Annotated in this window: 31 protein-coding genes and 1 pseudogene; 24 read left to right on the plus strand and 8 right to left on the minus strand. The window is 43.5% G+C overall.

Going from position 1 to position 40,537, the window contains the following annotated elements:
- Window positions 1-108: 108 nt before the first annotated feature.
- The 5 genes from mnmE (at window position 109) to BJP37_RS08630 (ending at window position 7,209) form a co-directional block, all read left to right on the plus strand.
- Complete coding sequence (gene mnmE, locus BJP37_RS08610) at window positions 109-1,488, plus strand: tRNA uridine-5-carboxymethylaminomethyl(34) synthesis GTPase MnmE (RefSeq protein WP_075898018.1); 1,380 nt, start codon at window positions 109-111, stop codon at window positions 1,486-1,488.
- A gap of 955 nt (window positions 1,489-2,443) precedes the next feature.
- Window positions 2,444-3,190: a TauD/TfdA family dioxygenase gene (locus tag BJP37_RS08615; RefSeq protein ID WP_075898020.1), complete on the plus strand. Its 747-nt coding sequence runs from the start codon at window positions 2,444-2,446 to the stop codon at window positions 3,188-3,190.
- 352 nt (window positions 3,191-3,542) lie between these two features.
- A complete protein-coding gene (gene ectB, locus BJP37_RS08620; protein ID WP_075898022.1) occupies window positions 3,543-4,835 on the plus strand; it encodes a diaminobutyrate--2-oxoglutarate transaminase in 1,293 nt (430 codons plus the stop codon).
- Between the two features lie 6 nt (window positions 4,836-4,841).
- Window positions 4,842-5,765 (plus strand): glutamate cyclase domain-containing protein, encoded by a 924-nt coding sequence (locus BJP37_RS08625; RefSeq protein ID WP_075898024.1) that lies wholly within the window; start codon window positions 4,842-4,844, stop codon window positions 5,763-5,765.
- A gap of 301 nt (window positions 5,766-6,066) precedes the next feature.
- Window positions 6,067-7,209, plus strand: a complete 1,143-nt coding sequence (locus BJP37_RS08630; protein ID WP_075898026.1) for an IS4 family transposase — start codon at window positions 6,067-6,069, stop codon at window positions 7,207-7,209.
- A gap of 1 nt (window position 7,210) precedes the next feature.
- On the opposite strand, the pseudogene BJP37_RS42320 reads toward BJP37_RS08630, so the two are convergent.
- Window positions 7,211-8,326: pseudogene (locus BJP37_RS42320) on the minus strand (aspartate aminotransferase family protein).
- Window positions 8,327-8,642: 316 nt separating this feature from the next.
- Between BJP37_RS42320 and BJP37_RS08645 the strand changes: the two are divergent.
- From BJP37_RS08645 to BJP37_RS08660, 4 genes are all read left to right on the plus strand, one after another.
- Window positions 8,643-9,461: a class I SAM-dependent methyltransferase gene (locus BJP37_RS08645; protein ID WP_075898032.1), complete on the plus strand. Its 819-nt coding sequence runs from the start codon at window positions 8,643-8,645 to the stop codon at window positions 9,459-9,461.
- A 241-nt stretch (window positions 9,462-9,702) separates the two neighbouring features.
- Window positions 9,703-10,722, plus strand: coding sequence for an ABC transporter ATP-binding protein (locus BJP37_RS08650; protein ID WP_075898034.1), 1,020 nt, complete (start codon window positions 9,703-9,705; stop codon window positions 10,720-10,722).
- A gap of 78 nt (window positions 10,723-10,800) precedes the next feature.
- On the plus strand, window positions 10,801-11,691 hold the full coding sequence (locus BJP37_RS08655) for an ABC transporter permease (RefSeq protein WP_075898036.1): 891 nt from the start codon (window positions 10,801-10,803) through the stop codon (window positions 11,689-11,691).
- A 215-nt stretch (window positions 11,692-11,906) separates the two neighbouring features.
- The gene (locus BJP37_RS08660) at window positions 11,907-12,293 is read left to right on the plus strand and encodes a hypothetical protein (RefSeq protein WP_075898038.1); all 387 of its coding nucleotides are present in this window, start codon (window positions 11,907-11,909) and stop codon (window positions 12,291-12,293) included.
- 152 nt (window positions 12,294-12,445) lie between these two features.
- On the opposite strand, the gene BJP37_RS08665 is transcribed toward BJP37_RS08660, so the two are convergent.
- The 7 genes from BJP37_RS08665 to BJP37_RS08695 form a co-directional block, all read right to left on the minus strand.
- Window positions 12,446-12,802 (minus strand): late competence development ComFB family protein, encoded by a 357-nt coding sequence (locus BJP37_RS08665; protein ID WP_075898040.1) that lies wholly within the window; start codon window positions 12,800-12,802, stop codon window positions 12,446-12,448.
- A gap of 76 nt (window positions 12,803-12,878) precedes the next feature.
- Complete coding sequence (locus BJP37_RS08670) at window positions 12,879-13,259, minus strand: response regulator (RefSeq protein ID WP_075905905.1); 381 nt, start codon at window positions 13,257-13,259, stop codon at window positions 12,879-12,881.
- Window positions 13,260-13,290: 31 nt separating this feature from the next.
- Window positions 13,291-13,914: a hypothetical protein gene (locus tag BJP37_RS08675; RefSeq protein WP_214607749.1), complete on the minus strand. Its 624-nt coding sequence runs from the start codon at window positions 13,912-13,914 to the stop codon at window positions 13,291-13,293.
- Window positions 13,915-14,274: 360 nt separating this feature from the next.
- The gene (locus BJP37_RS08680) at window positions 14,275-14,655 is read right to left on the minus strand and encodes a response regulator (RefSeq protein WP_008179073.1); all 381 of its coding nucleotides are present in this window, start codon (window positions 14,653-14,655) and stop codon (window positions 14,275-14,277) included.
- Window positions 14,645-17,524 (minus strand): PAS domain S-box protein, encoded by a 2,880-nt coding sequence (locus BJP37_RS08685; RefSeq protein ID WP_075898042.1) that lies wholly within the window; start codon window positions 17,522-17,524, stop codon window positions 14,645-14,647. Before BJP37_RS08685 ends, BJP37_RS08680 begins: the two co-directional genes overlap by 11 nt.
- Window positions 17,525-17,627: 103 nt before the next feature.
- On the minus strand, window positions 17,628-19,610 hold the full coding sequence (locus BJP37_RS08690; protein ID WP_075898044.1) for a response regulator: 1,983 nt from the start codon (window positions 19,608-19,610) through the stop codon (window positions 17,628-17,630).
- A gap of 131 nt (window positions 19,611-19,741) precedes the next feature.
- On the minus strand, window positions 19,742-20,176 hold the full coding sequence (locus BJP37_RS08695; RefSeq protein WP_075898046.1) for a peroxiredoxin: 435 nt from the start codon (window positions 20,174-20,176) through the stop codon (window positions 19,742-19,744).
- A 623-nt stretch (window positions 20,177-20,799) separates the two neighbouring features.
- On the opposite strand from BJP37_RS08695, the gene BJP37_RS08700 reads away from it, so the two are divergent.
- From BJP37_RS08700 to BJP37_RS08770, 15 genes are all read left to right on the plus strand, one after another.
- Complete coding sequence (locus tag BJP37_RS08700) at window positions 20,800-21,672, plus strand: Pvc16 family protein (RefSeq protein WP_075898048.1); 873 nt, start codon at window positions 20,800-20,802, stop codon at window positions 21,670-21,672.
- Between the two features lie 28 nt (window positions 21,673-21,700).
- The gene (locus BJP37_RS08705; protein ID WP_075898050.1) at window positions 21,701-22,909 is read left to right on the plus strand and encodes a phage tail sheath family protein; all 1,209 of its coding nucleotides are present in this window, start codon (window positions 21,701-21,703) and stop codon (window positions 22,907-22,909) included.
- Window positions 22,910-23,108: 199 nt separating this feature from the next.
- Entirely contained in the window at window positions 23,109-23,534 is a 426-nt protein-coding gene (locus tag BJP37_RS08710; RefSeq protein ID WP_075898052.1) for a phage tail protein, read from the plus strand.
- 39 nt (window positions 23,535-23,573) lie between these two features.
- Window positions 23,574-23,939 carry a hypothetical protein gene (locus BJP37_RS08715; protein WP_070396564.1) on the plus strand — a complete coding sequence of 122 codons (366 nt, stop codon included), beginning with the start codon at window positions 23,574-23,576 and terminating at the stop codon, window positions 23,937-23,939.
- A gap of 8 nt (window positions 23,940-23,947) precedes the next feature.
- Window positions 23,948-24,124, plus strand: coding sequence for a DUF6760 family protein (locus BJP37_RS44230; protein ID WP_330359488.1), 177 nt, complete (start codon window positions 23,948-23,950; stop codon window positions 24,122-24,124).
- Between the two features lie 422 nt (window positions 24,125-24,546).
- Window positions 24,547-27,735: a hypothetical protein gene (locus BJP37_RS08725; RefSeq protein ID WP_143727530.1), complete on the plus strand. Its 3,189-nt coding sequence runs from the start codon at window positions 24,547-24,549 to the stop codon at window positions 27,733-27,735.
- Window positions 27,726-28,409: a CIS tube protein gene (locus BJP37_RS08730; RefSeq protein WP_075898058.1), complete on the plus strand. Its 684-nt coding sequence runs from the start codon at window positions 27,726-27,728 to the stop codon at window positions 28,407-28,409. Before BJP37_RS08725 ends, BJP37_RS08730 begins: the two co-directional genes overlap by 10 nt.
- 270 nt (window positions 28,410-28,679) lie before the next feature.
- Window positions 28,680-29,753, plus strand: a complete 1,074-nt coding sequence (locus tag BJP37_RS08735) for a phage late control D family protein (RefSeq protein WP_075898060.1) — start codon at window positions 28,680-28,682, stop codon at window positions 29,751-29,753.
- Window positions 29,750-30,397 carry a phage baseplate assembly protein V gene (locus tag BJP37_RS08740; protein ID WP_070391988.1) on the plus strand — a complete coding sequence of 216 codons (648 nt, stop codon included), beginning with the start codon at window positions 29,750-29,752 and terminating at the stop codon, window positions 30,395-30,397. The genes BJP37_RS08735 and BJP37_RS08740 overlap by 4 nt, the downstream gene beginning before the upstream one ends.
- A gap of 12 nt (window positions 30,398-30,409) precedes the next feature.
- Window positions 30,410-30,805 (plus strand): PAAR domain-containing protein, encoded by a 396-nt coding sequence (locus BJP37_RS08745; protein WP_075898062.1) that lies wholly within the window; start codon window positions 30,410-30,412, stop codon window positions 30,803-30,805.
- A gap of 142 nt (window positions 30,806-30,947) precedes the next feature.
- Window positions 30,948-31,340 (plus strand): GPW/gp25 family protein, encoded by a 393-nt coding sequence (locus tag BJP37_RS08750; protein ID WP_075905909.1) that lies wholly within the window; start codon window positions 30,948-30,950, stop codon window positions 31,338-31,340.
- Window positions 31,340-35,269: a putative baseplate assembly protein gene (locus tag BJP37_RS08755; RefSeq protein WP_075898064.1), complete on the plus strand. Its 3,930-nt coding sequence runs from the start codon at window positions 31,340-31,342 to the stop codon at window positions 35,267-35,269. The genes BJP37_RS08750 and BJP37_RS08755 overlap by 1 nt, the downstream gene beginning before the upstream one ends.
- A 12-nt stretch (window positions 35,270-35,281) precedes the next feature.
- On the plus strand, window positions 35,282-36,295 hold the full coding sequence (locus BJP37_RS08760) for a baseplate J/gp47 family protein (protein WP_075898066.1): 1,014 nt from the start codon (window positions 35,282-35,284) through the stop codon (window positions 36,293-36,295).
- A 6-nt stretch (window positions 36,296-36,301) separates the two neighbouring features.
- Window positions 36,302-37,096: a phage tail protein gene (locus BJP37_RS08765; RefSeq protein ID WP_075898068.1), complete on the plus strand. Its 795-nt coding sequence runs from the start codon at window positions 36,302-36,304 to the stop codon at window positions 37,094-37,096.
- Window positions 37,097-37,101: 5 nt separating this feature from the next.
- Complete coding sequence (locus BJP37_RS08770; protein ID WP_158069491.1) at window positions 37,102-40,389, plus strand: tail fiber domain-containing protein; 3,288 nt, start codon at window positions 37,102-37,104, stop codon at window positions 40,387-40,389.
- Window positions 40,390-40,537: the final 148 nt, after the last annotated feature.

Genomic DNA, 40,537 nt, shown 5'->3' on the forward strand with positions numbered 1-40,537 from the left:
TCCCGATTCCCGATTCCCGATTCCCGATTCCCGACTCCCGATTCCCGACTCCCGACTCCTCCACCACCAAAAGGGATATGATAATTAGTCAAGCGAATTTGATCTGAGATGTTCGAGAGTCAAACCATTGCTGCGATCGCAACAGCAGTTGTCCCCCAACAAGGGAGTATCGGTATAGTGCGACTGTCAGGAAGGGATGCGATCGCAATTGCCCGTACTTTATTCCAGGCACCGGGGCGTCAGGCTTGGGAGAGTCACCGGATTCTCTACGGCTATGTGCGCCATCCCAAAACCCAACAGCTAGTGGATGAGGCATTGCTGCTGATTATGCAAGCTCCCCGTTCCTACACTCGTGAAGATGTGGTAGAATTCCATTGCCACGGTGGGATCATGCCCGTCCAAAAAGTGTTGCAATTGTGCCTCGAACAAGGAGCGAGATTAGCACAGCCAGGAGAATTTACCCTACGGGCATTTTTGAATGGGCGCTTGGATTTGACTCAGGCAGAAAGTGTTGCGGACTTAGTGGGGTCTCGCTCCCCAGCAGCCGTTCAAGCCGCCCTAGCTGGGTTGCAGGGCAAGCTCGCCACACCCATTCGGGAAGCCAGAGCTACTTGCCTGGATATTTTGGCAGAAATTGAGGCTCGAATTGATTTTGAGGAGGATTTACCGCCCCTTGATCAAGGCGCAATTGTAGCTCAACTTAACAATATCTTAACAGAAGTATCCCAACTATTAGCCACAGCGGATCAGGGTGAGCTATTGCGCACCGGTTTAAAAGTGGTGATCCTTGGGCGACCCAATGTCGGAAAATCGAGTTTATTGAATGCCTGGAGTCGATGCGATCGCGCTATTGTCACTGACCTTCCTGGTACCACTCGGGATGTGGTGGAATCTCAGTTAGTGGTAGGGGGAATCCCGGTACAGGTACTCGATACAGCAGGAATTCGCGAAACCGCTGACCAAGTCGAGAAGATTGGAGTAGAGCGATCGCGTAGTGCAGCCATGGCGGCTGACTTAGTATTACTGGTGATTGAAGCAACCACTGGCTGGAGTGCAGGAGACCAGGAAATTTACCAACAGGTGCAAGAACGTCCGGTAATTCTAGTGATTAACAAAACTGACCTGGCCAGTGATAAGAGTGAATCTACCCTATGCTATCCTAATACTATAGAGCAGGTAGTTAAGACAGCCGCTGCCTACAATCAAGGGATTGATTCTCTGGAGAAGGCAATTCTTGACGCAGTAAATCGTGGCAACCTGCAAGCCGCTGATTTAGATTTAGCGATTAACCAACGACAAGCTGCTGCGTTGACGCGGGCGAAAATGTCTCTTGAGCAAGTGCAAGAAACTATTGCGAAAGAGTTACCCTTAGATTTTTGGACCATAGATTTGCGTGGAGCAATTCAAGCCTTGGGAGAAATTACAGGAGAGGAAGTAACCGAATCAGTGCTTGACCGCATTTTCAGCCGTTTCTGTATTGGGAAGTAATATTAAGTTAGGTTGAATACCCATAATTATAGGAAGTGTGGGGAGATGGGAACCCACCCCTAACCCCGACCAGGAGGGGAATATGGGGAGATGGGGGAGGTTTTTATTAAGGGTAATTATCCTGACATGATATAAGATCCGTTTGTTTGATTACTTATCTTATTTCTGGGCTAGGAAAGGATACAGGTGAATAATGGGTAATCAGCAAAAGGCAATTATCCATTATTCACTATTTTTTACCTCTTCCCTCTTACCAGCTCGGAAGCTCCCAGCTCGGAAGCTCCCTAAAAACCTCACCCAAATAAGAATTGCTCTACAACTTAGAGACTGTTTATAAAGTAAATCTTAAGAAATATCGAGTACTGAATATGCGTGGTTTAAGGCGGACAGCTCTCGCTACAGGTGAGCTTTTAAAGTACTCGCCGCCTATCTCACCCTACACAATAATTTAAGCTTTATTTAACTTTAACCAACTTTAACCTTTATTTAACAAAAAGTATCTTAGAGACTGAATTTACAAACTTTTGTTAAATGCTAAAAGCTTAACTGTGACTATAGCCCCCCTTAATAATCTGTTACACACTTAACTGGCTAGCTGGCGTAGATAGTAGATGGGGACAGGGTTTTAAGGTTTTTTTCTAATTTTAAAATAGGCAATTTAAGCGATGCAGCAAGGGAACAGGCGGTTTCCCTAATGAGCGACGGCATCAATAAAATGCACAGCAGCTTAAGAGGGAAACTTGGAACAGATGAAAGTCCCCCGTGACATAAATGGCAAAACCTCTGGTTGAGAAACACCCTTATATATCACGAATCCATTGTAATTACTTATTAAGTATTTTTTTGAAAATTTTATTATGTGTATTTTTTTAAAAAAATGTAAACAAGTAACCAGTATTGAATTTATTTCGCCTATAGTGAATTTTTTTCAGCCTTATAAAAAAAAGGAGTTTGGATGTTAACTTATCAGGCAAGTAACTTGCCCAAATTTGATAAATCAATTACTGATTATCAGAACTTTCTGGAGCAAAACCACTTTATTTATGTGGAAACTGAAGATCCCAATTTTGACTGGATCGAATTTTCAAAATTGGTCACAGGTGGTGAGTTAATCCTGCAATATGGGAAACCAATATTCTATGTCAGATATGAACCAGAATTGATCAAATTTTCCGATGCCAGAGGTGAAAGGCGTTTGCTTCCTCATACGGAAGCCAGCGATTATCAAACCCCACCGAACTATCTAGTGCTTTGGTGCAAAAAGCCTTCTGATTGTGGTGGTGGGATGACCACGTTGGCTTATGTGGAAGGATTCCTGAAGACTCTTACGGAAGAAGAAAAGAAAAAACTCATGGAGACTCGACACCATTTTGGTGCCACGAGGGGAGTCCACGCCAACCGCACCAAGGGAGCAATTCATCCGATCCTGTCATTTGAGGGTAAGAAGCCTGTTTTCCGCTTTTCTTGTAACTATATTAAATACGGTGACTACAGCCCCGATCCAGAAAACCTAAAGCCCTTTACTCCCGAGCCGTTTTTGGGAGAAATTGCCGACCGATTTCTAGCGTATTACGAGGAAAATCACATGGCTATTCGGATGAAGCAATACTCATTGTTGCTTTGGGACAACAAATGTATAGCACATGCAAGAACCACCTATAGCGATCCCACTCGAGAACTACAACGCATCTTCTTACGGTAACTGTCAACTTAAGAGTTAAGTGTTAGCTGACTCATGTAGCTGACTCATGTAGCTGGCTAATGACATCCTGGTGATTCCTACACGCTTGATTTGGTGAGTTGTTGAAAGGATAAATGGGTGAGGGGGTAAGTAGGAATCGCCACAAGTTAAAAGGTATAGCGCTACGGGCAAGGCCAGAGGAATCCCCCCTAACCCCCCTTAAGAAGGGGGGCGGGCAATAGGCAAAAGTTGACGTGCATTAGCTTTTCAGCTTTTATCAATGTCAAACACCTTAATGGGTAGTACTATAAGTAGCCAAACTTTCAGGTAGCTTGCGGAAAACATCACGTATAACACTAATGAGGATAATCTCATGAGAATCTTCAATCAATTGGAATCCAATGTGCGAAGCTACTGCCGTTTATTTCCCACGGTGTTTAAGAAAGCACAAGGAGCTGTTCTAGAAGATAAAGAAGGTATTAAGTACATTGACTTTCTCAGTGGAGTGGGTACGCTCAATTACGGACATAACAACCCACAACTAAAAGAACGACTGCTGGGTTATCTGGAGTCCGACGGTATTGTCCATAGTCTCGATTTAGCAACGGTAGCTAAAGAGGAGTTTCTCGAAGCTTTTGAAGCCATTATCCTCAAACCCAGGCAATTAAATTACAAAGTTCAGTTTCCTGGACCAACAGGAACCAATGCTGTGGAGGCAGCTCTAAAACTGACCCGCAACATAACGGGACGGGAAACGGTCATTGCCTTTTCCAATGGCTACCATGGGGTAACCCTAGGTTCCTTAGCAACAACTGCCAACATTTCCCAGCGAGACGCTGCAGGAATCACCACCGCAGGGGTAACTTTTATACCCTATGATGGGTACTTGGGTTCGGATATTGATACTACAGAGTACCTAGACAAAGTCCTTTCCGACAGAGGTAGTGGAGTAGCGCTTCCAGCAGCAGTGATTGTAGAAACAATTCAGGGAGCAGGTGGGGTCAATGTGGCCAGCTTTGAGTGGTTGCGATCGCTTGAAACAGTCTGTCGTAAACATGATGTGCTTTTAGTTGTAGACGACATCCAAGTGGGATGCGGACGGACTGGTTCCTTTTTCAGCTTTGAAGAAGTAGGTATTTCCCCTGACATTGTTACTATCTCTAAATCCTTGAGTGGTTTCGGTCTTCCTTTCTCATTGGTGCTGATCAAACCAGAATTAGACCAGTGGAAACCAGGTCAACATAGCGGCACCTTCAGAGGACCTAACCTAGCCTTTGTTACCGCCAAAGCAGCTTTGGAAATTTATTGGCAAGACGACAGTTTATCAGCCTCCGTTAGACAAAAAGGAAGCATAATGCAGCTCCGATTGGAGCAGATCGCAAAAAATAACTTGGAGGCTGGTTTTTCCGTTAGAGGCAGGGGCATGATTCAGGGCTTAGACTGCAAAGATGGCAACCTAGCTAATAAAATCATCCGGACAGCCTTTGCTAATGGGCTAATCATGGAAACAGCTGGCGCACAGGGGCAGGTGATTCGATGTCTCCCACCTTTAACAATTTCCGAAGAAGTATTAGAGAAAGGGCTAGACCTGCTCGAAAATAGCGTCAACGAAGTCATCCAGGAGACAGTTTCTAAAAAGTTAGTTGATTTAGGAGCATCTGTTTAATTACTTATGACTGCTGCATTTGGAAATTCTCCAGAAGTCTTAACCAGGATAGAAAAAATTGAAAACATCTGTGGAAGGGACATAGGTAATGGTATAGAGCCCCTTGTGGAGGCTGCCAAGGGGGGGCTGCTTGGTGCAGCTCGCTCCATCGCGGAACATCCATCCCCCCATGTGGCTATTATGACAGGTTTTTTTGTTCCCCATGGCACTCCTCCAGCGGCAGAAACTGATGGCCCCATCGGTTGCGCTCACCTAGCAGCGGGATTACTTAGAGTTGGAATCCCTGTCCGTCTGGTTACCGATCCTTTATGCCTTAATGCTGTCAAGGTTGCTGCTCGGGCAGCAGGAATACCTGCTCAAGTTCCTTTTGATGTCGTTCCTGTCGATGCAGCCACTGCAGAAGATCCCTCCGTTTCTTCTATTGTGAATTCATGGCAAAGTGCTGAACCACCAGTTTCCCATGTTATCTCCATTGAAAGAGCAGGCCCGAGTTACGATGGTACTGTCCGAAATATGATCGGGAATGATATCACTGCTCATACCGCTCCTTTGCATCTCCTATTTACCCTCAGTGACATAATTTCAATTGGAATTGGTGATGCTGGCAATGAACTAGGTATGGGAACACTTCCTAAAGAACTCATTGCCAAAAGCATTAGCACAGGAGAACAAATTGCCTGCAATATTCCTTGTAATCATCTCATCGTTTGCGGTGTATCAAATTGGGCAGCAATGGGGTTACTCACTGCTGTTGCTTTACTCCGACCTGACTTGAAATCTAAGTTAACTGAGGGATTAACCTTAGAGACCGATAAACATATTTTGACCACAGTGGTCAAAGAAGGACCAGCGGTAGATGGAGATACAGCAGTCCAGGAGCTTGCAGTTGATACTTTACCCTGGGAATATCATAGCAAAGTGTTGGCATAAATTTTAGAAGTCGCCGGTTTGACAAACTCAGTTTGAGAGCGCAGCATTGATACTTTTATCCAAAATATCTAGCCCTTGGGTCAAAGTGTCGGGATCAATCGTTAATGTAGACTGAAGATTAATCACTTCTTTGTTCACTCCCATGGGTTCAAAGATTAAACCCCGCTTGAAAGCTTCATTACTAACTTTTTTAGCTGGGGGGGCGACGAAACAGGCTGAAATGCTTGCTATGTAAAGTTAGTAGCATTTTGTGGTAAAAAAAGGTAGGTCTCTAATTTGCAACAAGACCTACTTATTAACAATGTTACCAGCATTCTACCAAAACCACCTAAAAAGTCAACTTAGTCTAACTGAATATATTTTTTTAAAAATTCTGATCAATCTCTTACAGTCAATTAAAAAAGTTAACTTAGAAAAATTAGCCAATACTCTCCCTTTACCAATTAAATTTGAAAGTAGAAGAAAAAGACTACAAAGATTTTTATCCTTACCAAACCTAACAATTGAAAAAATTTGGTTTCCAATATTTGAAGAATTATTGAAAACATACTTTACTTCAGAAACCCTAATTTATCTAGCAATTGATAGAACAAATTGGGGTCGCATTAATTTATTCATGGTTAGCCTTATTTGGGATAAAAGAGCGTTTCCAATATATTTTACTTTGTTGCCCAAGTTAGGGAGTAGTAATTTAACAGAACAACAAAGTATTTTATCAAAGATTGTCCCGATTATTAAAAACTATAAAGTGTGTGTATTAGGAGATAGAGAATTTTGCTCTGTTAAACTAGCTAAGTATCTTCAGAGCTTGGGTGTATACTTTTGTTTACGTTTAAAAAAGAATGAGTTTGTTGAATATAAAAAAGATAATTGGGTGGCACTCAATGATTTAGGTTTAATACCTGGAGTGTCTTTATTTATACAAGGAGTAAAAGTGACTAAGACTCGGGGATTTACAAGTTTTAATGTAGCTTGTAAGTGGCAACGTAAACTCAAAGGTATAGCTCCTAAGGAAGGATGGTTTATTCTGACAAACTTTGATAGCTTAGAGCTGGCAATTTCAGCTTACAAAAAAAGATTTAATATAGAGGAAATGTTTAGAGACTTCAAGACTGGTGGTTATCATTTAGAGAATACTAAAGTTGAAGGTGAACGGTTTATTTCTTTAGTTTTATTGATAGCTATAGCTTACACTTCTGCAACTATTAAAGGTCAGCATATTAAACGTCAAGGAATACAAACCTATGTGGCTCGTGTCAAAGAACCTGATAGAATAGAGCGCAGAAATAGCAGTTTTTACGTTGGTTTATATGGTCAAACCTGGGTTAATTTCAAAGATATTTGTATAGAATTAGTAACCGAATTAATGAGACTAAATCCTAATAAACGAAAGTATTATCAACGAGGTCTAAGGGCTATATCGCTTATAGAGTCTGGGTTTTAGCTTATTTCGTCGCCCCCCCAGCTTTTTTAGCCAGCCCCTTTTGTTCACAGGCGATTCCTTGAATCAAACCAAGTCCTCGATGTTCGCCGCCGACTTCTGGATAACGAGCGATCATGTCTTTGAGTCGCTTCTTCATTACCTCACCTTTGTCCGCGATTTCCTTTTCAAAAGCATCCGTATCCCAGTACTCGTCGAGAGCAGCTGTGGCAGTCACAAAGCCTAGATTGTTCCCTCGGAAAGTACCACTGTGTTCCCCTGGTTTCCAACAGTCTAAATCAGGTCGAATCAGCACTACAGCCATCGGGTTTCCATAGGCGCTTAAAGATTTAGCCAGACAAACTAAATCAGGTTTTAACCCTGCCCGCTCAAAGCTAAAGAAAGGACCAGTTCGACCACATCCCACTTTAATATCATCAACAATTAGCAAAATTTATCGCTCTTGAGTGATCTGGGCAAGGCGTTGAAGCCAAGGAACACTAGCAACATTAATCCCGCCTTCAGATTGAACGGTTTCTAGGATAACTGCTGCGGGTTTTTCCTGATTTAGGCTCAGGTCATCAACCAGTTTTTCTAAGTAATCAAGACTGTCGTCTTTGGTGCCATTTTTATCCTCGAACGGAACCGTTAAGACATGACCGAGGGGAATGCCCGCAGCCTTTTGATAGGTAGGATTAGGTGTAACAGCTAGGGCACCTAAAGTATGACCGTGGTAGCCTTTGGTAAAACAGATCACTGTTTTTCGACCAGTCACTTTACGGGCTAGCTTCAAAGCAGCCTCCGCAGAATTGGTTCCCGTAGGACCGGTAAACATAACTTTATAGTTTAGTCCTCGCGGTATTAAGATTACTTCCTCGAAACGTTCTAGAAACTGCTGCTTAGCAGAGGTGAACATATCGAGGCTGTGGGTGATAGCATCTGACTCAATGTATTCCAGGAGACGCTTTTTGAGCTTGGGATTATTATGTCCGTAGTTGAGGGCACCAGCACCTGCCAAGAAATCTATATAAGTACGCCCACTCTCATCTATCAAGGTATCTCCCACTGCCTTGGTAAAGACTGTTGGAAACAATCGACAGTAGCTTCGGACTTCTGACTCAAGCTTGGTAAAAATGTTCATATGCTAAACCTGCCTATTGTTAGGATTTTCAAGTAGGTGAGACAATTCTGTGTGGTGTACAAAACGCGAAGCGATTCCATTTGCTTAACTTTACTTTAGGAACACCGTAACCTAGAAAAATATATACTATTTAGGGTGACTATAGCAATAGTAAAGTTATTAATAAAAATTTTTATTTTTATTAATAACTTGCTTAAGCCAGAACTGGTATATCCTGATTAAAGAGCAAGTTTAACAATTCAAATAGGATAGCTATAGTCTAAATTTTGATCAGTCTCATAAACCAACAACAGCCTGGAATTAACTGGAATTAACTATGCAAAAAATTCAATTTACTGAAGCTCAGACCGAGGCATTGTTTGATGATCGCGAACGAGACAAACGTTTTCGCAGTTTCTGGGATCCAGAAGGCAGTCTTCACTGGGGTTACTTCGAAAACTTAGCCGAGGCTCGGCCTGAGGACTTTGTGCCAGCCTGCAAGCGCTGGGATGAATATATGCTGGAACAGAGCGGTATTACTGCCGACTCCCGGGTACTAGAAGTTGCTTGTGGAAATGGCAACGCTGCCGTTTGGCTGGCTCAGCAAACGGGATGTGAGGTAGTAGGAATCGATATCAGTAGCAGTTATATCGAGAATGCTCGAGCTAAGGCTAGTAATTTCCCCTCTTTGCGGGTGAGCTTCCAAAAGGAATCAGCCACTAACCTACCTTTCCCAGATGGCTCCTTTACCCATGCCTGGAGTCAAGGCGCTCTTTACCACATCCACGAGCTTGATAAAGCTCTGGCGGAGGTTCACCGTGTCCTAGGGGTAGGAGGCATCTTCCTGTTTGATGACTTGGTAACACCAATTGAGGAAGTTAGTGAGGCAGCCCGCAAGTACGTTTACAACCGACTGCTGTTTGAGCCGACATTTAGCCCCGAAGTCTATGCAGAAAAACTCACTCAGATCGGATTTAACGTTTTGCAGATAAAGGACTTGAGCCAACACCTGAAAAAGAGTTACGAATTGGTGTCCGAGCTGGCTCGGGAGGGCTATCCAGATTTGAGCGCTGCCTTTAAGAAAACCCAGGAGGCAATTGCCGCTAGTGAGTTAGGCTGGTGCTTTTGCCTCTGTGAAAAGGTTAGTGATGACTAATCCGTGACAACTTAAGACAGCTACGCCATAGCTTGAGTGTAGATTAATAAGTGTAGCTTGAGTGTATGGGATTGACCTTGGCCTAAAGGCCAAACGCGATCGCTCCAGGGGCTGGGCTATATATCCCATCACTGCTCAGCAGTTTTGCCTAAAAACACCATATCTTACCCCTAACCAGGCCAAGGGGCTACAATAAAAATTGTTGAGATTTGTGTATCCCTGACCGGCATAGGGAAAGTTTATGGCTGCCGCTGTATTAATCCAGAACCTCCAAAAACGCTATGGAGATGTCCACGCCGTCAAAGACATCTCCTTACAAGTCGAACCGGGTCAAATTTTTGGCTTACTCGGTCCTAATGGTGCCGGTAAAACCACCACCATTCGTTGCCTATGCACGCTCACGGCACCGGACGCTGGAAAAATTGAGGTATCTGGCATTTCAGTACTACACAATCCTAGGGCAGCACGCCGCCGCCTAGGCTATGTAGCCCAAGAAGTTGCCCTAGATAAGGTACTCACTGGTAAAGAACTACTCCAATTGCAAGCTGACCTCTATCACCTCCCCAAAGCAGTTGCCAAAGAACGCATCAATAAACTCCTTGACATTTTGCAGCTCAAGGAGTACGCCAATAAAAAAACTGGCGTTTACTCCGGTGGTCTGCGTCGGAGGCTGGACTTAGCCGCTGGCTTACTCCACCAACCCGATGTTTTAGTACTAGACGAACCCACCGTAGGTCTTGACATTGAGAGCAGATTCGTGGTATGGGAACTGTTGCAAAAGTTGCGAGACTCAGGAACCACATTACTAATCACCAGCCACTACCTCGAAGAAATAGATGCATTAGCTGACCAAGTGGCAATTATTGACAAAGGGTTGATCATAGCTGAGGGGACACCATCTCAGTTAAAGGATAGTGTTGGAGGCGATCGCATTACCCTGCGCATCCGGGAATTCTCCCCCATTGAAGAAGCCAAGCAAGCCAAACATATGCTTCAGTCCCTGCCTTTTGTGAAAGAGGTCATTATTAACAGCAATCAGGGCAATTCCCTTAACCTTGTGGTTAAACCCCAAAGCGATGCCTTAATGATCATTCAGCAAGCGTTAAAAGACCTTAGTTTACCGACCTTTGGGATTGCTCAGTCGCGACCTAGCCTAGATGATGTCTACCTAGCTGCCACAGGTAAAACCCTGATGGATGCTGAACTGGCTCAGGCTGGGAAACGGGATCTCAAGGCAGAGCGGAAACAAAATATGGCCTAAAGCAGAGATAGGAAAGAGGTTAGTGGACAGTAAATACAGATTGCTCCAACTATTTTAGAATCTATGGCACGAATGAATATGAGTAAAACCCTTACCCCTCCTAAATCTGACCTTAACTGGCAACCAGACCTTACTGCACCAATCCCAGTCAATGATACTCCTGGTGTAAGTGAATTTATCCAAGAAACCCTTGCCCTAACCAAACGCCTGTTTATTCAGCTGCAACGGCGACCTTCTACCTTAATGGCTGGTATTATCCAGCCGCTAATGTGGCTAATCCTATTTGGGGCATTATTCCAAAACGCTCCTCAAGGGATTTTTGGTGAGAGTTTGAGCTATGGCAAATTCCTCGGTGCAGGTGTGATTGTGTTTACCGCCTTTGCCGGAGCACTCAACGCTGGCTTACCTGTCATGTTTGACCGGGAATTTGGTTTCCTCAACCGTTTACTAGTAGCTCCGTTAGTCTCTCGCTTCTCTATTGTTGCAGCCTCAGCCATATATATAATCGCTCTGAGTTTGTTGCAAACTGTGGCAATTGTCACCGCCAGTGCCTTTTTAGGAGCCGGTTTACCGAACCTAGCCGGTCTGGCGATGATTGGCTTGATAGTATTCTTGCTGGTAGTGGGAGTCACAGCCCTCAGTCTAGGACTAGCATTTGCTCTACCCGGTCACATTGAACTAATTGCAGTAATTTTTGTTACCAACTTACCCCTACTGTTTGCTAGCACAGCCCTTGCTCCTCTCTCATTCATGCCAAAATGGTTACAGGTAGTAGCCAGTCTTAACCCCCTCAGCTATGCCATTGAACCAATTCGCTATCTCTATCTTCACAAGGACTGGTCTGTTGGTAGCCTTGTGATGCAGGCTCCTTGGGCATCTATTACCTTTGGCCAATCCCTTTTGGTATTGCTTGGTTTTAGCACAGTCGTATTACTGGCAATTTCTCCACTACTGAGCCGCCGCTTGTAATTATTCTTCCTAGGGCTAAAGCCTTAGGATCCCGTGAAATAATTAATATTAACTCATTGCTTTTTCTGGATGGTTGACTATTGACAGAGTCGCGTCAACCGTCCAAAATGAATTTGTAACAATTGTGCAGGTTAATGTGCAAGTTAACTCAGGTTAACTATATATAACTCTATAGCAGAATACCAGCGAGATTTATCCATTGAAGGGGGATTCCTATGACGATCAGCAACCAATCTGTTTTTACTGTAGCTGTATTGAGTGTAGCCCTTGGCATTACTACAGCGTTACTGCACGGGTCCGCTACTGCCCAAAGTATAGGTACTATTCGAGCGGATGAAAATTTTAATAATCCTAACGAGCAAGACACGTTTGGGGGGTTTGGAGACACTGGTTTCAACGCTTTTGATTTAATCCATAATGCCCAATTGGGTACAGTTGATATCGATCAGTTCAATGAGGGACAGTCTCAGAGACTAGATGATGCTGCTTCTGAGTTTAGGCGTTTACAGTTGGAACGGTTGCGCAATCCCCAACTAGCATATCCAGAAAACCAATATCCAGAAAACCAGCCTACTACATCTGGAGTTAGCGAAAGTTACTGATAATCTTAGACATTTTGCATCAGGTTTGGATCACGATTGATATCAAGTTCAGTTAATCATTTGATTTACAGGTCATACCATAGATGTTATAGCAGTTCTCAATACCCAATTGAGAACTGCTATTTTATGATATAAACTGTCGGATATCAAGCTCAGAAATTAGAGGAGATAGACCTTGAGGTAAACGTTTGGGGCATCGGGTAATTATCCCAGCTGTAGTTTCCCATTAGATGAAATAAATTATAGATTCCTGTGTGAATCCAGTTTTCTAAATACAGCTTCTGCTCTGAGGATAACTGGTGTAATTCTTGGCTTTTTGATGATGCTTCACTATTGTCTATAACTTCGTAATGATTCGGAATTCGGCTAAGGACATAAGCAATTAAATCCTCGCGTATCTTAGACTGGGAAAACAGGTCTTGATAGGGAAACTCCGGATACGTTGCTAAGACGTTTTCAATTTCTTGAATCACTATCGATGTAGTTACGTGAACAAGGGTTTTACCCATCGTTTACACTCCTTTTGCCAAACGGTTATTGTCCACCGGTTTATTAATCAATATATAGCGTATTTTAAGCCCTGTTTTAAGTCAATGGAAGTATTCTTAACTGCTGATTAATTGCTGCTAATATTTCCTGACTCTCTACAGGTTTGGTTAGATAATCATTGGCTCCCAGTTCCTTAGCTCGAGCATAGCCATCCTCCTTGGAATCACTGGTTAGAAATATAAACGGTGTTTTCGCTGTATTTAACCTATCTCGTAATATCTGTAGAAGCTCATACCCATCAAGGGATGGTATATTAGTTTCAGAAATAATTAAATCAGGTCGGATAACTTTAGCTAAATTTAACCCGAGCCAACCATCTTCTGCAGTAAGGACATTAAAGCCTTCTAATTCCAGTAAATCTGAAAAATTTGAGCGCAACAGTTTATCATTTTCAATTAATAAAATTGTTTTGTTCATCGCTCCAGCCTCTATAAATTCATGATCAAGATTAATCCCCAACTTGCAGAATCTGTTCTAGCAAGAGGCGATCGCTAGTTGAGCTACCGAAGCATAACTTATCTTTTGCCAGAGTACTGAGATATAACTGACCATTTGGTTCAACGCTAAAATCTTGACCCAACACTAACCCTTGCTCCTGAAGCTTCTTGATTGCGACAGTCATCGCTACTGCCACTAAGTCAAGTTCGGGCATCAAATAATCGGGATGACGCAATAGCCACTGACAAGCATCAAGGTTAATCTCTGGTAGTCGATAAACCGCTGCCAGTAAGACTTGCTCAATATAAGTGGGACTGGGTAAAACAGTCAGAAAGTCTTTAAGAGATTTGATAAATGTTGAGTCTTGACTCTGAAATACATCCACAGCTAATCCGATGTATGACTCATAGTCCTGGGCTTGGCTGGTACCCATATCTCGTTCCTTGGTCAAGGGCAAACTCTTGATACCCAGGACAACTGGTGTGAAGGTTTGTCTCCTCTGGTGCTCTGGGTGGTGAGGATAAGCTAAATCGATCCTAGGACTGATCGTGGGACTCAGGGATAATTGCTCCAAAGGAGTGGCGTTGGAACAATTACTGGAACTGCTACCTTTGTTTGAAAAAATCATACCCATACCCCGAAGTTCAACCCAAGATCTATTTACCTTACCTAAAAATAGAAATTAGGGCGCAAATGTGAAGAGATTGTGATTAGACTTCGCGGCAGTTGTCAGGGAATAGGGAATAGGGAATAGGGAATAGGTGTCAAAATTGACTTAGAAGCTATCCAAAATGATTGCTTAGTTATTTTTGCAAGAGGTCTATTGGGTAGGGTGCTAACTTATGGCTAATCGGTAAGATATCAAAGGTGAGTGCTATGGAATCTTTTTCCCTCACCCAATTGAGAACTGCTATAGCAGCAATTAATCCTAATCCAGTTCCTGATGATTTGCTGCCGGTTTGGGAGTTTCAATAAAACCTAGCACTGCGATAGCTCAATCGAGCCAATTAAGAATCCCTTGGATTTCTTCGACCAATTCCATAGGTTTAAACGGCTTGGTAATAACTCCAGTTACCCCCAAATCTAGAAACTGCTTTTGCTCGCTGCTCCTAGCTTTAGCGGTTAGCAAAATTGTTGGGATATCCGCTGTCACTGCATTAGCTTGTAACTGTCGAAATGTAGCCGGTCCATCTAGCTCGGGCATCATTACATCTAGCAGAATAGCATCAGGCTGATCTGCCTCAGCCTTAGCTAATCCCTCTTTACCAGAAGCAGCTGTCAACACTTCCCACCCTGCTGCTGCTTCTAGAGAAAATTGGATGATTTCTCGAACCCCATCATCATCATCAATCACTAAAATGCGCTTAGTTGTCATCTTTCCCACCTTCTGCTGCTGCTGTTTGTTCTGGTAAGGTAAAATAAAAACTGCTGCCTTCACCAACAGTACTCTCAACCCAGATTTTGCCTCCGTGCTGCTCCACTATATTACGGCAAATCGCTAACCCTAAACCCGTCCCTCCCTTTTTACGGGCATCGGAGGCATCAACCTGTTGAAAACGCCCGAATATACTTTCAAGTTTGTCAGCCGGAATTCCCCTGCCTTGGTCTTTAACGGTAAATAAGATCATGGCACTATTTGGGTCAGGGGGTGAGGTGGTTTCTGGTTCCTTTGGCTGTTGCACTTCCACTGTTAACCATAGGCTAGAACCTCTGTCTGAAAATTTAATCCCATTGCTGAGTAAATTGGTTATGACTTGAATAATGCGATCGCTATCAGCCTCGAATTCAATTTCAGATTCAATGGCTTGGGGCGAGACTTCCAATTTAATCCCAGCTCGATTAGCCATCACCTGCACCTGATCAACAGCTTTAACCATCAACTCAGCTGCATTCACTGGCTGCTTCGACAAACGGATCTTACCAGATTCCAGACGTTCCAGCTCCAAAATATCGTTAACTAGTCGCACTAAACGCTCAGCACTATCAGCGGCAATGCCAATCACACGCTGTCCTCGTTCAGACTGAGGTTGAATTAGACCAGTTGATAACAGGTTCAAGGCACCATGAATTGACGTTAGGGGGGTACGGAGTTCGTGGCTGACCACGGAGGTGAATTCATCTTTCATCCGTTCAATAGCGTAGCGCTCAGTAATATCTTCCCCAATACTCATGGTGCCAATTGCCTCTCCCTGGAGATTTTGGAGTAGGGTATTATTCCAAGCAATGATTTTTTCTTGCTTTGACTTGGTGAGAATCGAGTGCTGATAGTGAGGTTGAAAGTCTGGCTCTAGGATGTCCTGGAAGTATTGCTGTACTGACTGTTGCTGGTAATTGGGCAGGAAGTTTTCAAACCAGTCCTTGCCTAAAACTTCTGCTTCTGTGTACTTAGTCAATTCTAGGAAAAAGGGATTGACATACTCGACTTTCCCCTCTCGGTCTAGTCCCACCACCACCAGTCGCACATTTTCGAGAAGGCTGCGCCACCGTCGCTCTGATTCCTGTAAGCTAGCAATTAACTGGGTACGTTCTTCTTCAAATCGTTTGCGTGAACTAATATCTCGCTGCAACACTAAGATATAGCTAATGTTTCCTTGGGTATCATGAACCACTGAGTAGGAGGAGTCTGTGGTAAGAACAGTCCCATTTTTGCAGACAAACTCAATTTCTTGACGATGGGTTCCCTGCTCCAGTAAAACTGGAAACTGTTGCTGGCAAATATTTTGGTATGTGGGGGTAAAGAACTCTTCTAAGCGATTACCGATCAATTCTGATTCAGCATAACCCGACTGCTGGATGACAGCCGGGTTCACTTGCTCAATCATGCCCTGAGTATCTAATATATGGATAAAATCTGGGGCAGATTCAAACAACGAGCGGAATCGTTGTTCGCTTTCGAGTAAAGCAGCTGTGCGCTGTTGAACCCTAATTTCTAATTCTCGATTGAGTTGTTGTAATTCTCGATTGAGTTGTTGCAGTTGAGCTTCTTGCTGTTTACGCTCCGTGATATCCGTAGTGATGCCGTGAAGATGTACAGAGGTGCCATTATCACGCCTAACCACACGAGCGCGATCGTTCAGCCAGCGAATTTCTCCATTACTGAGCTGAATTCTATATTCTAAATCCCACGATTGACGACGGTTTTCTTGAACAGCTCGCCATGCCTTATCAACAGGATCAAAATCTTCTGGCACAACAAACTGTCGCCATAAGTTGTCTTGATCGCTAAATAGCTCGAAAGTTGGGCGACCGTAAACTTGCTCGAAGGCTATATTAACATAGCGCAGTATCCCAGAAGGCAGTGATACTGACCACACCACGTCTTGAAGAGAACTCATAATTGCTCGGAGCCGCTCTTCGTTGGACTTCAGCGCCTTTTCATTTTCTTGAAATGCTTCTTCTGTCTGCTTGCGATCGCTAATATCGGTAATTGAGCCAACCACCCGCACTGCATCACCTGCTTCATCCCAAAGTGCTTGTCCCTGGTCAAGAATCCATTTGTAGCTGCCGTCGTTGCACCGTAAGCGATACTCTTGAACGTAATAGGAGGTTTTCTGGGCTAAGTGATCCTCCATGGCTTTGATCACCTGGTCTACATCATCGGGATGGATGTGTGTCCACCATTGATGGTTATAGTTTCCGATGTCGTAGTTTTCATCATACCCCAGCATTTCTTTACATCGGCTGGAGAAAAACGTTTCATTGGTTTTGGGCTTCCAGTCCCAAATTCCTTGATTAGCTCCCTGTAGTGCCAATTGCCAGCGTTGCTCACGTTTCCGTAAGGATTGCTCTGCCAAAATACGCTCTTCAATTTGAGATTTTAGCTCCTGGTTGAGCTGCTCAAGTCCAGCCAGACTAGGTGAATTTTGGATTCGAGGTAGAATAGAGTATAATTTTATGGCAGTGTAGACAGAAACTATAGCTGTAATTGCTTTAATAGAGCCTGATAGCCAGTAAACTGGATCCCAAAGAGTCCATAGTTCGATCAGGTGAGTGGTGCCACCGCAAATAATAAACCCCCCAAACAAAATCAAGAGTCCCTTAAAAGGTAGATCCTGCCGCTGCCTAATCAAGTACACTAGCAGTATGGGAATCACATAGTAGGCTAGGGTAATTAGGGAATCACTGATCAGGTGTAGCCAGATTACGTTAGGCTGCCCAAGGTAGCAGTTACCTTGGGGAATTAGGGTTTCGGCCAATAAGATATAGTCAAAGAAATTGATCATAATTAGGTTGACAATTGACATGATTGCTGACAGTCAACCGTTAACCATCAACTGTGAATAAAATGTGATCAACTCTACTATGTCCGATCTGCCAATTCTACGTCCACTAACTGACCAGGGTTATTTATTTATCTGACAACATTTGATTCTTCTGTGCTATCATAATAAGTCTTAGTTGGCTGCGCTCAATGCGATTCAACACCCGAGCCAAAAGTTCTGGTTCCCTGATTGGTTTTTGTACGTAATCATCTGCCCCGGCCATAAACACTTGCTGCACAGTTTCAGCATCTTGAACAGCTGAGAGAAACAGCACGGGTAACTCACCCCAGCGAGGGTCATTGCGTACCACCTGGCATAGGTCAATACCGCTAAACTCCGGCATTTCCACATCCAAAATCAGTAAATCGGGACTAGACTGCTCTATGGTCTCCCAGAACTGTTGTGGATCGTTTAGCAAAGTCAATTGGAATCCCCAAGGTTCTAGCACAGTGCGTAGCTGATCCAGGATTTGAGGGTCATCGTCAACAATCAATAGCTTTGCCTGTGGTGGACCGGATTGTTGCAACGCTTTAGCGATCGCATCCATCACCTTTTGAGGTGCTACAGGCTTCTGAAGAAAACCCCGTCCCCCCAAACGAGCCACTCTGACTCGTTCAGCAAAACTCTCTTGAGCCGTAAATACTACCACAGGTACAGGGGGCTCAGTTGTTTTCAGTTCTTCTAACAGCTCGAAACCATTTCCCGCTGATTCAGGAAAACACAAGTCTAGTAGTACCACATCGGGGCGGTTACCAGCAATTGCTTTTCTCCCTTGAGATATATCACCCGCCACCTCAACCTGAATTTTCCAGGCTGCTAGCTCTGAGCCCAACCCTTGCGCTAGTGTTACATCATCATCCACAATCAGTAGTCGTGGGGAGTGGGGAATTGGGAATGGGGATTGGGGAATCGGGAGTTGTTGAGTGTGAGTAGGTTTTGGAAGGTTATCCTCGGTCTCTAGTTCTTGTCGTAGTTCTACCACTAGTTGAGACAGATGTGCTATAGTCTCTTTGCTAGCTTTTTTCCCAGATTGCAATATCTCCTCAATTTCACGGGATTTGAGAGAGCCTTGATCAAAACCAAAGCTACCGAGGGAACCGGCTAGGGTGTGTGCCTCCCCTAAAGCCTCCTGTCGCAACTTTCCGGTAAGATTACCATCTCGCCAATCCGTCACCGCCCGCTCCAATACATTGAGCCGCTTGATATACTTTGACTTCTGCTGCTCCCAAATGGCACTTAGTCCTGATTGCTTTGGTTCTTCGGATTGAGCCTTAGGGACTGGGGAAACGGAACTATCACTCTTGCTCTTTGATTGTTTCAGGTTAGATGGTGTCTTTTTAGCTACTTTTTTGCCTTTGTTTTTCTCAGTCTTTGTTTGACCTGAACCTTCCTCAGGCGGTTGTCTGAGCCGATACCCCAAGCCGTAGACGGTTTCAATTAAATCATTTTTGACTCCAGCTTCCTTGAGTTTCCGCCGTAAACTTTTGATATGAGCTCTAACGGCATTTTCTGTAGGGGGTTCTTCAAAAGACCAGAGATTATCTAGCAGGAAACTTTGGCTAAAGATGCGGTGGGGATTCCGTAAAAACAGCTCTAATAGACCATACTCCTTAGGTGTCAGATGTAATAGTTCCTGATCGTAGCTGACCTGGCAGTTACTGGGGTCAAGTTGGAGCAATCCCCACTCAAGCACAGGGAGTAGGGGGGTGCTGCTGCGGCGCAGCACTGCTCGAATTCGGGCTAATAATTCAGGTATGTCTAAGGGCTTGACTAAATAATCATCTGCTCCTGCGTCTAAAGCTTCGACTTTGTTAGTGCTGGTGTCTTGGGCAGTGAGGAGTATAATCGGAGTGCGATCGCGTGCGTTTCGCAGCTGCTTGCACAAATCAATCCCCTTGAGCTTGGGCAGCATCCAATCTAGCAAAATCAAGTCATACTTAAATATCTCTGCTAGTTCTATGCCCTCATCCCCATCTGTAGCTAGATCAACCTTATAATGTTGACTAGCTAGCGCTGCCGTTACTACTTTGGCAATACCTTCATCGTCTTCTACTAGCAGGATTCTCACGAGGACCTAACAGCTCCAGCACCAAGGGGATGGGTTAGTTTCTTGATTATATAAATAGAGATTATATAAATAGTCATGACTTCGCCCAAATTAACAAAAATTTAGACGAAGTTTGAGGCTTTTGACTTAGCTTAGCCCATGGCTGTCAAGATATCTTGAGCGTGGGTAGCAGTTTTTACCGTCTCATCAACGTGAGTAATTTTGCCCTCGCCGTTGATAATGTAGGTTACCCGCTTGGAGTAACCCCCACCATCAACATCATAAGCCTTGGTGATTGCACCATCGGTATCTGCTAGCAGGGTGAAAGGCAGACCATACTTTTCCTTAAATTGTTTGTGGGATGCCTCATCATCCATACTGACACCGAGTACCACCATGTCTTTACCTTGATACTCAGTGTAGTTATCCCGAAAGCTTTGGGCTTCCTTGGTGCACCCTGGAGTATCGTCTTTGGGGTAAAAATAAAGCACTACAGTTTTACCCGCAAAGTCGGACAGTGAAACGGTATTGCCTTCGTCGTCTTTGACAGTAAATGCTGGTGCATCTATGCCAACTTGAAGAGCCATAACTTTTGTTTCCTATAGAAATATACTGAACTTATGTATAAAGTTTACACTAATAGGACTTACGTCTTAAAGCACTATTATACAGAAGTGCCTTTGTTGCCCAGTTTGGCGTGGGTCTTGAATAAATTCAAAAATTTGTAAGCATTCAGCATTCAGCATTCAGCATTCAGCATTCAGCATTCAGTTATCAGCGATTAGCGCTACAGATGGTGCTACTTGAGTTGCTTTTGAATAAGCGATGCAGCAAGGGAACAGGGGGAAACCCCCACTCGCGCTTTGCATCAAGACAACAGGTAAGCATTGGAATAATGCTGAGTTACCTTAGCTGACGGCTGACGGCTGACGGCTGACGGCTGACGGCTGACGGCTGAATGCTTACTACCCATCTCCCTATCTACAGAGGAATAGCGTTAATTTATCAATTTTGGATTTCACAAACAAGTCACAAAATTTGGCTAGTCCAAATCGATTAGTTCAAATGAGCTAGTTGAATTTGACTAGCTAGAAAACGTGACTTGTAGAGGATGTTTAAAAGAATTAATAATAAATAAGTTTTCAAACACGCCCTAGCCTGTGAGAGTCTGGTGCGTGGCTGCTCAGTAAATCCAACCAGGTCAGTCAGGATGATTAGCGATCTGAGTCAAGTGTTGAGAAGAATTTTGGAACAGACCAGCCTATCGTCGAGGTTTCCAGAATTAGCGGAGGCTCAAATTTCCTTTGAGCGTCCCTCAGAAACGTTTAGTCCTGGACAGACGACGGTGAATTTATTTCTGTACGATATTCGGGAACACCTGGAACTACGTAATAATGAACCAACGATCGAGAGGCGCAATGGAGAGGCAATTATTCATAATCCTCCAAAGCGCATAGCCTGTTCTTATTTAGTAACAGCTTGGCCCATTGGTGGCGAAGAATTACCCCTGCAAGAACACCGATTACTCAGCCAAGTGCTGCAAGTATTCTTAGCCTATCCAACTATTCCAGAAATACCTTTTTTAGAAAATACCCGACTTGCTGGGCAAGAACCAGCCTTACCAATGGTAACTGCTCAACTAGATGGAGTACAAAGCACTGCTGAGTTTTGGACTGCATTGGGGAATCAATTACGTCCTTCCATCACAGTCACAGTAACCATTGCGATCAAGGAACTATTTGAGCCAGAGCCAACCCCCATTGTCATTACTCAAAATTGGCAATTAGGTGAGCGGATTTCACCATCCTCACCACCACTGGTGCCAGGCACCGAACAACAATTTTTCCGGATTGGTGGGCGAGTTACGGATGCTGACAATAACCCTGTTGTAGGCGCAACGGTTATTTTGGTTGAGCGTAATCTCAGGGCAGCCACTGATAGAGATGGAAACTATAGCATCGGGTCAATTCCTGCTGGTGCTTATACCTTACGGGTGCAGTTAGACGATGGTGTACAGGAGGTTACTATCACTATCCCAGTAGAATCCCCAGCAAGTAATTACAACTTAGAGTTACAGCAGTAATTTTTGTGATGATCAAGGAGTAAGAATTATGCCACAGTATCTTTCGCCAGGCGTATATGTTGAATACGTGCCACCCGCTTCCCTACCTGTTGCTGGAGTTGCAACCAGTGTCGCTGGGTTTATTGGTGTGGTAGCTGATAATGTTACTATGCCACAGCAACCAGGACAGTTTCAAAATGATAGTGATGGTAACCCTGTTTTAGATGATCAGGGTAATCCTGTTCCTGCCCCGTATGAGCTGACGACCGCAGGTGAACCAACATTAATTACCAGTTGGGAAGAGTTCAAAACTAGGTTTGGTGATTTCCAAGAGGGCAATAAAATCTTAGCCCATGGGGTGTATGGCTTCTTCTTCAACGGAGGTTCCCGTTGTTATGTACTGCGGGTTGCCGCTGCAACAGACATTGATAACCCGGCTGAAGAGTTAGAGAAGTTTGAAACAGTTGATGAAATCACCATTGTTGCCGTCCCTGGAGCAATCAGTGATATTCAACACACTGCTATCATTGCTCACTGCGCCAAGATGGGAGATAGAGTGGCCATCTTAGATGGTGATGCAGATCAAGAACCTAGCAATGTAAGCGGTATCCGTCCTGTTGGTCGTAGTCAGCAAGCCAGCTATGCTGCTATCTACTATCCTTGGATTAAAGTCTTTGATCCCGTTAGCAATGCCCCAGATACTATACCTCCTAGTGGTCATCTTGCTGGAATCTATGCTCGTAATGATGCCACCCGGGGAGTGTTTAAAGCACCTGCTAACGAAGTTATTGTTAATGCCCTCGATGTCAGTCGTCCCATTAGTAAAGCCCAGCAGGATGGTTTAAATCCGGAAGGGATTAACGTTATCCGTTCTTTCAAAGGCACCATTAAAGTCTGGGGAGCCCGGACTATGGCAGATGATGCTAATGCTGATTTTCGCTACGTCAGTACCCGTCGCTATTTCAACTACCTACAAGAATCTATTGATGATGGTACTCAATTTGCTGTCTTTGAACCGAATAATCTAGCCCTGTGGCAACGGATTAAACGGACAGTAGGTGACTTCTTGTTAAATGAATGGCGCGATGGAGCTTTGTTTGGGGAAACACCAGAGCAAGCTTTCTTTGTTAAATGTGACGCGGAAACCAATCCCAAAGAAGTAAGAGAGTTAGGCCAAGTCGTTGCCCTGATTGGGGTAGCCATTGTCAAGCCTGCGGAATTTGTTATCTTCCGCATCCAGCAAACCGCTGGTGAGTAATAAGCGCATTTATATCTGGGTTGTAAACACGCGAATTGCCGAAAAAGGCAAAAGGCAAAAGGCTTGCATACAAAAGGCAAAAGGCAAGAGGGGAAAGAGATCCGGAGTTTTATTTTAAAATAAAAAAATATCTCCTAGGTTTACATCTCCTCAACGAAACCCTATAAACTTTTGAACTAACTGGAAAGGAGATTTAGTCATGGCAAGAGTTGATCCCTATAAGAACTTTCGTTTCCTGATGGAAATTGATGGTATTGTTCAGGCAGGATTTTCTGAATGTAGTGGTTTTGGTTCTGAAGTAGAAGTCGTTGAATATCGTGAAGGTGGAGACGATGCTACAGTACGTAAGCTGCGAGGGAAAGCCAGTTACCCTGATATTTCCCTGAAATGGGGAATAACCGATTCCCGTGAACTCTATGACTGGCACTTAGCCGCAGTCAATGGAGAGGTTGAACGCAAAAATGGTTCCATCATTCTGCTTGATGATACCGGACAGGAGAAAGTACGCTGGAACTTCTTTAACGCCTGGGCTAGTAAGTATGAAGCACCTAGTTTGGATGCCAAAGGAAGTGATGTTGCCATTGATACCCTTACCGTGAGTTGTGAACGTCTGGAGCGGGTATAAATTATGACTAATCTCACCATGATGCCTGAGCAAGCAACAATGCTGCAAACTGAGTATGAGTTTACATTACCAGCAGGTTATGTGGACAAACAGGGGAATTTACATCGGGAAGGGACAATGCGATTGGCAACGGCTGCTGATGAAATTGTGCCCCTGAAAGACCCTCGCGTACAATCTAATCCAGCCTATTTAATTGTCATTCTGCTATCTCGGGTGGTCACCCGCATCGGTTCTGTTGAAATGATTAACCCAAAAGTGATTGAAGGGTTATTTGCCTCAGACTTGGCTTATTTGCAGGATCTTTACAATCGGATCAATGGCAATGGCATGCGATCGCTTCAGATTATCTGTCCCCACTGTGAAAAAGATTTTGCCGTGGAACTAGATATGTCGGGGGAATATTAGGCTACCCCCTGGATCAACTCCATCAGGAGGTAGCCTATCTGGCCTACCACTTTCATTGGCACTATGAATCCATCATGGCCATGGAACACAGTCAGCGACGACGGTGGGTGGAGGAAATTGCCCAGATTAATCGACGTTTGAATGCCCAAACCGGTCAGATAGATTTTATAGCAAGGGAAGTATAGTTTAGGACATAGTATTTTGGTGTGAAGGGAACAGGGAACAGGGAACAGGGAACAGAAATATGTCTTAACCTTTACTTCGACTGCTATATCTAAAGGCTCATAGGACTTACGAAGTTGAGTTGGTTTTGCCCCCCTAACCCCCCAATTTTGGGGGGGAATGATGTCAAAGTCCCCCAGAATTGGGGGATTTAGGGGGCTTTGCGTAAGTCCTGGCTCAGAGAAATAGCGATCGCTATTTCTCTGAGATCTTGCACCAGTACAAACAAACTTAATAACGACAGTGATAACAATTAATTTCAGTACTGAAATAGTCAAATTTTATCACTGTTCCCTGTTCCCTGTTCCCTGTTCCCTACCTTGACAGGTAAATTTTCAACTTGGTGCAAGACCCCAGTTCAAAAGTTGACTATTGCAACAAAACAATGGAAGATTCTCCTTACAGTTCAACCTTAGGGCAACGTCTACAGCGGCGACTGGTTAAACCTGCTGGGGTCATTAATACCCAGCAGTTACATTCTCATTACCAAGCTACTCAAAGCACAGCGGGAAGACTTGTACAAAAGTCCATGTTACCGGAACAAGTAAAATTCCGTTATGGTTCTGGAATTTTGCAGCCTACAGCTATCATGTCACGTCTTCAGCGACAGCGCACAGAATCAGCCGACGGTTTTGATGGGCAATGGCGAGTCAATCCTGACGGCTATTCAGGAACGGGAAAAACAGCTCAAACCTTTGTGCAGACTCAACCAAGAGCATTTCATAATAGTAGGGACAATAGTAGGAAAATTGTAGGGAAAAGTCCGACAGCAATAGGCGTTGCTGATTCTGGGTATGATTCCGCCCCCCTAGCCCCCCAATTCTGGGGGGAACAAAACTCTGAAAGTCCCCCAAAGTTGGGGGATTTAGGGGGCTTGACCAAAACCAGACGATCGCCCATTCATACTTCAATTCAGCAACGCCCAGCAATATCCCAGAAAGTAACAGTAATGACCAAGCCATTGGTCAAAGAAACTAACCACAACCAGACTACAAGCCCAGTTTCATTGGTAGAAAAAAAGCCTAAGTCTGCTTCCTCTAGTCCCCTTGGGAAGACAATTAACAAAACTGGGGAGAAGGGAAGTAGGGGAGGAACACAACCACAGCTTAAGATTAATCGCAAAGCAACGTTGGCAGAAGTTAATACCTTATCACGTCATGAGTCTCATACTGTACAAGCGCAAAGAGATACTAAATCTAGTACTAAATCTAGTACTAAATCGAGTACTAATCCTACAGTAACTCAAACTCAACCTGAAACCAGTAGCTCTTCGTCACCTCCCTACCCTGAAAAATCGGGAACGTTGCGGATTAGTCGAAAAGCAACCATGACAGCAGCTAATGCTAGTCATGTTGCTAGAGTTCAAAGTAAATCTATTCCAGATCTACCTCTTGCTCAAACCAATAGTCCATCATCTTCAAGTACAGTTTCCAGAAAAGAGGATAACGAGGAGACTGTAATTCAAACCAAAATTTCGCCCTTACAGCCCAAATCAGGTCAGATTACCTCTCCAGGTGATTCTTTTCAAAACTCAGCTCAAGATTTACCTCTAGCTAAAACTACAAGTGCATCATCCCCAACTACAGTGTCTAGAAAAGAGGATAACGATGATACTGTAATTCAAGCTAAACTCTCGCCAAGTTCTGGTAAACTAATCTCTGAAAGTCCCACCATAAGTAAAGCTAGTCATTCCCAAACTATAAGTCACAGTAACTCTAGTCCAGATTTACCTCTAGCTAAAACGGCAAGTACCTCATCCCCAAGTCAAGTATCTAGAAAAGAGGATAGCTCAGATACAGTAATTCAAGCTAAACTCTCGCCAACTTCCGGTAAACTAATCTCTCAAAGTCCCACCATAAGTAAAGCTAGTCATTCCCAAACTATAAGTCACAGTAACTCTAGTCCAGATTTACCTCTAGCTAAAACAAATAGTCCATCATCCCCAACTACAGTATCTAGAAAAGAGGATAGCTCAGATACAGTAATTCAAGCTAAACTCTCGCCAACTTCCGGTAAACTAATCTCTCAAAGTCCCACCATAAGTAAAGCTAGTCATTCCCAAACTATAAGTCACAGTAACTCTAGTCCAGATTTACCTCTAGCTAAAACTACAAGTGCATCATCCCCAAGTCAAGTATCTAGAAAAGAGGATAACGATGAGACTGTAATTCAAGCTAAACTCTCGCCAACTTCTGGTAAACTAATCTCTCAAACTCCCACCCTAAGTAAAGCTAGTAATTCCCAAACTATAAGTCACAGTAACTCTACTCCAGATTTACCTCTGGCTAAAACTACAAGTGCATCATCCCCAAGTCAAGTATCTAGAAAAGAGGATAACGATGAGACTGTAATTCAAGCTAAACTCTCGCCAACTTCTGGTAAACTAATCTCTCAAACTCCCACCCTAAGTAAAGCTAGTAATTCCCAAACTATAAGTCACAGTAACTCTACTCCAGATTTACCTCTGGCTAAAACTACAAGTGCATCATCCCCAAGTCAAGTATCTAGAAAAGAGGATAACGATGAGACTGTAATTCAAGCTAAACTCTCGCCAAATTCCGGTAAAATAATCTCTCAAAGTCCCACCATCACTCAAGCTAGTCATTCCCAAACTATAAGTCACAGTAACTCTAGTTCAGATTTACCTCTGGCAAAAACGAATAATCCATTATCCCCAAGTCAAGTATCTAGAAAAGAGGATAGCGAGGATACAGTAATTCAAGCTAAACTCTCTCCAAATTCTGGTAAACTAATCTCTCAAAGTCCCACCCTAAGTAAAGCTAGTAATTCCCAAACTATAAGTCACAGTAACTCTAGTCTAGATTTACCTCTGGCAAAAACTACAAGTGCCTCATCCCCAACTACAGTATCTAGAAAAGAGGATAACGATGAGACAGTAATTCAAGCCAAAATTATCCCGAATCAGCCCAAATCAGGTCAGATTACCTCTCAAGGTTATACCATAAGTAAAGCTAGTCATTCCCAAACTATAACTCACAGTAAATCTAGTCCAGATTTACCTCTCGCTAAAACAAATAGTCCATCATACCAAAGCACGATTCAAGCTAAAAATCAACCTTTAAGTAAAGGAATTATCCAAACCAAACTAGCAGAAAAAAACTATCAACCAACTGATATAATACAAAAACAGCAGGGAAATTTACCTGTACAACTATCCCAAAAAAACTCAATTGCTAGTAACCCTAGTGTAGTTTCCACAACCCCTACCCAGTTATATTCCTCATCTGAGTTAAACAGGGTTTGGCTGAAAACTACTAATACCATAGAGGCTAGTAAAGGGTTATCAACCACAAGCTCCAATCATCAGAAACTGCCTCTACCTCTAGCAATCACGCAAATAAAAACAAATGGAGCGATCGCACGTCAAACCAATGCAGTGGAAAACTCTACGGTTCAAGCAAAGTCGGGAAATGCCACAACCCCGATGTCTACCCCAGAAACAGCATCAGCATCAGGGATAGATTTAACCAAAGTGGCTGAACAAGTCAGTCGTATTCTGGCTCGTAAACTAATGGTAGAAAGGGAACGTCGAGGAATCGGAAAATGGCATTAGTAAAACAAATATTAAGCAAGCTGACGATTACACCTTTAGAAAAAAAGGGGGCTGCAATTTCAGTACAATTCAATCCAGAATCTTATTCTATCAGTAAAACAGTCAACTGGGGACCAGTGGACAACTCCACTGGAGAAGAATGCAAAACCCAAAGAAAGGTTAATGCCCCCACTGTGGACTTTAAAGGAGGAGGTAGTCGTCAGCTAACGTTGGAACTGTTTTTCGATGTCACTGAAAGCCTTATTTTTCAGGATGTGCGACAAGAAACCAACAAAATTGTGGCTCTAACTCGCATTGAGCGAGATGAACAGCATCCGCCAGTTTGTGAAATTTCTTGGGGTGGCGCTCCTGTTGGTTCCGATTTCCCTTTTATTGGTGTCATTACCAGTTTGACCCAAAACTTCACCCTCTTTAAAGGCAATGGTCAACCCCTCAGAGCCAATTTAAACCTTACTGTCCTAGAATTTCTCGGTCCATTAGCAGACAAACGTCAAACTGATCCTGAACTCACCACTCGTATTATCAAGGGTGGCGATACCTTAAGCGATATATCAGCCCAATTTTACCGGAATCCTAAACTTTGGCGCATTATTGCCGAAGCTAATCAACTTGATGATCCACGTAACTTAGAAAAGTACATTGGTCAAACCTTAACTATCCCAAAATTAGGTTGAGAGGAATGATATATAGCATTTCTGTAAGCTATCAGCTATCAGCTATCAGCTATCAGCTAATGCGCTACGCGCACGCTACTTGAGGTGCTAATAGGTCATGAACAATCTTGCTGATTTTTCATAACACCAAAAAATCCTCCAAGCTCTTTCAGAATGCTCCCTGCTCCCTGCTCCAAAAATCCCTATATACTTGATTAACTCTTGCCTTTTGCCTCTTGCCTCTTGCCTTTCCCTAAGGGATTCTGTTCACAACTCAAATAGAAATGATCTATGCCAGTTGCTAACCGCGAAAGCCCTCTTGTTCCTAATTTTGAGATTATCATCAACGGCTCACCGTTGCCTGTGGAAGCGGAATTGCACGTCATTAGTCTTACCGTTGACCATGATGTGAAATTACCAGGCATGTTTACACTGGAACTTACAGATTCAGATACTAAGCAAGAAGAAACGACTTGGATTGATGACGAAAAACTCTTTGCCATTGGCAATGTTGTAGAAGTTAAACTCGGCTATGATGATGATTTAGAAACCCTAATTATTGGCGAAATTACTGGCATAGACCCAGAATTTGCCTTTGATAGACTGCCCAGATTAACAGTGCGGGGTTATGACCGTCGCCATCGTCTCCAGCTAGGTAAAAAAACCCAAACGTTCCTCCAGCAGAAAGATAGTGATATTGCTGCCAAAATTGCCAGGGATGCAGGACTCACGGCTAAAGTTGAAGATAGCCAGGTAGTGCATGAATATATTTTACAAGCCGAGCAAACGGACATTGAGTTTTTGCAACAGAGAGCCAAACGGATTAACTACGAAGTAGTTGTTGAAGATAAAACCCTATTTTTCCGACCTGTAGGTAATGCCGAAAGTGAGATTCTAACCCTGAGCTTTGAGGATGACTTGATGGAATTTTATCCCCATTTGTCTTCTATGGGCCAAATAAGTGAGTTAACAGTGCGGGGTTGGAATCCTAAAGAAAAGCAAGAGATTGTTGGACAAGCAAAGGTTGGGGATGAAGTTTCAAAAATGGGGGGACAAAAAAGTGGTGCTGCCCTGGTTAAAGACGCTTTTAGTACAGCAGTTGTCCAAGTAAGCGATCGCCCAGTATTAACTCAAGCAGAAGCAGATCAATTTGCCAAAGCCCGCTTCAATAATGTCGCACTGACCTTAGTTACTGGTGAAGGGGTTTGTTGGGGGCGTACAGATTTACGAGCAGGCAAAGTCATCAAGATTGAGGGCTTAGCAAAACGCTTCAACGGTCAGTATTATGTCACTGCCACTGTTAATCATTATCACGCCCAGTCGGGATATCGTACCCATTTTACAGCTCGGAGGAATAGCACATGAAGTTATTTGACCTATTAACTGATACGGGGCAAAGGGAAGCTCATGCTTCTCGTATTTATGGTGTCGTAGTTGGTGTAGTTACCAACAATGAAGACCCAGAAGGACTAGGTCGGGTTAAAGTGAAATACCCCTGGCTAAGTGATGAAGACGAAAGTGACTGGGCGCGAATAGCTACACTAATGGCAGGAAATGAAAGAGGGATTTATTTTTTGCCAGAAGTAGATGACGAAGTATTAGTAGCTTTTGAACATGGTGATGTACGCTTGCCCTATATTATCGGGTCTTTGTGGAATGGTAAAGAATTACCACCAGCAACTAATGAAGATGGTGCTAATAATATCCGGGTAATCAAATCCCGTAGCGGTCATGTAATCCGTCTTAATGATGAAGAGGGGGCAGAAACTATTGAAATTGTGGATAAAACCGAGAAAAATAGTATTATTTTTGATACAGCTAACAACACCATTGCTATTACCACCGATGGCGACATTACTTTATCAGCATCTCAAGGTAATATTAAACTAGAGGCACAAAATATTGAAATCAAATCTTCAGCAGATACCAAAGTTGAATCCGGTGCAGCAATGGATATTAAAGCCAGCAGCACCATGAATCTTAAAGGTCAAACTATTAATCTCAACTAGTCTAATTTAATTATGGGACAACCAGCAGCCAAACAAGGGGATCAAATTACCGCTATTGATACTCATATTGTGATCGTGCCGGGAGCACCTCCGACACCAACTCCCCTACCTCATCCTTTTACGGGCATTATCAATGGCAACCTCAGCAGTGATGTCAACATTATGGGAATGCCAGCAGCAACTGTAGATAGCACTGCGGATAATACCCCACCTCATATTCCCACACCTCCTGGCACTTCCTTTCAAAGTCCTCCTGCTAATAAAGGAACCATTAAAATTGGTAGCCCAACGGTAAAAATTAACGGTAAACAAGCAGCCAGAAATGGAGATATTGCTGAGACTTGTAATGATCCGGCAGATGCACCAGTGGGGCAAGTAATCGCAGTAGGTACGGTGTTTATAGGCTGAAAAGGAGAAGATGGTATCCCCCCTAACCCCCCTTAATAAGGGAGATGAGATCCCCCCTAACCCCCCTTAATAAGGGGGGGATATGATTCCCTGTTCCCTGTTCCCTGTTCCCTGTTCCCTAAAACCTATTGAAAAACGCTATATGTCTAAACCATTTTTAGGTGTTGGAGTAGGATTTCCCATCAGTTTAGATACTAAGGGAGATTTCCAACTTGCGGAATATGAAGAGAGTGTGCGCCAGTCAATCGTAATTATCCTTGGTACTGCCAAAGGCGAGCGAGCCATGCGTCCCGACTTTGGTTGCAGCATTTATGACTTAGTTTTTGAGCCCAATTCACCTGCCACTGCTGGTAAAGTATCCCAAGCTATACAGGAAGCCCTACTGTTCTTTGAACCCCGCATTGATGTTATAGATGTGCGCGTTCAATCCCCTATTCCAGAACAAATGCTGGTCAATATCGACTATCAAGTGCGAGCAACCAATAATGTTTTTAACCTAGTTTATCCATTTTATCTAGAAGGGAGTGCAGGTTGATGGTTAAACTAGCGCCCAAAATTGATCAACGGACAGCAAAGGATATTGCCGATCAAGTTCTCTATGGACAAAATTCCTGTAAAGTAGTGATTTTTGCCTTCTCGCTCCTTATACAGAGCAGGTTATATCGACTCGCATTACTACTTCAGGAATTTAGAAAACATACAGATACAGGAGAAACTAAACCTCTTCAGGAACTTATCAAACACTATACAGGAAAAACTCAACCTGTTCAAGGAAGGAGTGCTGCTATAGTTAATATCTTTGCCCGTTTTGCCGAGATAATTATCGAGCGACTCAATCAAGTTCCCGATAAAAACTTCTTAGCCTTTTTAGATTTATTAGGAGCGTCTCGCTTACCACCCCAACCAGCACGAGTACCCTTGACATTTTCCTTAGCTGCCGGAACTACCGTTGATGCAGTAGTCCCAAAAGGGACACAAGTTGCTGCACCTCCAGCGGAAGGAGAACAAGACCCTGTTATTTTTGAAACTGAACGGGAATTGGTAGTAACAGCCGCAAAATTAGACTCTGTTTTTGTGCGGGATCCAGAACAGGATTTGTATAGCGATCGCAGTTCAATTATTACTACCCCAGCATCACCAGGTGTTGATATTTTTCGGGGCAACCAACCAATTGAACATATTTTATATATCGGACATAGCAAACTTTTAGGGTTTGCTGAAATTGATACCTTTAAAGTAACGATTAATTTCTCAAAAGCTCTTGGTGAAGGGGGAAAGATAAAATGGCAAATTTGGCAGGAAACGGAAGATGGAGCTAATTGGCAAGATATTACACCGAGGAATGATGAAACTCAAGGCTTGAGGAGCCGTGGCGATCGCGACATTCAATTTAGTAATATTACGGCTTTACCGTTAACTACTGTTAATTCAGTAACTAGTCGTTGGCTTCGCTGCCGGTTAGTAACTCCCATTACCCTTGCCGATGAATCTTCAACGGACATGGTATCTGCTAATGAGCTACCAGAAATTGATGAGATAAAAATTGAAGCGAGTATTAGTTCTAGCAACCTATTAATTGAAACAGGCTTTACCAATCAATCTCCATTAGATTTGACTAAAGATTTTTTTCCTTTTGGCGAAAAACCTAAGTTTGGAACTACATTATATTTGGCAAATAGCCAGGCTTTTTCTCAGGATAAGGCTGAGGTTACTCTTAATATTCGTTTTACGAGTCCAGCTTCCGGAATTCCACCAACATTGACTGATGGTGAGCCAAAACTGAAATGGGAATTTTGGAACGGCAAAAAGTGGATGGCAATTGGAACTTCCACCCTTGAAGGGGGATTGCCAGCTAATTCTAACCAAACCTTTGAGGACACCACCAAGGCTTTCACTATCACAGGATACTTCGATCAGGTTTTATTATTTAGCGAGGAACAGTACATCGATCTGACAGAAGAAGCAATATCCTCGGATACAACAGGATTTGAACTGAACAAGAATACTGGTGATATTCTTTATGTGGGAGCAACTGAGACTTTTAAAGATATTAATTTTAGTCTAGCTACTAAAGGCACAAACTATACGTTAACCTTTGAATACTTTAAGGGCTCGGAATGGACTCAGCTTACAAAAGACAATAATAACCTCAAGGATAATACCTCAAATTGGACGGCTGATAGCCGTGTTGAATTTGCGATTCCCACGGATTGGCAACAGACAAATATCAATGACGCCAATCTATATTGGATTCGGATAAAAACAAGTACATCACCGACAAATATTACCCAAGCGCTCCAACTTAACCAAGGTTATGTGCGTTTCACTTTTCCTGAACCGCCTGTTCCCACAATGGTTAACGGAGTAGAAGATTTTTGGATTCGGGTGCGAATTAGTTCCGGTAATTATGGTAGAGAAGCTCGCTACGAGCGCATTGTCCCAACACCAGAGCCACCAGCACCAGAATATCGATTCATTGAGGCAACTTTTGCTCCGCCATCAATTAGCTCAATTGGAGTTAGCTATACATTAACAATATCAGAAGAACCAGAAGCTCTTTTGACCTACAATGATTCAGTTTACTCAAGTAACCTAGTTAAACGTATTGACAGCAAAAATAAAATAATTCCTTTTCAAAGAACCGAACTTGATGAAAAAGCTTTCTATCTGGGCTTTAGTTTACCATTAGCTAGAACAGAATTTACAAATCGTAAGATCAGCCTGTTTAACTGGGTGAATGAGGTTAAATATGGAGAAAAATTAGTACCATTTTTACCAAATAAAAGCAAAAAAAATGGAGAACCTGGCTCACTAGTTATCCATAATTTTTGCCTGACTAATAATATATCATTAGCCGGATTTGAGGTTAAGATTTTCGGCACAAATTGGGAACATAATGTGCCGGACTTATTAGATAGAGAAGCTAATTCAGAACAGGAATTAGAAATCCGTTTAGAAATTCCTGCTGATGCAAAATTAGAAGATAAAGATCGCGGGTTTTTACAAATTAGTCAAGACAATAATTCATCAATTGTTTACAATGCAGTCTTCGAGACAATTGTAGGTACACAATTGCCTCAAACTGAACAAGTTCAACTATTATGGGAATATTGGGATGGCCAAGCATGGCAACAACTAACCATAAGAGATGAAACGGAAAACTTTACCCGTTCCGGTTTAATTGAATTTCTGCCACCAGGGGATTTTTCACCAAAGGAAGACTTTAATTTACCTCCCCGTTATTGGCTGCGGGTTAAATGGTTCAAGGGTGACTACGACGTTGAACCTAGGCTGAAACAAGTACTGCTGAATACTACCATGGCAGCACAAACAGCTACGATCCAAAAGGAAATTGTTGGCTCCAGTGACGGGACTGAAAATCAAACGTTTCAGACAACTAGTCAGCCAATATTAGCAGGTCAAGAGCTGGAAGTGCGGGAACCGGAAATACCTTCTGCCCTAGAAAAGGACAAAATTCTCCTTGAAGAAGGGGAAAAGGCTATTACGGTTACTACTAATGACACCGGAAGACCGCAAGAGATTTGGGTCCGTTGGCATCAAGTTCCGGATTTCTATCAATCAGAACCACGGGATCGCCATTATGTCTTTGATAATCTTACCGGAAAAATCACCTTTGGGGATGGACGCAATGGACTGATTCCTCCTCCTGGTCAAGGCAATATCCGCATGAGTCGCTATCAAACTGGTGGTGGAACTGCTGGAAACAAACCGGCTGGAGCCATTGTCCAACTCAAAACCACAGTCCCCTATGTGGACAAAGTGATTAACCATCAAGCAGCAGCAGGGGGGGCCCAAGCGGAAAGCCTTGAATCCCTAATCGAGCGGGCACCTAAGGAAATTCGCCATCGTCAGCGTGCTGTGACTAGGGAAGACTACGAAGATTTAGCCAAGCTGGCTTCACCAGAGGTAAGCAGAGCCAAGTGTGTACCCTTAGCCAATTTGAAAACCAATCCCCTGGCTGGACTGGAGACCAAGCCGGATTCATCGGGAACAGTGAGTGTAATTATTGTACCCCGCTCCACGGAAGCTAAACCCCTACCCAGTTTGGAGCTAATCAAGCGCGTCCAAAACTACCTACAAGCCTACACCGAACCCACAGTGGCAATCTCTGTAGTGGGCGCTCTCTATGTCCGTGTCAATATTACCACTGAAATTGCGGTTACTTCCCTAGAAGGATCTCGTGAGGTAGCACAAACAGTGGAACAAACCTTAGCTAGTTTTCTGCATCCCCTCACGGGGGGTTTTGACGGAATGGGTTGGAATTTTGGTCGTCAACCCTATAAATCGGACTTATACCGACTACTGGAGAGAGTGCCGGGAGTAGACCATGTTTCTAGCTTGGAGGTGAATGACATCGAAGAACTAGAAGGTGCTAGCCAGACTAATCGCTTTTTAGTCTATTCCGGCAACCACACCATCACTTTAACCTTTGTGGAATCCTGAGGAGGGTAGCTCATGCCAATAGAATTGCCTAATCTTGATGACCGCACCTATGACGACTTGGTGCAAGAAGCCCTGGGTATGATTCCCAGCTATGCCCCGAAATGGACTAATCACAATCCTTCTGATCCTGGTATTACCGTCATTGAGCTGTTTGCCTACCTTACCGAAATGCTGCTCTATCGGCAAAATCGGGTGACAGAGGCCAATATGCGGATGTTTTTACAACTGCTGAATGGACCAGATTGGCAGCAAACCAAGGATTTACAGACAGAGATTAAAGAGGCAATTACCCAAGTACGCGATCGCTACCGAGCCATCACCTGTGCCGACTTTGTGGAATTAGCCCGAGAAATGAAACCAAATGATGCAGATGATACCGTTGCCAGGGCACACTGTATACCTCGACGTAACCTTGATTCGGAAAATGCCTTAGTCGAAAATACCTTAGTCGAACCTGTGGATCAACCAGGTCATGTGAGTATTGTGATTATCCCCGACAGCAATAATCGTGAAAATAGCCCCCCTCAACCAAGCTCAAGGCTGATTAACGAGGTAAAAAACCACTTAGAAGAACGGCGATTGATTGGCACGGCAATCCATGTAGTTATGCCACGGTACATCACCCTTAGCATCAGATTAACCATACACCTCAACCGAGAAGCAGACGTAGCAACCACTAGGACCAACATAAATAACGCACTGGAAAACTTTTTCGATCCCCTACCAAATCCTGACAATCCTCAAGGTTGGCCATTTGGTCGAAATGTTTATGTTTCGGAAGTTTATCAACTACTTGATGAACTAGAAGGTGTGGATTATGTAGAAAAAACCAACCAGGAAGATAAAGAGCAAGACGAAGTATTTTTTCCTCGTCCTGATGCCATAAACAATCAACAACGCCTAGTTAAAACCAACGGACAGCTAAGTGCCATCGAGGTCAAACCAGAAGAACTAGTGTATTTAGATCTTACCGCCAGCGATATAGACATCATATCCCCCTTAGAAACCCTTGATTTCAACGGTTAAAAACCAATGAAAAACTCAGCCCGTTACCCCAGTAAACTTTTAGACTATCTGCCAGAGATTTATCAAAGCGATCCTTTCGTTGGTCAATTTTTACTACCCTTTGAAAATATTCTTTTGGGTCGTGCACATGGGATCAACTTTTGTGAGCAGGGTTTAGAAGAAAATATTGCCCGTATTTCTAATTACTTCCATCCCAAAAAAACACCCCCAGACTTTCTGCCCTGGTTATCTAGCTGGGTAGCGTTGAGTCTCAGAGCAGATTTAGATGTCCAAAAACAACGGAATTTTCTGGCCAATACCGTCAGACTGTATCGTTTTCGAGGGACTAAAGACAATTTACAAGAACTGCTAGAATTATTTCTAGAGGACGAGGAAAAAGTCACCATTATCGACGCTTCCAATGCCGAATTTCAAATTGGTGACACCCAACTCCTGGAGCCCGAAAACCCAATTGACCCCGAAGAAATTCCAATTTACCCGGAAGGACTTCCCTCGCGATCGCTCCTGGGTAGAGGCACTTACCTTGGTGGTGGTATCCCCCACTTTTTTATAGTAAGAATTACTCCAGCTCAAGGATTAAACCCAGAGCAACTCAAACGACAAATAGAAATCGCTAATGCCATCATCGAACAGGAAAAACCAGCCCATAGCAAGTACAGACTAGAAATTATTTACACCACGCAGATTGGTGGTACTTTTGATTCTGATTCTGATTCTGAAGAAGTTACGGGTTCCCAGATTGGAATTAATACTATTTTGGGCAATATTACCGAAAATGACGAATCTATCTTAGGAGAGTAATGATTATGAAATATATTCAACGTCCCAATTACTTTACTTCCCAGTTTCTATTAGAAAAAGACTTTAACGATGAGCAAACCTACCATCGTGACATGCGCCTGCGTCACAATAGCTTACTCCATGAATGGGGTGTGGTGGAAGGATTAAAAGTAACCAGAGCCGAGCCGAAAAAAATTGCGGTTAGTGAGGGCATGGCCATTGATAAATATGGTCGAGAAATTATTCTTTTACCCGATTGTACAGTACCGGACACGATTAACACGATTAACTTAGATGTAGATGTATTAGAACCCAATACAACTATTGAAATTACCGTCATCTATGATGAAATTAAGGATGATGGTGACGAAGTAGCGGTAGGTAATGATAAAAAATACACTCGCACCTCTGAACGTCCCAAGTTTGTCATTTACGGGAGTAAAACAAGTAAAGACAATCTCCAAGACGGTAATGTAGATGTAAAAACTGGTTTTGCCCCTACCGATGATAATGTGATTCTGTTGGCACAGGTGACCCTAGACAACAACGGTGAGGTTACTGAAAATGCAGTGGATAATTCTGTACGCAAGCTTGCTGGTGCTAAGTTATCTAACCTCGATAAGTTAGAGGTAGATGGTATCATTTCCGCCAAAAACTTAAATCTGACAGAAAATTCAACCATCGATGGTGACCTGACAGTGAATGGAAACCTGGAAGTAATAGGGAATGTGATTGCCCGTGATACCGAGCATATTGTTGGGGATGTGTCCTTGGGGGATGCGGATAATCATGAAGTGAAAGTTACAGGGGTAATTCGCTCAGGGCATTCATCTGGAGCCTTGAGGGTGGATGATGGGTTACATACCACTGGTGCTCTGACAGTGGATGGTAATGTTGGTATTGGCAAAAATAATCCTACGGAAAAATTAGAGGTAGCTGGAACTGTTAAAGCCACTAGGTTTGAAGGGGATGGTTCTGGTTTAACTGGTATTGGTGCTGGAAAGTGGTCTGATGGTGGTAGTAACGGTATTTACTATAACAATGGCAATGTAGGTATTGGTACAAATAGCACCTATGCTGAACTCACGGTTAACGGCTCAATCGGATTTGCCAACGGGACAGCCCCCATGATGTACATCCATCAAAGTGGTACAAACAATGCATCTCGACCAATCATTGCTCATTCCCCACGTTATCGAAACTGGGGAGTTGAATACCGAGATCAGGAAGATATAATGGTTTTTCAAGGAAGCGGACAACCAGTTTTATCAGTTGGTCTTCGTTCTAAAAAAGTTGGTATTGGCATTACAAATCCTACGGAAAAATTAGAGGTAGATGGAACTGTTAAAGCCACTAGGTTTGAAGGGGATGGTTCTGGTTTAACTGGTATTAGCGCTGGTGGCACAAAGTGGTCTGATGGTAGTAATAACAGTATTTACTATAACCATGGCAATGTAGGTATTGGGACAAATAGCACCTATGCTGAACTCACGGTTAACGGCTCAATCGGATTTGCCAACGGGACAGCCCCCATGATGTACATCCATCAAAGTGGTAAAAACAATGCACCTCGACCAATCATTGCTCATTCCCCATCTCATCCAAACTGGGGAGTTGAATACCGAGATCACGGAGATCTAATGGTTTTTCAAGGAAGCGGAGAACCCGTTTTATCAGTTGGTCTTGGTTCAAAAAAAGTTGGTATTGGCACCAATAATCCTAGGCAGAAATTAGAGGTAGCTGGAACTGTTAAAGCCACTAGGTTTGAAGGGGATGGTTCTGGTTTAACTGGTATTAGGGCTGGCGCTGAAACCAAGTGGTATGATGGTAGTAATAACAGTATTTACTATAACCATGGCAATGTAGGTATTGGTACAAATAGTACCTATGCTGAACTCACGGTTAACGGCTCAATCGGATTTGCCAACGGGACAGCCCCCATGATGTACATCCATCAAAGTGGTACAAACAATGCATCTCGACCAATCATTGCTCATTCCCCACGTTATCGAAACTGGGGAGTTGAATACCGAGAGCACGGAGATCTAATGGTTTTTCAAGGAAGCGGAGAACCCGTTTTATCAGTTGGTCTTGGTTATAAAAAAGTTGGTATTGGCATTACAAATCCTACGGAAAAATTAGAGGTAGCTGGAACTGTTAAAGCCACTAGGTTTGTAGGGGATGGTTCTGGTTTAACTGGCATTAGGGCTGGCAGTGAAACCAAGTGGTCTGATGGTAGTAATAACAGTATTTACTATAACCATGGCAATGTAGGTATTGGGACAAATAGCACCTATGCTGAACTCACGGTTAACGGCTCAATCGGATTTGCCAACGGGACAGCCCCGATGATGTACATCCATCAAAGTGCTAGAAACAATGCATCTCGACCAATCATTGCTCATTCCCCATCTCATCGAAACTGGGGAGTTGAATACCGAGAGCACGGAGATCTAATAGTTTTTCAAGGAAGCGGAGAACCCGTTTTATCAGTTGGTCTTGGTTCTAAAAAAGTTGGTATTGGCACCAATAATCCTAGGCAGAAATTAGAGGTAGCTGGAACTGTTAAAGCCACTAGGTTTGAAGGGGATGGTTCTGGTTTAACTGGTATTAGTGCTGGTGGCACAAAGTGGTCTGATGGTGGTAGTAACAGGATTTACTATAATGCTGGCAATGTCGGCATTGGCACAAATAATCCTACTCAAAAATTAGAAGTGGCTGGAAGCGTCAAGGCCATTGCTACTAATACGGGCAATAGAACGGCCTATGGAGTTCAAAGCGTTGTAGGAGGCAATCGCAATGGCACTAAATTTGGTTTGTATGCACAAGCAACAGGTGGTACCAGTGGTAGCCGATTTGGTGTCTACGGCAGAGCCGATGCTCATAATAATACCAGTGCAATTGTATACGGTGTCTACGGTCGTGCCAGAGGTGGCAAAACTAGTTATGCTGGCTACTTCGATGGTAATGCAAATGTAACAGGTCATTTAACATATCGCACTATTGGGCAAGTATCCTCACGAGAGTTGAAAGAGAATATTAATACCCTGGCCATAGAAGATGCTATAGAAACCCTGGAAGGACTCAATCCGGTCCAATTCAGCTACAAAAAAGATCACCAAAAAGAAACCCACATTGGATTTATTGCGGAAGATGTGCCGGATTTAGTGGCCAGTCATGATCGGAAAACCCTCAGTCCGATGGATATCGTGGCGGTTTTAACTAAAGTGGTGAAGGAGCAAAACAATACGATTTCCTTGCTAATGGAGAAGGTACAAACTTTGGAACAGAAAAGTCAATCTAGCGCTTTTTAGCCTAATCAGCTAAACAGAATTTTTTACTTCTTCCCTGCTCCCTGCTCCCTGCTCCCTGCTCCCTGCTCCCTGCTCCCTGCTCCCTGCTCCCTGCTCCCTGCTCCCTGCTCCCTGCTCCCTGCTCCCTGCTCCCTGCTCCCTGCTCCCT

Origin of the sequence: Moorena bouillonii PNG, from assembly GCF_001942495.1 — a bacterium.
In the GTDB taxonomy this organism is placed as follows: domain Bacteria; phylum Cyanobacteriota; class Cyanobacteriia; order Cyanobacteriales; family Coleofasciculaceae; genus Moorena; species Moorena bouillonii.

What these genes read in the sequence shown, in the direction of transcription:
- BJP37_RS08725 (WP_143727530.1), top strand. Translation starts at nt 24,547, where the DNA reads ATGGAAGATTCTCCTTACAGTTCAACCTTAGGGCAACGTCTACAGCGG.
- BJP37_RS08675 (WP_214607749.1), bottom strand. Translation starts at nt 13,914, where the DNA reads ATGGGTATGATTTTTTCAAACAAAGGTAGCAGTTCCAGTAATTGTTCC.
- BJP37_RS08630 (WP_075898026.1), top strand. Translation starts at nt 6,067, where the DNA reads ATGTTACCAGCATTCTACCAAAACCACCTAAAAAGTCAACTTAGTCTA.
- BJP37_RS08645 (WP_075898032.1), top strand. Translation starts at nt 8,643, where the DNA reads ATGCAAAAAATTCAATTTACTGAAGCTCAGACCGAGGCATTGTTTGAT.
- BJP37_RS08695 (WP_075898046.1), bottom strand. Translation starts at nt 20,176, where the DNA reads ATGGCTCTTCAAGTTGGCATAGATGCACCAGCATTTACTGTCAAAGAC.
- BJP37_RS08705 (WP_075898050.1), top strand. Translation starts at nt 21,701, where the DNA reads ATGCCACAGTATCTTTCGCCAGGCGTATATGTTGAATACGTGCCACCC.
- BJP37_RS08750 (WP_075905909.1), top strand. Translation starts at nt 30,948, where the DNA reads ATGTCTAAACCATTTTTAGGTGTTGGAGTAGGATTTCCCATCAGTTTA.
- BJP37_RS08615 (WP_075898020.1), top strand. Translation starts at nt 2,444, where the DNA reads ATGTTAACTTATCAGGCAAGTAACTTGCCCAAATTTGATAAATCAATT.
- BJP37_RS08755 (WP_075898064.1), top strand. Translation starts at nt 31,340, where the DNA reads ATGGTTAAACTAGCGCCCAAAATTGATCAACGGACAGCAAAGGATATT.
- BJP37_RS08760 (WP_075898066.1), top strand. Translation starts at nt 35,282, where the DNA reads ATGCCAATAGAATTGCCTAATCTTGATGACCGCACCTATGACGACTTG.
- BJP37_RS08770 (WP_158069491.1), top strand. Translation starts at nt 37,102, where the DNA reads ATGAAATATATTCAACGTCCCAATTACTTTACTTCCCAGTTTCTATTA.
- BJP37_RS08670 (WP_075905905.1), bottom strand. Translation starts at nt 13,259, where the DNA reads ATGAACAAAACAATTTTATTAATTGAAAATGATAAACTGTTGCGCTCA.
- BJP37_RS08735 (WP_075898060.1), top strand. Translation starts at nt 28,680, where the DNA reads ATGCCAGTTGCTAACCGCGAAAGCCCTCTTGTTCCTAATTTTGAGATT.
- BJP37_RS08660 (WP_075898038.1), top strand. Translation starts at nt 11,907, where the DNA reads ATGACGATCAGCAACCAATCTGTTTTTACTGTAGCTGTATTGAGTGTA.
- BJP37_RS08680 (WP_008179073.1), bottom strand. Translation starts at nt 14,655, where the DNA reads ATGACAACTAAGCGCATTTTAGTGATTGATGATGATGATGGGGTTCGA.
- BJP37_RS08715 (WP_070396564.1), top strand. Translation starts at nt 23,574, where the DNA reads ATGCTGCAAACTGAGTATGAGTTTACATTACCAGCAGGTTATGTGGAC.
- BJP37_RS08655 (WP_075898036.1), top strand. Translation starts at nt 10,801, where the DNA reads ATGAGTAAAACCCTTACCCCTCCTAAATCTGACCTTAACTGGCAACCA.
- mnmE (WP_075898018.1), top strand. Translation starts at nt 109, where the DNA reads ATGTTCGAGAGTCAAACCATTGCTGCGATCGCAACAGCAGTTGTCCCC.
- BJP37_RS08625 (WP_075898024.1), top strand. Translation starts at nt 4,842, where the DNA reads ATGACTGCTGCATTTGGAAATTCTCCAGAAGTCTTAACCAGGATAGAA.
- ectB (WP_075898022.1), top strand. Translation starts at nt 3,543, where the DNA reads ATGAGAATCTTCAATCAATTGGAATCCAATGTGCGAAGCTACTGCCGT.
- BJP37_RS08665 (WP_075898040.1), bottom strand. Translation starts at nt 12,802, where the DNA reads ATGGGTAAAACCCTTGTTCACGTAACTACATCGATAGTGATTCAAGAA.
- BJP37_RS08710 (WP_075898052.1), top strand. Translation starts at nt 23,109, where the DNA reads ATGGCAAGAGTTGATCCCTATAAGAACTTTCGTTTCCTGATGGAAATT.
- BJP37_RS08700 (WP_075898048.1), top strand. Translation starts at nt 20,800, where the DNA reads ATGATTAGCGATCTGAGTCAAGTGTTGAGAAGAATTTTGGAACAGACC.
- BJP37_RS08765 (WP_075898068.1), top strand. Translation starts at nt 36,302, where the DNA reads ATGAAAAACTCAGCCCGTTACCCCAGTAAACTTTTAGACTATCTGCCA.
- BJP37_RS08650 (WP_075898034.1), top strand. Translation starts at nt 9,703, where the DNA reads ATGGCTGCCGCTGTATTAATCCAGAACCTCCAAAAACGCTATGGAGAT.
- BJP37_RS08685 (WP_075898042.1), bottom strand. Translation starts at nt 17,524, where the DNA reads ATGTCAATTGTCAACCTAATTATGATCAATTTCTTTGACTATATCTTA.
- BJP37_RS08730 (WP_075898058.1), top strand. Translation starts at nt 27,726, where the DNA reads ATGGCATTAGTAAAACAAATATTAAGCAAGCTGACGATTACACCTTTA.
- BJP37_RS08740 (WP_070391988.1), top strand. Translation starts at nt 29,750, where the DNA reads ATGAAGTTATTTGACCTATTAACTGATACGGGGCAAAGGGAAGCTCAT.
- BJP37_RS08745 (WP_075898062.1), top strand. Translation starts at nt 30,410, where the DNA reads ATGGGACAACCAGCAGCCAAACAAGGGGATCAAATTACCGCTATTGAT.